Raw genomic sequence first — 56,951 nt, forward strand, 5'->3', positions numbered from 1 at the left:
TGCCAAGGTACAGGTCATCGGTTCGAACCCGATATGTCGCTCCAATCTTTATTTCCCCCTCAAAATCCTTAAAAAGTGCTTTTCGTGATCTGCCGCAGGTTTCTTGCGTTTTGTCTAATGTAGCGACATTTGTAAGCACTGATTTATGACCTTGTTCAAATATTCCCACCTTTTTTACTTCCATAATGTCTCCATACCGAATTGAATTGTGCCGTTGACGGCAGAAGAATGGAGATAGGCAGATGCGTATTCAACAGTTACGTGAACTCCTTGAATTTATAGCGAAATGTCGTCTTGATATGGCTCAGCTCTATCATAGATTACACACTCAGGCCGACTCATCCAGGGTCAAACTAATGCTAGAATATTTTGAACAGCATCAGAAACATATTGCTGAAACTCTTGAAAACTATATCGATGATGCGCCAAACAAGATCCTCGACACCTGGTACAAAGACATTGTGTTTGAGGACTTCGGCAAGCGTTGCCGCGATACCATGCTGGCGGCCAATATGACAGAAGATGATGTGCTGAATCTGCATCTGGATCTGGAAAACCGCTTGATTGCCTTACTGGAAAAAACTGCCGGTTCGTCGGCTTCGGCCGAGGTGAAAGGGGCATTGGAAGACTTGGTGCGGGTCGAGAAGATCCAGCAGCAACGACTGGTGCACAGTACTATACGTATGGACGATATTTAACTTCTCCCAGACTTGGCGGATCTGCTTGGGTCTGCCGTTAGTTCTGCCCGGCCCAGACCGGGCTTTTTCATTTTTATCAACTTGTTCTGATTCAAGTCATAAATACTCACTGACTTTACTGCTAGTGTGATTATCAATCATCACAGTCTTTATGCTGATTTTTTATCGGTAGCGTCAGCGCCCGAAAGATGCCGACGGCGACCAATAAGGCACAGAGAGCCAGGAGCCAAAACCAGGGAAATACCCAGTTAAAGGGTAATCTCAGCAGTAATACGCAGAGTATTAAAATAAGCAGTGTCAGTAGCATCATTCCTGTGCTTCCTTCCGGCATCCTTTGCCACAGCATAAGTTTAGTGAACGAGTGGTTTTTTTCGAGTTAACAAGTCATCAGTATCTGTCAGTCAGGAGATAGGAGAATCGATATGGCCCAGGATTTGTCAGATATGCCCCGTCAGCTGTATAGCGCCAAGGCCGTGCGCCAGGCCGAGTTGGACTGGGTGGCGGCCGGGCAGGGCAGTCTCTATGAGTTGGTTGAGCGGGCCGGGAAAGCCGCCTTTGAGGCATTGGCTGTCAAGTTGACCCCAGGCAGCCGGGTGCTGGTCATTGCCGGGCAGGGAAACAATGGCGCCGATGCCTTGGTTTGTTTGCGCTGGTTATTGAACTCGGGTTTCAATGCCAGTCTGTTTATCTTTCCCGCCAGTCAGCCCAGCACTGAGTGGGAGCAAGCCTGGAATAAGTTGCAGCAATCCGTGCCGGAGGTGGCTCAGGTATCAGAGGTAACCGCTGCCGAATATGATTGGATAGTGGACGGCTTGTTGGGAACCGGTCTCAAGGGGGATGTCCGGCCGGAAGCCGCCGGCATGATAGCCCAGATAAATACGGCAAGGGCCAAGGTGCTGAGTCTGGATTTGCCTTCCGGTATAGATGCAGATACCGGCGCAGCTCTTGGGGCGGCAGTCGAAGCCGAGCAGACACTCTGCTTTGCGGCCCTTAAGCAAGGGCTGCTGACCGGCAGAGCCAGGCACTGCTGCGGCGAGCTGCATTTTGTTGACTTGGGACTAAGTGATTATCTGCCGCCTTCGGACGTGGTCAGAGTCGGCACTGAGTACCTCAAGGGGCTTTTCGATGCCCGCCCAAGGGACAGTCACAAGGGCAAGTCGGGCAAGGTTACTGTCATAGGCGGCGATTATGGTATGGGAGGGGCCGTCAGGCTGGCGGGTGAAGCCTGTCTCAGGGCCGGTGCCGGTTTGGTGACTGTGGTGAGCCGGCCGGAGCATCAACTTACGGTTAATGCCAACAGGCCGGAACTGATGTTCTGGGGCTGTGAACTGGTGGATATGGAGGTTTATCTGCGCCTTGGCTGGGCACAGGTACTGGTGTTGGGGCCTGGGCTTGGCCGCGCCGACTGGGGATATAATCTGTTCAAGGCGGTCAGTCTTAGCGATAAGCCCTGCGTGCTGGATGCCGATGCACTCAATCTCTTGAGCCAGGAGAAACGCTCCCAGGACAATCGGGTTTTGACACCTCATCCGGGGGAAGCCGCCAGGTTGCTGGCAACGGATATTGCTGATATCGAAGCCGACAGGTTTGCAGCGGTTAGAAAGCTGCAGGCTCAATATGGCGGTGTGGTACTGCTCAAGGGCGCGGGTACTCTCATTTATGATGGTAAACAGCTGTTTGTTGCCCCAGTGGGAAATCCCGGGCTCGCCAGCGGTGGGTGCGGCGACGTGTTATCTGGTATAATCGGCGCGCTGATGGCTCAGGGACTGGACAACACCCGCGCGACTGTGGCAGGGGTGATAGTTCACGGCGGCGCAGCCGACCTTGCTGCCCGTGACGGGGAGAGAGGCATGCTTGCCAGCGATCTTATGCCCTGGATCCGCCATCTGGTAAACACTGACTTGTAAGCTTAACGGGCCAATGTAAGGCGTGGATCCACACTTAAATGACTATCGAACACAGCTTGACTCTGCAATTGGCAGATGAGACTCAAACTGTCGCCTTAGGGCGGCAATTGGCGGCCTTGATTAGTGCGCCGTTGACCATTTATCTGACCGGAGAACTTGGTGCCGGCAAAACGACTTTCAGTCGTGGCTTAATTCAGGCCTTGGGTCATCAAGGTGCAGTTAAGAGTCCGACCTATACACTCGTGGAACCTTATGAGCTTGAAGGAATCGAAGTATATCATTTTGACCTTTATCGACTCAGCGACCCCGAAGAACTGGAGTTTATGGGGATCCGGGATTACTTCAACGAGCGCAGCCTTTGCATTATTGAATGGCCGGAACAGGGGATGGGATGCTTGCCCGCTGCCGATATACATCTGCATATCAAATATGCTAATACTGGTCGCGAAATTTCTCTGCAAGCCGATTCCGACAAGGGTAAGGTGCTATTAAGAAAAATAACAAGCAATGGTAAAGACTAATAACATCTTATTTAAACTGACTTTTTTTATTATCTGTTGGGTAATGGCGGCGCCGACTTGGGCGGCCAATAAACTCGACGGAGTGCGTATTTGGGCGGCGCCCGAGTCGACTCGGGTAGTTTTTGACTTAAGTCAGGCGCCTGACTATAGCTATTTCACGCTGAGCAACCCTGACAGACTTGTGGTGGATCTGAAAAAGAGCACCAATGGCGTCAAGCTGGAAAAAGTTGAAAACAACAGCCCCTTGGTCAAAAAGGTGCGTTTGAGCCAGCCGCCGGAGAAAGGCACACTGCGGTTAGTCATAGATCTCAAACGGGCTGCCAAGACTAATCTGTTCTCTCTGCCTCCAACCGCACCATACGGCAATCGTTTGGTGGTGGACCTTGATGACAAGAGCACTTCGGCCAAAGCCAGGGTGACCCCGACAGCCACTGAAGCGGTGCGGGATGTGATTATCGCTATCGATGCCGGCCATGGTGGTGATGATCCAGGTTCCATCGGGCCTTCCGGTCTGTACGAGAAGAAGGTGTCATTGGCGATTGCCAAACGAGTGGAAAAGAAAATTAATGCGACTCCCGGACTTAAAGCCGTGATGATCCGTACCGGCGACTATTTTGTTAACCTGAACCGTCGCTCGGAACTGGCGCGTCAGAGTAAGGCCGATTTGCTGATCTCTATCCACGCCGATGCCTTTACTTCACCTCAGCCCAGAGGCGCCTCAGTGTGGGTGCTCTCCATGCGGCGGGCCAATACCGAGATCGGCCGTTGGCTGGAGCAGAAAGAGAAACATTCAGAGCTGCTCGGCGGTGCCGGTGAGATTATTCAAAATACCGATAATGAACAGTATCTGGCGATGACCTTGCTGGATATGTCGATGGATAGATCCATGGCGATGAGTCACACTGTGGCCAGCGATATTCTTTCTGGTTTGGGCAAGGTGACCAAACTGCACAAGCACAAGCCCGAGTCGGCGAGTCTGGCGGTGCTCAAATCGCCGGATATCCCGTCCATTCTGGTGGAAACAGGTTTTATCTCCAACCCTCAAGAAGAGAGGTTGCTCAGTAATGCCAACCATCAGGACAAACTGGCCAAGGCGATTCATAAAGGTGTACTCAAGTATTTTGAAGCCAATCCGCCGGCCGGAACCATGCTGGCCAAGCAGGGCGCTATTAAACACAAGGTTGTTAGAGGCGAATCTCTGTCGGTAATCGCCAATCGTTATGAGGTGTCGGTGGCCGATATCAAGAAAGCCAATAACTTGAAATCGGATGTAGTGCGTATAGGTCAGCAACTGGTTATCCCCAGAGCCTGAGGAAGAGATGGCAATTCAGATATTACCCCCACAACTGGCTAACCAGATTGCGGCGGGCGAAGTGGTAGAGAGGCCGGCCTCCGTCGTTAAGGAGCTGGTGGAAAACAGCCTGGATGCCGGTGCAACCCGGGTCGATATTGAAATCGATAAGGGCGGTGCCAAGCTTATTCGAATTCAGGACAACGGCGCTGGTATCACCAAGGATGAACTGGCACTGGCGCTGTCCCGTCATGCCACTTCCAAGGTGCATACACTGGACGATCTTGAAGCCATTCTCAGCTTTGGTTTTAGAGGTGAGGCGCTGGCCAGTATCAGTTCGGTTTCCCGCCTGACCCTGACATCCCGCACGGCCGAACAATCCGAGGCCTGGCTCGCCTATGCCGAAGGTGCTGATATGGGGGTCAAGATACTGCCTGCGGCCCATCCCGTGGGCACCAGTATTGAAGTGGTGGATCTCTTCTTCAATACTCCGGCGCGCAGACGTTTCCTCAAGAGTGACAAGACAGAGTTCACCCATATTGATGAGTGGCTGAAAAGGATTGCTTTGGCTAGGCCGGAAATTCACCTGACGCTGAAACACAATGGCAAACAGGTGCGCAACTATCGTCCGGCGGACAATGAAGCCCAATATCTGCAAAGGTTGGCTCAGGTCTGTGGTCGTCCGTTTGCCGAGCAAGCGTTGAGGGTGGAATGTCAGCATGACGACATGCGCCTCAGTGGCTACCTGCAGTCACCCTGGCAAGTTGAGCCTTGTGATACTCACTATTTTTATGTCAATGGCCGTTTGGTCAGAGACCGTTTGGTGAACCATGCAGTCAGGCAGGCCTTTGCCGGTTTGGCCGAGTTGGAACAGCCCGGTTATGTGTTGATGCTGGAGCTGGATCCCCATCAGGTAGATGTCAATGTGCACCCTGCTAAGCATGAGGTGCGTTTCCATCAGGCCAGATATGTGCACGATTATATCCTGCAGGCTTTGAGCTCTGCTCTGCAGCAAGCACAGCAACTGCCGGTCGATGACGTTAATCCGCATTTAAGCCAGACAGATTATGCTGCGCCCATTGATGTGGGTTCAGACGCCGCTGCTACAAGCTTCAACCAAGGTGGGATGATAGATGGCAGCCGTGCCGAGCCGCGTTTTCGTGAGCCTGAGTCAAGCGGCGGCAGCGCTGGATATCAAAGCCAATATGGCGATAGAGCTCCTTTAAGCGGTAAGGCACCGGGTTCATATTCTGGTGCCGGTCCCCGTCAGGGAGCTGCAGCCCCCTCCAGGTCGGCCATCAGTAGTTATGGCGCCTTGTTGGCGACGCCTGGCGTGGTTAATGAAACCAGTCCTGAAGCAAATGTGGCTGTGATGCCGCCTCTGCTGGATGGCGAGCACTGGGTGTTGGTCGAGAATGCGCAGCTTAAACTGCTAAAGGTGAAAGCTGCTGCCAAGCGATTGAGATATAATGAGATTGTCACCCGCTTTCCTACCGGATTGACCGGTCAGCCATTGTTGATGCCGGTCGCTGTTGATGCCGATCCGGAATGGCCGGCATTGCTGGAGGAAAGGGAGACTCTGCTGAGACAATTGGGGCTGGATCTCAGTATTCGTCATTCACAGTTGATAATCAAAAAAGTGCCCCCATATCTGAGGGACACGCAGCTGGCTAGCTTGATCCCTGAACTGCTGCAATGGCTCAGATTCGAGCAGCCCCAGGAAGCGGCCTTGGCCAATTGGCTGGCACAGAGCAGCTTGAGTAGCTTTGTTTCGGCACCATTGATATGGCAGGGGATCTCTGCATTGGACGAGCAAGCTCGGCAAGAAATTTTACAGCTGGCTAAGGTATTGCCTTGGCAGCAATGGTTGGAAGAAGAAGGCAGTGAGTAAGGCGAAACAGCCAAGAGTGCTGACATTGATGGGGCCGACCGCCTCAGGAAAAACAGCGTTGGCGCTGGAACTCGCCGAACATCATAACTGCGAGATCATCTCGGTAGATTCGGCACTTATCTATCGGGGAATGGATATAGGTACCGCCAAACCCAGCGTGGAAGAGTTGGCTCGCGGGCCGCATAGGCTGATAGATATCCGTGATCCCAGCGAAAGCTATTCAGCTGCTGATTTTCGCAGCGATTGTCTGCAGGAAATTGAGCAGATCGTCAATATGGGAAAAACCCCGCTTTTGGTGGGTGGTACCATGTTGTATTTTAAAGCATTATTGCAAGGCTTATCGCCACTTCCCAGTGCCGATGAGGCGATAAGGGGCCAGATACAGCAAGAAGCCGAGCAACTGGGCTGGCAAGTGCTGCATCAGGAATTGGCGCGGATTGACCCGGTTTCGGCCGCACGCATTCACCCCAATGACCCACAACGTCTTGGACGCGCACTGGAGGTGTATCGTATCAGCGGTAAGAGTTTGACCGAATTGACTCAGGCTAAATCGCCTGAGCTTCCCTATGATGTGGTGCAGTTTGCCATTGCGCCACAGGAGCGTAAAACGCTGCATGGGTTGATAGAGACAAGATTTATGCAGATGCTGCAGGCTGGATTCACCGATGAAGTGGCCAAGCTGAAGCAAAGGGGCGATCTACACCTGGATATGCCCTCGATGCGCTGTGTTGGATATCGCCAGTGTTGGCAATATCTGGAGGGTGAATTTGACCATGATACTATGGTCGAAAAAGCCGTCGCTGCTACTAGGCAATTGGCAAAGCGTCAATTAACATGGTTGCGAGGATGGCCGGAGTTGAATTGGCTGGAGAGTGGGGCGCAAGGGAATTTAGTTCAGCTTATGCGTTACTGCCGCTAGCTTAATAGCCCTTGCTGTATAATACTCAAACCGAACAAGAAAGCTTTTTGTTAGTACTATATAAATTAAAAAAAGGAAATAAAAACATGGCTAAGGGGCAATCTTTACAAGACCCATTCCTGAACGCACTACGCCGTGAGCGCGTTCCTGTTTCTATCTACCTGGTCAACGGTATCAAGTTGCAGGGACAGGTGGAATCTTTTGACCAGTTCGTTATCTTGCTGAAAAACACGGTTAGCCAGATGGTATATAAGCATGCCATTTCAACTGTTGTGCCTTCTCGTCCATTTAATGTGAGCAATCATCAGGGCGGTGGTCAGCAGAACTACAACTCGCAGCATGATGATAGCAGCGAACAGTAATAAGTTAAGGAGTTCACTTCTTGTTTGATCGCTATGAGGCGGGAGAAACTGCAGTACTTGTTCATATCGACTTTTCCGATGAAGACAGTCGGGAAGACCTTGTTGAATTGCAACTCTTGGTCGAGTCGGCCGGGGCGCGTTCGGTAGGGGTGATAACAGGAAGCCGCCGGGCGCCTGACCGCAAGTTTTTCTTGGGGACAGGAAAGGCGGAAGAACTGGCAGCTTTGGTAGCTGCGACCGAGGCAAATGTGGTGATTTTCAACCACGCATTGAGTCCTGCACAGGAAAGAAATCTTGAAATTCTGTGCCAATGCCGGGTGTTGGATAGAACCACGCTTATCCTCGATATCTTTGCTCAGCGGGCCCGTACCCATGAGGGCAAGTTGCAGGTGGAGCTAGCGCAGTTGCGCCACATGTCGACTCGCCTGGTGCGGGGCTGGACTCACCTTGAACGCCAAAAGGGCGGGATAGGTTTGCGCGGCCCCGGGGAAACCCAGCTGGAAACTGACCGGCGATTGCTGCGGGGGCGGATTAAGTCCATCAATCGCCGTTTGGAGAAAGTGGACAAACAGCGGGAACAAAGCCGTCGTGCCAGGAAGCGAAGCGACCTGGCTACTGTGTCACTGGTTGGTTATACCAACGCAGGTAAGTCCACATTATTCAATGCGTTGACAACATCTGAGGTGTATGCCGCCGATCAGTTGTTTGCGACCCTGGATCCGACGCTGCGTAAGCTGGAGTTGGACAACGGCGCCGTCTTTTTAGCCGATACTGTGGGGTTTATTCGTCATTTGCCCCATGAACTGGTAGCGGCGTTTAAGGCGACATTACAGGAAACCCGCCAGGCCGATCTCCTGCTGCATGTGGTGGATTGCGCTGACGACAATATGAATGACAACTTTGAGCAGGTGCAAGAAGTACTCAAAGAGATTGAGGCCGATGACATTCCGCAGCTTCTGGTCTGCAATAAGATAGATCTGTTGGAAGAGATAGGCCCCAAAATAGATTTCGATCCTGAAGGCCGACCATACAGAGTATGGATCTCGGCGCAGCAAGGGTTGGGACTGGATCTTCTCAAGCAGGCGGTGGATCAGCTGACTGCTGCTACCATAGTTGAGCTTAGCTTGAGAATACCGGCAACAGCCGGGCATTATCTTGGCCAGTTTTATCGACTGGATGCGATACAGCAGAAAGAGTATGACGACCTGGGGAACTGTATCTTGTCTGTTCGTTTACCACAGCCGGACTGGCACCGGCTGGTTAAGCAGAGTCAAGGTGAGTTGGAAACCTTTATCCTCGAACCCGAGATTGATAAAGTAGTTTGTTAATAATCTCGTTTATTCATCCACTTATGGAGAGTTAAATGGCTTGGAACGAGCCCGGTAACAAGGGTAATGATCCTTGGGGAAACAAAGGTGGCAATGACAAAGGGCCACCAGATCTGGACGATGTATTTCGCAATTTGGCCAAACGCTTTGGCGGCAAGGGTAACGGTGGTTCAGGCTTCAGCATGGGGACTCTGGCCATAGTTGCAGGTATTGCCCTGGCGGTATGGGGTTTTTCCGGTTTCTACACTATCAAAGAAGCGGAGCAGGGCGTTGTGCTGCGTTTCGGTGAACATGTCGGCGAAGTTGGTCCTGGCCTACACTGGAAAGCCACCTTTATCGATACGGTTTTACCGGTAGATGTCGCATCGGTGCGCTCTATTCCGGCGTCCGGCAGCATGCTGACAGCCGATGAAAATATGGTCGTGGTCGAGCTTGATGTGCAGTACAAGGTGAAAGATGCCTACCAGTATCTGTTCAGTGCCGTTGATGCTAACTCGAGCCTGCGTGAAGCCACTGACAGTGCGCTGCGTTATGTCATAGGTCATTCAAAGATGAATGATATTTTGACAACCGGGCGTGCCAAGGTACGTGACGACACCCGCGCAGAGATTGAACGTATCATTGCACCTTACAATCTGGGATTGCAGATTGAAGACGTTAACTTCCTGCCGGCCAGACCGCCGGAAGAAGTAAAAGATGCCTTTGATGATGCGATTTCAGCACAGGAAGATGAGCACACCTATATCCGTCAGGCCGAAGCTTATCAGCTGGAAATCGAACCCAAGGCCCGTGGTCAGGTAGAACGTATCAGTCAGGATGCCCGCGCTTATAAAGAGCGTGTTGTTCAGGATGCAGAAGGTGCTGTAGCCAAGTTCAACAAGCTGCTGCCTGAGTATAAGCTGGCCCCTGAGGTGACTCGAGATCGTCTCTATATCGATGCAATGCAGCAGGTATTCAGCGATACCAACAAGGTGCTGATAGATGCCAAAAATAACGGCAACCTGATGTATCTGCCGCTGGATAAGCTGATGTCTCAGGACAACAAGCCTAAACCTAAAGCGGAGCAGGAACCCGAGCAGCATGTGGATTCCGTCAGCAGCCAAAGAAACACCAATAACAGCAGCTTCAACGGACGTATGACCCGCGAAGAGCGTATCCGTCAGGGGAGGGAGTAAACCATGAGCAGATTTGTACTCATTATTATTGCCCTGCTGGCGATTGTTGGTGTGTCTTCACTGATGGTAGTCAACGAAGGGGAGCGCGCCATAGTTTCCCGCTTTGGTGAAGTATTGAAAGACAATGTTGACGGTAAGATGGTGCCCCGAGTCTATGGCCCGGGTCTGAATGTCAAGATTCCGTTGATTGACAAAGTCCGTTATATGGATGCCCGTATCCAGACCCTGGATGGTGCAGCCGACCGCTTTGTGACCTCTGAGAAGAAAGACCTGATGGTGGATTCTTATGTCAAATGGCGTATCAAGGACTTTGAAAAATACTATCTGGCAACAGAAGGTGGCAACAAGTCCAAGGCAGAGTCGTTGCTGCAGCGCAAGATCAACAGTGACCTGCGTACCGAGTTCGGTAAACTGACCATCAAACAGATTGTTTCCGGTACCAGCGAAGGCAGCACAAACTTGGCCGAGAGCAGCAGCCGTGATGACTTGATGCGCATCACCCTGGAAAATGCCGCCAAGAGCGCTGAAGGTCTGGGTATTGAAGTGGTCGATGTCAGGGTTAAACAGATCAACCTGCCATCCAACGTCAGCCACAGTATTTTCCAACGGATGCGTGCCGAACGTCAGGCGGTAGCCAAGAAACACAGAGCTGAAGGTAAGGAAGCGGCCGAGAGAATTCGCGCCATGACCGACGCCAACGTGGTGGTGACTCTGGCTAATGCTCGTCGTGAAGCGGAGAACATTCGCGGTGAAGGTGACGCCATTGCCGCCAAGATATACGCCGATGCCTATACCAAGGATCCTGAGTTCTTCAGTTTCCTGCGTAGCCTGGAAGCCTATAAGGCCAGTTTTGCCGGTAAATCAGACATTATGGTGCTGGAGCCGGACAGCGAATTCTTCAAATACATGAAGCAAAAAGGCAAGTAACAGTATTGCTCGAAAGACCCGGACTGGTTCCGGGTCTTTTTTTATCTTTTTCTTAGCTTGATGTGAAAGTCACAGAATTATTGGTATTAATGTGTAAAGCAAATATATATTGTTAATAATCAACTGGTTATAATTCAGCTTTAATTGAATTACTCTCGAGATGCTGGTGTTTAGCCGCCTAAATCCGCTGTTTTTTTAACCCGGACAGCTAAAAAACTGTAATCTCCTTAACCAACTTATGTCTTTTGACTATGATCTGCTTCTAATTTTTCGCTATAATGAGCCCCGCCTCAAAATTCGGCTTTTCCCTTTAGTGAGAACTAAGAGGCCTAAAGTCTTGAAAAACAAAAATTCCAACACCCTCTGGGAGATAAGTGGATGAGCAATGCGCCAGTCGATACCGGACGTCGCAGATTCCTGACAGCTGCAACCGCCGTAGTGGGCGGTGCTGGTGCCGTCGCTGTAGCGGTTCCCTTTATAAAGTCATGGAATCCGAGTGCCAAAGCGAAAGCTGCAGGTGCACCGGTAGAAGTAAATATCAGTAAGCTAGAGCCAGGTCAGCTGATCCGTGTGGAATGGCGTGGCAAACCCGTATGGATTGTCCGCCGTACCGAGGAAGTTCTTAACGAGCTCCCAACCCACGATGACAGATTGCGGGATCCTGCTTCTGACGAACTACAGCAGCCTGATTACGCCCAAAATGGCGTACGTTCGATTAAGCCTGAGTACTTTATTGCCGTAGGTATTTGTACTCACCTGGGTTGTTCACCTACTTACCTGCCAGACTCTTTTGCAGAGCAGGTTGAAGGTGTGACTTCAGGTTTCTTCTGTCCATGTCACGGTTCCAAGTTCGATATGGCCGGTCGCGTCTTCCAGGGCGTACCTGCTCCGCTGAACCTGGTGATTCCTCCACATCAATATATTGATGATGGTAACGTGCTCATCGGCGTAGACCAGGGAGCTGCATAATGGTTAAGAATATAATTGACTGGATCGATGCGCGTATCCCTATGACGGCAACTTATAACCGCCATGTTGGTCAGTACGCTACCCCCAAGAATTTTAACTTCTGGTATTTCTTCGGCTCTCTGGCACTTTTGGTTCTGGTAAACCAGCTGTTGACCGGTATCTGGCTGACCATGAACTATGTGCCTACCGCTGAAGGCGCATTTGCTTCTATCGAATACATCATGCGTGATGTCGAGTACGGCTGGTTGCTGCGTTACATGCACTCCACCGGGGCTTCGGCCTTCTTTGTGGTGGTTTACCTGCACATGTTCCGTGGCCTGCTCTACGGCTCTTACCAAAAGCCTCGTGAACTGCTGTGGCTGTTTGGTATGTTGATCTTCCTGGTACTGATGGCCGAAGCCTTTATGGGTTATCTGCTGCCATGGGGCCAGATGTCCTACTGGGGCGCTCAGGTAATTATCTCACTGTTCGGTGCTATTCCGGTTATCGGTGATGACTTGACCCTGTGGATCCGTGGTGACTATGTGATCTCAGGTGCAACCCTGAACCGCTTCTTCGCTCTGCACGTTATTGCGTTGCCTCTGGTACTTGTCGTACTGGTATTCCTGCACCTGATTGCTCTGCATGAAGTGGGTTCCAACAACCCTGACGGTATCGAAATCAAAAAGAATAAAGATGAAAATGGTTGGCCTGTCGATGGCATCCCATTCCATCCTTACTTCACTGTAAAAGATATCATGGGCGTTGCCGGCTTCCTGATTGTCTTCTGTTACGTACTGTTCTTTATGCCTGAAGGTGGTGGTTACTTCCTCGAGAAGCCTAACTTTGAAGCCGCTAACCCAATGAAGACGCCTGAGCATATTGCGCCTGTATGGTACTTCACTCCGTTCTACGCCATTTTGCGGGCCGTACCGGATAAGCTGGGTGGTGTGGTTATGATGGGTCTGGCGATTGCCGTACTCTTTGTGCTGCCATGGCTGGATCGCTGTAAGGTTAAGTCGGTTCGCTACCGTAGCATGATTCACAAGCTGAACATTGCTCAGTTTGCTGTGTCCTTTATCGTCCTGGGTTACCTGGGGGCGGTACCTGCGACACCAACGCTGACCATTGTTGCCCGAATCTTTACTTTCACTTACTTCGGTTTCTTCCTGCTGCTGTTCATCTACAGCAAGAGTGAAAAGACCAAGCCAGTACCAGAAAGGGTGACATTCAAATGAAAAAGTTATTGATTGCTTTGGTTGCCTTTGTGCCTGGTATGGTGTCTGCCGCCAGTGGTCACAATGTGCACCTGGAAGATGCCAATATTGATCTGACAGATAAAGAGTCGCTGCGCCGTGGTGTAGAGCTGTTTCAAGACAACTGTGCCGGTTGTCACAGCACTCAATATCAGCGTTACCAGCGTGTTGCTGAAGATCTGGATATCCCTGTCGACGAGATGCGCAAGCTGATCCACACAGATGCCAAGATCGGCGAACTGATGGAAAACTCGATTGAAACCAAAGATGCGGCCAAGTGGTTCGGTGCCGCGCCACCGGATCTGACTCTGGTAGCCCGTGTCCGTGGTGAAGATTGGGTATATTCCTATCTTAAAGGGTTCTACAAAGACCCAAGTCGTCCTTTCGGCGTGAACAACACAGTGTTCCCGTCAGTCGGTATGCCGCATGTGCTGGAAGGCCTGCAAGGTATGCCGGTTAAGCAGGAAGATGGCAGCATCACCGTCAGCGGTGGCAGCCTGTCTGCGGAAGAGTACGATCAGGTTGTTCGCGACCTTACCGGTTTTCTGGTTTACTCGGCTGAACCGGTTAAATTGGAGCGCGAAAACCTGGGTAAGTGGGTACTCGGCTTTCTGTTTATATTCTTCGTGATCGCATACCTGCTCAAGAAAGAATATTGGAAGGATGTACACTAACCCTTAGAAAGGGGTAGAATATATTATCCGCATAATGTAAACGGGGGGCATTGCCCCTCGTTTACATTTGTTTTTTTCAATTCCGGAGGGTATCAATGGCTGTTGCTGCCAATAAACGCTCTATCATGACCCTGTTCTCAGGTGCCGATGATCTCTATAGCCATCAGGTTCGCATCGTATTGGCTGAAAAAGGGGTAACTGTTGATGTGTTGCAGGTAGATCCCAATGATATGCCAGAGGATCTGCTGGAACTCAACCCTTACAACTCAGTGCCAACTCTGGTCGACCGTGAACTGGTGTTATACGAAAGCCGTATTATCATGGAGTATCTGGACGAGCGCTTCCCGCACCCGCCGCTGATGCCCGTTTACCCGGTTTCCCGTGGTCAAAGCCGTCTGATGATGCATCGCATCGATACAGACTGGTATTGCCTGGTTGATCGTATTCGTAAGGGTGACCGCGCCGATGCGGCCCGTAAAGAGTTGCAGGAAAGTCTGCTGTCTATCGCGCCTGTGTTTGCCGAAATGCCTTACTTCATGAGTGAAGAGTTCGGTTTGGCCGATTGTTATCTTGGCCCCTTGTTGTGGCGCCTGCCAGTGCTGGGTATCGAACTGGATAACCGCACAGGTAAAGACATCAAAGCCTATATGAACCGTATTTTCGAGCGTGAGTCCTTTAAGGCCTCTCTGACCGAAGCCGAGCGCGAAATGCGCATGGGTATCTGATGAAAGATTTGACCCCAAGTCGTCCATATTTGCTTAGAGCTTACTATGAGTGGCTGATGGATAATCAGCTGACTCCACATCTGGTAGTGGATGCCACTATGCCGGATACTCAGGTACCGCTGCAGTATGTTAAGGATGGTCAAATTGTACTGAATGTCGCCGGCAGTGCTGTCGGTGGCCTGAAGCTCGGTAATGAGTTTGTTGAGTTCAGTGCCCGTTTCGGTGGTGTACCACAGCAGGTGCTGCTGCCTATGGCTGCTATTGTTGCCATCTATGCTCGTGAAAACGGTGCCGGTACAGTATTCGATATGGAAGATGCCTATCTGCTTGAAGAGGGTGAGGAATCACTGCTGAATGTGGTTGAAGAGGTTGAACAGCCACGGACTGAAGCCGAAACTGAACCTACAGCAGACAAGCCCAAGCGGCGTGGCCACCTGACTTTGGTTAAATAAAACCGGGTCAACGCTTCAGCTTAAGCATTGCAAAAAGCCAGTCACAATGACTGGCTTTTTCTTTTCAACGGCTGCAATACTGCATCTACCAGCTCCACTCGGTTACGACCATTTATCTTGGCCTGATACAGAGCCTTGTCTGCCTGTTTGAGCGCCTCGCTGGCGCTAACTCCCGGAGTAAGAGTCGCCAGGCCTGCAGAAGCTGTCAGTTGTAGGTAATGGCTTTGATATTCCAGGCCTTGTTGTCTGAGAGACTCAAGGAGTTGCTCGCCTCTTTGCTGTAGGGCCTGAGTCCCGGCTTCATCCAGCCTCAGCAGCAAGGCAAACTCTTCCCCGCCTATTCTGGCCAGTCGCTCCTGAGGCTTGAGCGCTTGCTTGAGTAGCTTGCTGACATGGATAAGGGCGACATCGCCGGCATCATGGCCAAAGTTATCGTTTATCTTTTTGAAGAAATCCAGATCCAACAGGGAAAGCGCCCAGTGTCCCGGCTGCTCTCTTTGCAGTGCGACTTGGCGCATGAATGCGCGGCGGTTGAGCAATCCGGTTAAGGTGTCTGTGTCGGCCTGATGTTGCAGTACCAGCTCGGCGCGCTCGGCATACATTTCGCTGATCAGCAGTATGGCGCAGGAGCTGATAATACAGGAGCAGATCACCAAGGCTTGTAAAACAGCTAGGGTATGTGTAGAAAGCAGGGCGATATCCGGGTGGGATGGCCAGCCATGCAGCTCAAAGAAGCTGAACAACCCCAGATTGGCTAACATCAGGATCAGGATGGAGCGCCATTCACGGATCTCAAACAGTACAACCAACATGATGGCAAACAGCAGGTAATAGCTGTGGATCTTGATACTGGTACCTTGGGCTGTCATTAAAGCTGTGGCGGCATCGGCCATCAACAGCAACATTAAACACCATCTGGCGGCAAAGAACTTGCCTTTGTAGTTGAGCAGTAACACCAGAGGCAGCAGGGCAACAAAGGGCAGCTGATTCAAGCCGGAAAGGAGAAAACCCTGATTGCCGCTGATATAAAAGCCGAAAGTAAATAATAATATAGTCGCTATGGAAACCAGTACGCCCAAGTTGACTTGAATGACTTTGCGCTCCCGGGTTTTGACAGCACATCTATCACACCCCAGCATCAGTAAAAAATTCAGTAACCTGGTCATATTGAGCATAGGCAAAGCACTTTGAGAAGCCACTCGAAATATCAGCTTAATTCAAACCTCGTTGTTGAACCAGTCTTGGCTGACTTTCGGCATGATCCCTGTGCGTCAGTATGGTAGCATCTCTCGCCTGCACAACCTTTACCGTGCAATTGCGGGCAAAGATAAGGTGAGACCACAATGCTGCTGATGATCGACAACTATGATTCCTTTACCTTTAATCTGGTGCAGTATTTTCAGCAGTTGGGGCAGCAGCCTGTTATCAAGCGTAACGATGAGATTGGGCTTGATGAGATCCGCGAGTTGGCGCCGGATTATCTGGTGATATCTCCCGGGCCTTGTAGCCCGGATCAGGCGGGGATCTCGCTGGCCGCCATCGAACATTTTGCCGGTAAGTTGCCTATCCTGGGCGTCTGTCTTGGGCATCAATCGCTGGCTCAGGTGTTTGGTGCCAAGGTGGTTCGGGCCAAGCGGGTGATGCATGGCAAGACATCGGCCATCAGTCACAATGACCGTGGGCTGTTTCAAGGCCTGGCCAATCCTTTGACCGTGACCCGTTATCACTCGCTGCTGATTGACTCTGTGCCTGAAGGCTTCAGTCTGGATGCCTGGTATGATGACCCGGTACACGGGCGGGAAATCATGGCCATCAGCCATGCCGAGAAACGCCTCTACGGCGTGCAGTTTCATCCCGAATCCATTCTGACCCAGCAGGGGCTTGAACTACTCAATAATTTTCTGCGTCTGGCTTAAGGAGCAGTGAGCCAGTCCCGGATTCGTACCAAGGTTCCATCCTTAACAAGCCTTTACAAGTTTTCAGCTTTTGCAGAACAACATCTTTTGGCAAATATGGTATAACAGGCCGCAATCGCTTGTTTTCTGTCATATGTCGCTTCCCGGCGGCCAAGATAACTATAAAAAGGAAGGATGATGAAAAGCCTGATGCGTCATGCCGGTCTGAGTGTTTTGACTCTGGCCGTTCTCAGCGGCTGCGCCGCCACCGAGCCGCAACTCACCACCCAAGAGATCACCAAAGCCAGCCAAACAGTACCCTTGGCAGCGCCTCCTGTGGCCGACAAGCCGTTAACTCTGAATCAAATTATGGCGGATCCCGATTGGATGGGACTTGCCCCCAAAGGTGCCTACTGGAGCGATGACAGCCGCTCTGTGCTGTTCGCCCGCCAGCAGAGTGCATCTGTGCTGCGTAGTTACTATCGTCAGGGAGTGGCAGACAAACAGGCGCAGGAGCTGGCGCTGTCTGAGCTGCATACCGTCTCGCAACGAGACGGCGTTCTGAGCCCGGATAAGCGCCGTAAGGCTTATGTCTATCAGGGCAACCTGTTTGTAAAGGAGTTGGGCAGCGGTGAGATCACTCAGTTGACCCGGCAAAATACCAAGGTTGAAGGATTGCGCTTTTTAGCGAATGGCGATCTTGCCTATTGGCAGGCGGGGCAGGTATTCAGATTGCATGCAGGCTCTGGCCTTGTGGAACAGCTCGCGGATATCAAGATGACCAAAGAGCCGGCACAGACCAAAGAGCCGGAAACTTATCTCGCCAAGGAGCAACACAAGCTGATCCGCTATGTGGCCAAACAGCAGGAAAACGCCAAGTCTCGGGAGACATATCAGCAGCAGTTACAGAATGAAGACCCGACCCTGACGGCCAAGCCTTGGTATCTGGGCGAGAGTGAGCAACTGGTGGAACTGAGCCTGTCGCCGGATGGCCGCTATCTGCTGTTGGCTTTGCAGGACAAGAGTTATAACTGGCGTGGCGAGCATGACATCATGCCCAACTATCTAGGCAAAGATGGCTATGTCGATCCTGTGCCGGTGCGAGCCAGAGTGGCTGAAGACAAGGCGCCAGGGCAGCGCTTGGTACTGCTGGACTTGCAGCAGCAGAGTCAGAAAGAGATAACCATCGAAGGCTTGCTCGGTTACAACCAGGATGTGTTGGCCGGCGTCAAGGCTGAAAACGCCAAGGCGAAAGGCGAGCGCTACGAAAGTGAAAAAGCCCCGCGCAAGATCCAACTGATGCAGGATTGGGGCTGGAGTCAGAGCGCCATTCAATGGCAAGAATCAGGCAAGCGCTTGGCCGTAATGCTGGAAGCCGTGGACAACAAAGACCGTTGGCTGGCCAGTGTCGATCTGGCCAAGGGCAAGCTAGTCACTGAGCACAGGCTGCATGACGATGCCTGGGTCAACTATGACTACAATCAGTATGGTTGGTTACCCGGCAGCGAGACCCTTTACTACCTGTCGGAAGAGAGCGGTTATTCGCAGCTGTATCTCAAGCCGCTCGGTGGCAAGGCGCGGGCTTTGACCTCGGGTAAGTTCGTGGTCAGTGACATCACCCTGAGCCCGGATAATCGTTATATCTACTACAAGGCCAACAAAGAACACCCCGGCAAGTACAATGTTTATCGGGTTGAGATAAGTAGCGGCAAGGATGAACAACTGACCCAGTGGAACGGGGTGCTCGACTACAGCCTGAGCCCGGATGGACGTTCGCTGCTGTTGACCGCCTCCAACCTGACCCGGCCGGATGAGCTCTATATTCAAGTCATAGGCGGTGAGCTGACTCAACTGACCCATTACACCAGCGACAGCTTCAAGAGTTATCCTTGGCAGGCGCCTGAGGTGGTTGCCGTGCCTTCCAGCCATGGCGCAGGTAACGTTTATGCCAGGGTGTATCTGCCGGCAGGTTTCGACAAGGATCGCGCCGAGTCATATCCGGCGGTGATCTTCAATCATGGTGCCGGTTATCTGCAGAATGCCCATTATGGTTTTTCCGGTTATTTCCGTGAGTTCATGTTCCATAACCTGCTGGCACAGCAGGGATATGTGGTGATGGACATGGATTATCGCGGCTCCAAAGGCTATGGCCGCGACTGGCGCACCGCCATCTACCGCAATATGGGGCATCCGGAAGTGGAAGACTTGGCCGATGGCGTCAAGTGGATGAGCCAGCATGCCAACGTTGATGCCAAGCGGGTGGGCACCTATGGCGGTTCTTACGGCGGCTTTTTGACCTTTATGGCACTGTTTACCCAACCCGAGTTGTTCCAGGCCGGTGCCGCGCTGCGGCCTGTGACCGACTGGGCTCACTATAATGCGCCTTATACCTCGAACATACTCAACACTCCGGATGTGGACCACATCGCCTATGAACGCAGCTCGCCCATCTATCATGCCGAGGGCTTGCAAAAGCCGCTGCTGATCATGAGCGGGGTAATGGACGACAACGTATTCTTCCAGGACAGTGTCCGCCTGGTGCAGCGACTGATAGAGCTGGAAAAGCCGATGTTTGAGACGGCTATCTACCCGGTTGAACCCCATGGCTTCAGACAGCCATCGAGCTGGCTGGACGAGTATCGCCGCATCTATAAGTTGTTTGAACAAGAGTTGAAATAGTCACTTTGCAGGCCTCATTCGAGGCCTGTTTCTTTTTGCTATCAAGATATTGCTGATAAAGCCGCTACATATATAACAATAAAGGGACTAACATAAAAAATGGAGCCCGGGTACGGGTGTGGCAGGAAGGTAATAATTTGGCCTTGTCGGTAGCGGGGGGCGTAAAACCCGGAAGTGTAATAGAGATAGAGCAGCGCCTGTATCAGCAGTTGATACTGGGCAAGCAACGCATTGATAGCGGTGGCGATGAGCTTGAACCTGAGCTGGCGGCGGTGGCCTTCAAGCTTGAGGTTGAACGCGAGGCGACTCTGGAGCGGCTCGCGAGGCAGCAACAGGCCAAGGCGCTTTATCAAAGAGTGTCGGTTCAGTTGAACTATACCCTGGCGGCTGAACTCGGCAACCATCTGGCCTCCATCGAAGAGGTGACACGCCTATCAGGCATCACAGATAAACAGATCTTACTGCTGGAGTTATTGCAGCACCCAAGGCTTGATCTGGCACGCCTTCGCCCGGTCGTTGCCGAGCAGAGCTGGTTGGTGAGGGACTTGAGCTCTCTGGTCAACAGCCCCTCATTCAGGGCTCGCAGGCCGCAGAATCTGGATGTGCAATTGACAGACCTCAAGCTGGTGCTCAGCTATATAGGCGTTGAGCACCTGCGGGTATTGATCCCTTACTACACCTGTCGTCATTGGCTGCCCACAGGTCATGCCAGTTTGCTTTGGACTGTGCGCAAGCTATGGCGTTTCTCGCAGGTGCAGGGCATTGCCGCCAGAACCCTGGCCAGGTTGCATGACTTGGATGCTCCAATGCTGTACGCGGTTTCCCTGATGCAACAACTGGGGATCTCAGTGCTGCTCTCCATGAGCACCAAGCTGTTTGAGCAGTTGCGCGGCTCCTGGCTCAGGGAGGCGAGTCGAGACAGGGATAAGGCGCTCTACGATGCCATCGCCCTGTGTGATTTTCCCGCCGCTTTGGTCTATTCCCTGGTCAAGCAGCATGCGCTGTCACTCAATTGGCAACTGCCGACCCAGCTTGGGTTTGCGGATGCGGCCATGGTGACTCTGCTCAAGGAGCGAGACACTGCTCTGGGGTTCAGTCAGTTGTCACCCAATGCGGCAGTGCTGGCTAAAGCCGATTGTTTTGCCAAGTGTTTTTTACTGGAAGAGATGCGGCAACTGGAATTCAGGGACAGACAGATCATGATGGCGTATCATGAGCTCACTGAACAGGAACTCATTCGTCTCAAAGGCCAGAATTACCGCAAACCCGAGCTGCTTTAAGCCGTTGCGGAGCCTGTAGGCCTTCCATGGAGGAGCTATGCCCAGTTGGCAAGCCTCGGTATTGAACCGGTTGTTAACTTATGTGGCGCGGCCGTCGGTCAGTCGCGGCAGTGCCAAAGTACCACTCAGTGCTATTCGCCAGCGCTTATTGGAGATGGATCGTCGCTGGTTGGGCTGGCCGCAGGAGCTTAAGGTCGAGCACTGGCCACTGAGCCACTCGCCGCTCATCCATTACCAGCTGCCGCAGCCAAGAGATGTCAGCCTCTTCTATATTCGCGGCGGTGGTTTCTGTTTCAAGACTCCCCATGCCCATGCCCGTTTCCTGGCCGATATCATGCAGCGCAGTTTGGCAGATTGCTATGTACCTGATTATCGTCTGGCACCTGAGCATCCATTTCCGGCAGCTTGTGATGATGTGCTGGAAGCTTATCGGATGACGCTTGAGCATTGTGACCCGACTCAATTGGTGCTGATGGGCGACTCGGCTGGAGGCAATCTGGCCTTGAGTCTGTTGTTGCAGCTGAAACAACTTGAGTTACCGTTGCCGAGAGCTTGCGTGTTGCTGTCTCCGGCGCTGGATCTCGGCATCACAGGCGACACCGAGCGCATTCTGGCAGCCGACGACCCTCTGTTCACCATTGAATCGCTACTCAGACTCAGAGGCGCGTATCTCGCCGGTAGTAACCCCATGTCTGAGCGGGTCTCGCCGCTTTATGGTTGTTTTAACGATCTGCCGCCCATCTTGCTGCTGGCCGGTACTCGTGAGCTGCTGCTACAGGATGCCGAGCGCCTGCAACAGGCGGTATTACGCGACGGCGGTCGCATAGAAGCCGGTTTCTACCTCAATATGCCCCATGTCTTTCCATTATTTGAACTCTTGCCTGAGGCCATGGAAGCCAGGGGCCAAATCGCTGCTTTTATACGCAATAATCTACTGTTATGATTATCGTTAACTATTCAAAATGTATGAATAGTTAACGAATCCGGTGTCAGTTGAGATTTTTTGTGACTATTTATGCCGTTAAACGGCAGATATTTGCCTGCTTAATTCTCAAACTCAGATCTTTATGCACTTATAGGCCAAGGCATTGCTCCTGCATATTGATCAAACTGGTATTTTGATCACAATTTCGCTAATAATGACACCTAAGCAACACAAGTAAGTGCAGTTTTACTCACAAATAATAAAGATTAACTGCTTAAAACGGTGGCCGACAGAGCCGCCGACAACACAAAGGATGAGAAGGAATGAGTGTAAACATGAATTTGACACGTGCCCAGTTTGATGAAGTCATGGTGCCTAATTATGCACCGTCACCCGTTATCCCGGTTCGTGGCGATGGCAGTCGTGTTTGGGATCAGGAAGGCAAAGAGTATGTCGACTTTGCCGGTGGTATTGCAGTTAACTGTTTGGGCCACTGTCATCCAGCCGCCGTTGAGGCGCTTAAGGCGCAGGGCGAAAAACTCTGGCACTTGTCCAATGTGATGACCAATGAGCCGGCACTGGCATTGGCGACCAAACTGGTTAACGCCACTTTTGCCGACAAGGTCTATTTCGCCAACTCAGGTGCCGAAGCCAATGAAGCGGCCCTGAAACTGGCCCGCCGCTATGCTCTGGACAATTTCGGCGCCGAAAAAGATCAGATTATCGCCTTCGACAAGGCATTCCACGGCAGAACTTTCTTTACCGTCAGTGTCGGTGGTCAGGCCGCCTACTCAGATGGTTTTGGCCCCAAGCCGCAGGGGATCACACACCTGCCATTCAACGATGTTGCCGCATTGGAAGCCGCGGTGTCGGACAAGACCTGTGCCATCATGCTGGAACCGCTGCAGGGTGAGGGCGGTATCATAAACGCCACTCCAGAGTTCCTGGCCAAGGTGCGTGAACTGGCCGACAAGTACAATGCGTTGGTGGTGTTCGATGAAGTGCAAACCGGCGTTGGCCGTACCGGCGAGCTGTATGCCTACATGGGTACAGATATAGTGCCGGACATTCTCACCACTGCCAAGGCCCTGGGCGGCGGTTTCCCCATCGCGGCCATGTTGACCACGGACAAGATTGCCGCTCATCTTAAAGTGGGCACTCATGGTTCCACCTATGGTGGTAACCCTCTGGCCTGTGCCGTCAGCAACGCGGTATTTGATCTGGTCAATACCCCCGAAGTGTTGCAGGGCGTTAAACGCCGTGAGCAACTGCTGCGTGATGGCCTGGAAAAAATCAATGCCAAGTACCAGGTGTTTTCCGAGGTGCGCGGCAAAGGACTGTTGCTCGGCGCCGTGTTGAATGAGCAGTATCAGGGACGCAGCCGTGAGTTTCTGTTGGCCTCGGTCGACAATGGCCTGATGACACTGATGGCCGGTGCCAATGTGGTTCGTTTTACTCCTTCTTTGATCATCCCTGAAAGTGATATTGCCGAGGGTCTGGCACGCTTTGAAAAAGCGGTCGCCAAGGTGGTTGCCGCCTGATCCCCGTGGGCCTTGGCCCACTTAGCGCAATAAACTCACAGCTGCTGTTCTGACGGGCAGGCCCGACGGAGCAGCAACTGTGGATGAGTGGAGATTTAACCATGTTAATCATACGGCCTATCCGAGCCTCAGATTTCCCGGCGCTGCGCTGTATCGCCGAGGAATCGGGCCATGGATTCACCTCGCTGCCGGTCAATGATGAACTGCTGACCCGCAAAATCGCCCGTTCGGAAACCTCTTTCGCCAAGGCGGTGGAAACGCCTTTTGATGAAGGTTACCTCATGGTGCTGGAAGATACAGAGACCCAAGAGGTTGTGGGCACCTGTGGTCTGGAAGCCGCGGTGGGAATGGAAGATGCCTTCTACCATTACCGTCTGGGTACAGAGGTTTATCATTCGTCGCAGATAGAAGTACGTAACGAGGTTGAAACCCTCAGCCTGTGTCATGATTACACAGGTGCCGCCGAGCTCTGCACCCTGTTTCTGAGAGATTCCTACCGCAAGGGCAACAATGGCCGCATGCTGTCACGCAGCCGCTTTCTGTTTTTGGCCCAGCATGCCAATCGATTCGGTGAAACTGTTATCGCCGAGATGCGTGGGGTCAGCGATGAGAACGGTAATTCCCCTTTCTACGGCTGGCTGCAGCAAAACTTCCTCGGCATAGATTTTATTCAGGCCGATTACCTCTCAGGTCTGGGACAGAAGGCTTTTATGGCCGAGATGATGCCCCGCAGCCCTGTCTATGTTTGCCTGTTGCCCGAAGCGGCGCAGAAGGTTATCGGTGAAGTGCACACCAATACACGCCCGGCCTTGAGCCTGTTACAGGCGGAAGGTTTCCGCTGGCGCAACTATGTGGATATTTTTGATGGTGGCCCCACGGTTGAATGCAACCTGGCGGATATTCGCTCCGTGCGCGAGAGTCGCTTACTGACGGTGCGTATCGGTGATATGCCTCAATCAAAGGACAGCTTTATTCTCTCCAACACCCATTTGGCAGACTACCGTGCCGGTTCGGCCAAGCTGGCGCTGACAGACGACAGTGAAGAAGTGATCCTGTCGAGCGAGTTGGCCGCCGCACTCTTGGTGGCAGACGGGCAATCGGTCAGGGTATTGGCAATATAGGAACAGCATAATGACACAATTTATCAAGGGCCAATGGCTCGCTGGCGAAGGCCAGGCAATGAGTTCAAGCAACCCGGCCAACGGTGAAACCCTGTGGCAGGGTAATGCCGCTACTCCGGCTCAAGTAGAAGCTGCCGTTGCAGCCGCCAGAGAGGCACAGTTTGACTGGTTTATGCTCGGTTTTGACGGCCGCCTGCAGGTGATAGAGGCTTATCGCGATCAGCTGGAAGCCCATAAGGCGGAAATCGCCGACACCATAGCGCAGGAAACCGGTAAGCCATTGTGGGAAACGGCCACCGAGGCGGGTGCCATGATAGGCAAAATCGGTCTGTCGGTTGCGGCTTATCACAAGCGTACCGGCGAAACTGAAAATGAACTGCCTGCCGGGCGGGCCGTGCTGAGACATAAGCCCCACGGCGTGGTGGCGGTCTTTGGGCCTTATAACTTCCCAGGCCATCTGCCTAACGGCCATATAGTACCGGCTTTGCTGGCGGGCAACACCGTGGTATTCAAGCCATCGGAACTGACGCCAAAAGTGGCAGAGCTGATGCTCAAGCTGTGGGAGAAAGCCGGTCTGCCAGCCGGGGTTATCAACCTGGTGCAGGGCGAAGTGGAAACCGGCAAGGCGCTGGCTTCACATCCTCAGCTTGATGGTCTGTTCTTTACCGGCAGCTCCCGCACCGGCCACTTGCTGCATCAGCAGTACGCCGGTCATCCGGGCAAGATCCTTGCCCTGGAAATGGGTGGTAACAATCCGCTCATCGTTAAAGGGATCAGTGATATCAAGGCGGCCGTGCACGAAATTATTCAATCTGCCTATATCTCCAGTGGCCAGCGTTGTACCTGTGCCCGTCGTCTCTACATAGAGAAAGGTGAGCAGGGCGATGCTTTGGTTACTGCCCTGGTTGCAGCGGTCAAAGCGATAGCTGTCGGCCCCTGGAATGCCGAACCACAGCCCTTTATGGGCTCGATGATCTCTGAAGCAGCAGCCAAGGGCATGGTCGCGGCGCAGCGTAATCTGCAGAATCTCGGCGGGGTTTCGCTGGTGGAACTGACCCATATTGAGAGCGGTACCGGCCTGGTGTCACCTGGGCTGATTGATGTTACCGAGGTGATTGAACTGCCCGATGAAGAGTATTTTGGGCCCTTGCTGCAACTGGTGCGCTATAGCAGCTTTGATCAGGCGATTTCGCTGGCCAATGATACCCGTTATGGCCTTTCTGCCGGGCTGCTGGCTGATAGCCGTGAAGACTATGACTATTTCCTGGCACGGATTCGTGCCGGCATAGTGAACTGGAATAAGCAGATCACCGGAGCCTCTGGTGCGGCGCCATTCGGCGGCGTCGGGGCATCGGGTAACCACAGAGCCAGCGCCTTCTATGCGGCCGACTATTGTGCTTACCCCGTGGCTTCCATGGAGGCCGATGGTTTGAGTTTGCCACAGGCATTGAGTCCGGGACTTAGCCTCTGACAGTGAAGGGAAGCGCAGTGGCGCTTCCCTTTTTTGAACATACCATTTGCCTTTGGGCAAACTGCATTACACAGGGAATAACCATGCATACAGATATCAATGCGCTGTTCAATGCCATGTGGCAGGACTATATCAAGATGACGCCTTCGGCGGCCAAAGTGCATCAGCTGTTGGGTCAAGGCAAGGCGATTATTAACGACCATATCGCCTTGCGTACATTTAATCTGCCCAAGGTGGGCTTGGATGTGCTGGCGGCCCATTTCGAAGCGCTGGGCTATGTGGCTTGCGGAGATTATCGCTTTGAGCAGAAAAAGCTGGTGGCGAAGCACTTTGAGCATCCGGATCCGACTCAGCTCAAGGTCTTCATTTCCGAGCTGCTGGTGGAAGAGTTCAGCCCAGAGCTGCAACAACGGGTTACCGACTTGGTTGAGCAGATCCCAACCCAGGCTTTGACCGCAGATAACTTTACTTATTCAGGCAGGCATTGGCAGCTTGATTATGGCACCTACCAAGCCCTGCTTGCCGAGAGTGAGTATGCTGCCTGGGTTGCCGCCTTTGGTTATCGTGCCAATCACTTTACCGTGTCTGTGAACCATCTGGCCGAGTTCAGCACCCTGGCCGCTGTCAATACCGCGCTCAAGGAAGCTGGTTTTATCCTCAACAGTGTGGGCGGTGAGATCAAAGGCTCAGCTGAAGTCTTGTTGGAACAGTCGTCCACCATGGCCGACAGAATCCCCGTCGCCTTTGATGACAAGACGGTAGAGATCCCCAGTTGTTTCTATGAATTTGCCCTGCGTTACCCCAAAGCCGATGGTGAACTCTATACCGGTTTTGTTGCGGCTTCGGCAGATAAGATTTTTGAGAGCACTAACGTCAAAGCATAGCATTGCTTAAATTCTTATAAATGGCCTCCTTAATTAGGGAGGCTTTTTTTATAAACAAAACGACATGCTTAATATTTTGATGCCTCAATGTTTTTATTGTGTTTTAAATATGTTTTGTTATTGGTGTTTTGCATGCTTTATTAATTTGTTTTTATGATGTTTTTTATGACGTACACCCAGTTTTTAATCTATTTAGACTAGTCATTAAGTATTGGTGTTGATTGTAAGGTTTTTCATGCCTATGCTTGTTTACATACGTAACAATGTGTATTAAGTGCATTAGTATCAATATCGAGACGCTATTCCACTTGGAACAGCGAAAAAACCATGAACGAGAGAACAAAGTCGAATAATAAATTACTGAGCTTGGTCAAGTTGACCATGCCTTTGCTATTGTTTTTGGCTTTTTCTAATGCAGCGATATCTAATGAATTTGAAGAAGTTAATACACTGATATCTATTGCCAAACAGAACACATCACAGGTAAATCAGCTGGCAATCTATTCTCTTTCCTTGCCTTGTATTATGGCTGTTAAACTGGCAGATAACGCCGTCTTGGCCGAAGTGTTTAAAGCCATAGCAGTCAGTTGGTTTATTTTGTTCTTCTGCGGGCCCCGTATTCCCAACCTGGGTGTCCCGCAACTTTCCTTTGGTTGGATGCCCTATTGGGCGCAATTACTTCTCGAATGGGTAAAACCTATTCGTGGCAGTACCTCTTAGACTGGAATTAGCTCCAGATTAATTCGTTTTAAATAAATTAAGGCTTTTAAATATGAGATCCGGTATCTATCACCGCGATCTGGCCTTGTCACGCATAATAAAAAGTAAAAAAGCAAAGACGATCTTCCCTTTGCTGGGCTTACTATTGCTTGCGGGACAAGCTCAGGCGGTTAATGAGTTTGAACTCAAACAGGAAGAATTCGGCGAATGGACTGCCTATTTCAATGCGTCTTATACCCGCAATGCCTACAGTGAATCGGCTTTCGATGCTTACCGGGCTTATAGCCTGGATGCCAGGGTCGATTACAACAGTGATTGGGGCAGTGTACTGCTGACCTTTGGCGGTGAAAAAGAGACGCTGCACGGTAAGGAGTCGAGCTTTTTTGACCCCTTGTTCGAGTATCGAACGCCACTCTATTCCCTGACCGACACTCTGTCGCTTAAGGGCAGTGTCGGTGTTTATCTGCCGGCGGCGCATTACACCAAGCTGGATAGACTGGAGTATGCCCCCAGAGTGGCGGCTTATCTCTTCTATCGTCCTGAGGGCAACTTCAGCTTCTACCTGTCTCCCAGATACAGGTACAACGCCTACAAGTACAAGACCGCCGGTGAGCGGGTGCTGATTGAACATCAGGTCGATCTGGTGGCCGATGCCTATTGGCAATTTGCCAGTCATTGGTACCTGGATATCAGCGGCCGCTATCGGATGTCGAAGAACTACCGTGGTCGTCGTATGGATGACCAATTCACCTTTGCCCAGGAACTGGGATGGATGCCTGCCGATAGTTGGACACTGGCCATTGGCCATAACAACAGCGGCCGTTTCTACCACCCGGAACTGGGGCCTTCCGAAGGATTTGAGCTGTATAACAAGCGCAGCTCTACCTTCTATTTCTCAGTAACAAAATACTTATAAACTCAATTTATTCAGAGGATTAAATGAAGAAGTCAAGTCTGAGTCTGGCCATAGCTGCCAGTCTGGCACTCGCAGGATGTGGGGCAGGAGAAGAACCATACAAGGAGTTGCCCAAAGATGAGAAACAGATTAGCAGCGACTCGATAGAGAAGGCCGGTGAGCGCCAATATCTCTATATCCGCAGTGTCGGCAAGGCGCCGCGGTATGCCGCTGCCATCCGCGGCTTTAGCCAAGGTGATCCCAAGTTAGTGACCCTGCACAAGACAGAGAATGGCATACAGGTTCGTCAGTTGGATCGGGACGCCATAGGTCTTGGTCATGACAGCCGCTACCAGGAGGGCATCAACCAGGCGCCAGTGCTGACCATCCCCGGTGAATACATAGACTTCAGATGTACCGAAGACAAGTGGCGAGAATGTATCAACGTCGAGCAGGTCAATACCGATGCCAACCTGACCTGGCAGGACAAGCGCTTTTTTGTGCCTGACTTTGCCGACACCAAGATAGCTGAGCTGGGGATCAACGATATCTTTATGTTTGGTGAGTGTGTCACCGAAACTGAATCTCCAAAACTGGTCAATGCCGGAACCTACAAAGGCTATGAAATGGATCTGGACAAGGGGGTGATCAACTTCGAGATTGAACACACCTACCAGGCATCGGGCCAGTGTTTCAATCAGTTCTACGGTGGCAATCTGGATAACCTGTCGTTCACCACTACGGAATTTATCTCCATAGTGGCGCTGGATCAGCTGGCCAGTGAAGATTATCAAGCCATTCCTTACAGCGAGCATGAGAAGGGCACTTTTGGTTTCTTCAACTCCAGTCACAGCTATCGGGACAGAACCGACTCAGAGGGGGTGGATGGCTATGTTCGAACCTACCTGAACCGCTTCAACCCGGCCAAGGGAGAGTTGGTGTACTACTTGTCCAACAACTTCTATGAAGCCAAGAACAAGCCTTTCCTGGATGCGGCTATCGAGTCTGTGACCGCGATGAATATCGCCAACAGTCGTTATCATACCGGCTTGCCACAGATTAAGCTGGAGCAGGCGGGCGATAAACGCCATGGCGATCTGCGTTATAACCATATCACTCTGTTTGATGAACCTCTGGATAACGGTCTGGCCGGTTACGGTCCATCAGCAGCCAACCCACTGACAGGGGAGATTGTCAGCGCCAGGGTTAACCAATACAGCTCCAACCTCAAGCAAGGCGCGGTGCGTTACTATCGGCAACTGATGCTGGATTATAACCGTGGCAAGCTGGATGCGGCTTCGGTCGAAGCGCTCACCGGCGTGCCTTATCAGCAAGCCGTGGTTAAGCCTGCAGCTTTAGCAACATTGGAAACTGCGCCTGCCGCGCTGGACAAGCCTGCCGATGTGATGGTAGCCGCCACTCCGGCTGCTCTGCCACTCAAACCCGCTGAGCAACAGTTCAACGCCTTGGCCGACTTCGATGAAGCCAGCCGTGACTATTGGTCCGAGCATACTTTGATGCATATCGACACTGTGTTTGCCGCAGGCGGTCAGCAAAGAATGTTGCCGACCGGTGTTAAGGACCACAAGATTGATTGGCAGAATGCCGAATTGTGGGCCAATGGTGAAGTTGGCGGTAAGCTGCAGGCATTCGAGAAGCTGAGCCTGGATCTGCAAGATAGCCTGAGCACTGCGCTGGCCGCCCAAGCCTTTGCCGGTACTCTGACCCATGAACTGGGCCATAACTTCGGCCTGAGACACAACTTCGCCGGTAGCCGCGATGGTGACAACACCTTTAGCCAACAGGAAATGGAAACACTGAACCAGGCTTTTGCCGGTGCCGGTTATTCGGAACTGAAAGTGAACGCCGAATTTTCCAGCCAGATGGACTATAACGTTAACCGCTTTGCGACCACTTTTGAGCCCTATGACCTGGCGGCGCTGCGTTTCGGTTATGCCCGTGAAGTTGAAGCCGAAAATGGTGATTTTGTTTCCCTCAAAGAGGAAGATGCCAAGCGTCGTGAGGAGCTGCAAAAGGGCGTGCTCCAGGGCGAGACTCGTTTCGGTGCGCTCTATAACATTGCCCGCGACCACAAGCTGCGCAGCTATGCCTTCTGTACCGACGAGCATGTGTCGCTCAACAGTAACTGTAACCGCAGTGATGCCGGTCAGAACCTGGATGACATTGCCCAGTTCTATATCGACAGATATCAGGACAGCTATGAAACCAGTAACCTGAGACATAACCGTCAGTCCCTTTATGAAGATCACAGCCTGGGTTACACCATTGCCCGCAAGCGCCAGTTTGATGAGATCCGCCAGTTTATCGAAGATGTCAGCTTCCTCGAGGGGATCTTTGACTTGCCGGAAAACTTCTTCGCCAACGACTGCCAGGTGAAAGAAGCAGCTGGCCAGGATACCTGGTATTGTGCCAACCAAAGGGCGATGAACAAGGCGGCCGACCTGTTTCTGCGCCTTGCCGGTGAAAATGATGCCGTGGTAGATGTCACCTTCCGCACTGCAGATGGCCAGGCAGCGCTGAGACAGCAGTACAACTTTGCCAAGTTGCTGGAGCAATATCGTTTCAAGAGCGCCGACATGACCATGAGGTTTGCTCCGGGTGAAGTGATCAGCCGGTTTGCCGACTCTCCAGAAGCGCTGAAGGAACTGATCATCAACTATGGTATCAAGGAAGAGTTCCGGGATATGCTGAGCGCCGATGTTACTTTCGCCGGTCGTTTGCTGAACGGGGTCAAGGCGCCTGAAGGCTCGCCCAACCATCCTTATGTCAACGAGCGAGATGTGCTTGGGGTATGGCCGGACAAACTGTTGGCAGTGCGTGCCTTGGTGAGCCGCACGACTCCGAGATCGACTTCCAGCCGCGGTCACAAGGCGCTGGTGGATCTGCCACAAACCGGCAAGCTGTTCGAAGAGATGCTTTGCCGCATGGCGCTGGGTAATGGCCCGGATCTGGTCAGCAATGGCAAGCCTTTGTTTGCCGATGCCTGTAACAGCAGCCCTGAGCTGGAAACGTATCTGCCTTACTACAGCGATTTTGCCAGCCAGAGCATAGAGCCTCTGCCCAATTATGACCGCACAGTATCACGCTTCTTTGGTTTTGATACAGTCAATGGTCAACCCAAAGGCAAGAGCAACCTGCTGCAGATGATGCTGAGACAAGTGGTGTTGGCCTCGGTCGACAGCGACTATCAGGGTGAGCAAAAGGCCAGGGTATGGCGTGAATATGTCGGTATTCATCAGGCTGCCCCTGGGCTGGATATGCAGGCCCAAGTGTCCCTGAACGGTAAAATCTATGCCGCCACCGCCGAGAACAAGTTGGCGCTGGCGCTGATTGCCCGCATCAAAGAAGTGCAGCAGTTTATCGCCTCGGCTTCTCCTGAACTGTTGGCGCAGCAGCTCAAGGGCGGCACTGTGGGTGAGATACTCAATGGTCAACTGAGCCGTGATCGTTTGGCTCTGAGCTACCTGCCTGTGCTTGATTGAGCCAAGGTCTGACAGCTTGATAGCAAAGAGCCCAGCCTAGGCTGGGTTCTTTATTTTTGTTTCAGTGGCTCTTTGAGGTGTCAGGCTAACCTTCAGGCCTTAAAGGTCAGTGAAACCTTGAGTCCACCCAATGCCGGGCTTCTGCTGAAGTCGATATCCAACTGATACTGCTCGGCAATATCCTTGACTATCGATAATCCTAATCCATGACCATTGATCTCTTCATCCAGACGATTGCCGCGGCGGGTGAGGGTTTGCATGTTTTTTTCTGCCACCCCGGGACCATCGTCTTCGACACTGACATATACCTGCCCCTGATGTTGCCATACCCTCACCAATACCAGGCTAGAGGCCCATTTATAGGCGTTATCCAACAGGTTACCGAGCAGCTCCATACCGTCTTCCCTGTGGATTGGCAGCCTGGGAATGCCATCGCTGATATCGAAGCGCCAACTGATTTGTTTGTATCTATGCACCTTATCCAGGGTTTGGCACAGGCTTTCCAGATCCCTTGGCAGTACCAGCTGCGCCGCAGGTAGCATATCGCCGGTTATTCGCGCTGCCGCCAGTTTACGCTCTATCATCTTGTGGATCTGCTCCAACTGCTGTTCCAGTGCCCTGGCGGTGTCGGGATCTTTCAACCCCAGCGCCTCGACCTGCTGACGCATCACCGCCAGTGGTGTCTTCAGACCGTGGCTGAGATTGCCCAGATTATTACGGCTGCGCTGAATTTGATTACTGGTGTATTCAAGTAACTCGTTGTAGGTTTCGGCCAGAGGTTTGACTTCGGGAGGAATAGTCTCCAGTGACAGCGAGTTGATTTCCCCCTCCCTGAGTTTGGCCAGCGCCTGTTTTATCTGCTTAACCGGCTTGAAGGATTGCCTCAATACCAGAAATATCCCCAGGATCATCGCCAGCAGCATAGCCAGGTTGACACTCAGTTTAGTGCCATAAACCTCGGTAAATACCTTACGGCCTATGCTGAGATCCTGTGCCACTGTCAAAGTGGCATTGATCTTCTTGCTGCTGGAGGTCAGCCCCAGTGACAACAACTGAATATCGTGATTTTGTGGCCCCTTGGTTTGCCAGGCGCGGGTTTGCCCTGGCTCCAATTGCACTATCTCCAGGCGTTGATCCCACAAGGAGCGGGAGCGGATCTCCCTATCCGGCAGGTTGAGCTGGTAATAGCGCCCGGAATAGGCGGGTTTGTAGAAGCCGGAAAGCAGGCTCTGATCTATCAGGATCTCACCGTCATTGAGGTGAGTCGCCAGTGCCACCTGTTCCAGATCTTCCTGCAAGCGGTTGATGATAGAGTCGTGAAATGCCTGACGCAGCATGGACTCCATAAACGCCAGGCCTATCAGGGTACTCAGTAACACCAGTGCTGTTAGCCACAGGCTCAGCTTGGTGCGGATGGACATCATCAGGATTGGCTGCCGTGAAAGATATAACCTTGGCCACGACGGGTTTCTATCGCCGTCTTACCCAGTTTCTTACGCAGGTGGGTGACATAGACCTCGACCACATTGCTCTCTTTCTCATCGTCAAATTGATACAGCTTATCGGTAAGCTGTGCCTTGGAAAGCAGTTTCTTGGGTGACATCAAGAAAATTCGCAGCAAGCGAAACTCCATGGCAGTCAGGTCGAAACTTTGTCCATTGACTGTTACTGTCTGTTCGGCTTCATCCAGACTGACGCCGCCGAAGTTCAATTGTTTGCCGGGCACAGTGGCACGGCCATGGGTTCGGTGGATAATTGCCTGCAGTCTGGCCAGCAGCTCTTGGGTATGAAAGGGCTTGCCCAGGTAGTCATCGGCGCCGGCATTGAAGCCTTCGACCTTTTCATGCCACTGACTGCGAGCGGTCAGCATGATCACAGGAGTGGTCAGTCCCTGCTGACGCCATTTTTCCAGCAACTGCAAGCCGTTGCCATCGGGCAGGCCGATATCGAGAATGATGCAGTCATACTGGGTTTCTTTGACCAGATAGTCAGCTTCTATGGCTTTGTCGGTGACATCCGTGACATAGCCTGCTTGCTTTAATTGTTTTGCCAGTTCTTCAACCAGCAGGGCGTTATCTTCAACGAGTAGCAGTTTCATTGGGACGACATTCGCTCGGTAATGGGGTTAGGTTATCGGGTAAACCTGTGCCTGCATTTAGGCTCAGGTTGACGATATGGCCATGTTCGACTTTTATCTGCAAATCATAACGCCATTCACCATCTTTCTGATAGAGATGAGCGTCGATCAATTTGCCATGGCACACCCATTGTAGCTGAGAGAGAGTGGCATCCAAGGAGAGAATCGTCCCGGATTTCACTAATTCCTTGGCGATATCGTGATCGGGTTCCAGGTGGGGACTGGCCACTTCAGCCTTTGCAGTACTCAAAGTCAGGCTAATAAAGCTAATGAAAAATAGCCCTCTCAATTGATGCTCCCGAAAAACAAAAGTGGCCAAGGATATTACCTTGGCCACTCTATAGAATCAGGCTTAAATCAAGCTGAAGCTGGCTTAGCGGGTACCGTAAACCACTATGGTTTTACCGTGCGCCTGGATCAGGTTCTGCTCTTCCAGCATCTTGAGGATGCGGCCCACAGTTTCGCGGGAACAACCAACAATCTGACCGATTTCCTGACGGGTGATTTTGATCTGCATGCCGTCTGGGTGGGTCATGGCATCAGGCTGTTTGGCCAGGTGCAACAGAGTTTGAGCGATACGACCTGCTACGTCGAGGAAGGCCAGGTTGCCCACTTTTTGGCTGGTGCTCTGTAGACGATGTGCCATCTGAGCGGCAAGTTTCATCAGGATTTCAGGGTTAACCTGGATCAGCTGCTTGAACTTCTTGTAAGAGATTTCAGCAATTTCACAGGCTTGCTTGGCGCGAACCCAAGCGGTACGCTCGGCTTGCTCTTCGAACAGACCTAATTCACCGATAAAGTCGCCCTGATTCAGATAAGAGAGGATCATTTCCTTACCTTCTTCATCTTTAATCAATACGGCAACAGACCCTTTAACTATGTAATACAGAGTGTCTGAATCTTCACCAGCATGGATCAGGGTGCTTTTGGCTGGATACTTATGAATGTGACAGTGTGATAAAAACCACTCCAAAGTCGGATCTGGTTTTGGCTTACCAATCAGAGCCATGCCTATGTTCCTCGATTGATTAAAACGAAAGTAAGGATATTCTAAATAAGGATTTTACGTCAATATCAAAGAGTAAACTTTGAACCTGGTCTTAGTTTAGACTAAGTGAATCAACGCAATTAAATCGCTAATCTTGGTTATCATTCTGATACTTTAGTGATACATGTCAACCAATTCAGATTAAAAGCCTCTGGATTCGCTCGAGTCTGTAGGTTAAATCACATCTTCTCAGCCTTGCTCACAATTTGCCAAGCACATTGAGGGCTATTATTAGCATTTTATTGTTGAATTCACCTCGACTTTCACGCCGGGTTCGGGCTAATTTATGAGTCTGTATGCATAGACTACCAAAGGGTATCAGAGTGAAGACCCCCTTAATTGCAGCGGCTGCCATGTTGGCCTTGAGTCTGTTCAGTGGACAGTTACAGGCCTTTGCCATTCCCCAGCCAAGCAAGGAAATTGCCGCCAGCAAACTGGCTTATATTCAGCTCAATGCCGCCAATGGTGAAGTGGAAGCTCAGTACTTGCTTGGCTTGATGTACCTCTCCGGCCGTTTCGTCGTCGAGGACAAAATTGCCGGTCTCGCCTGGTTGACCAAAGCTGCCGAAGGGGGCGAGACCAAGGCGCAGCAAACCCTGGCAGACCTGGCATTTGAAGGCAAGTTGATGCAGCGGGATCTGGCGCTGGCCGAGCGTTGGTATCTGCCGTTGGCGGAGCAGGGCAACCATTGGGCCAAGTTCAGACTGGGTTTCCTCTATGCTTCCGGCGGCGAAGGGGTTAACCGCCATTGCGGCAAGGCTGTGGCGTTTTTCAGCTCGGCCGGTGATGACATCTCTCTTGGCAATGCCGCCTGGATCCTGGCCACTTGCCCGGAAGCCAAGTACCGAGATGGTGGTCGGGCGTTGGCGCTTGCTAAGCAACTACTGGAAGTTAACAATCAGGACCCCACAAATCTCGATAACCTGGCGGCAGCTTACGCCGAATTGGGAGATTTTACCGCTGCGGTGGCGACTCAGCAGCAGGCCATTGCAGCGCTTGAGCAGTCACAGGATTTCAGTAAAGCGCTTGAATTTAGGCAGCGGCTGGAGAGTTATCGCAGTCACAAGCCTTACCGTGAAGTGGTGCCCTTGATGGAATAACGCCCATTGTGAATGCTTCAAGCCGATACGGATAATTCCTTTGCTGAACGCTGGGGTTTTCGCTGTGGTTGATTGTGTTTGCGTCAGAGGAAGATAAGGGCGCTTGCATGGGGAGCAAGAATTCGGGCAATAAAAAATGCCCATTATGGGCATATAAAATAGGGTAGGTTGTTGACATACTCGAGGGAACAAACAGATCAAGATGGGGGAATCTATCCCCAAGAGTATGTCAACCATCAGTATTTCGCCTGAAATCCCGATGACTGTAATTTACCCTTTTAGACTTAAATCAAACTTAATCGAGTCTGAAGCCAAAATTTATCTGCAACCAGCTTATTCAATATCCTGCTCCAGCAGGGCTTGGCGCTTATCCATCAGGTCTTTGATAAGCGGCGTCAGAATAAGCTCCATCGCCAATGACATCTTGCCTCCCGGCACGACCAGGGTGTTTACCCTGGACATAAAAGCCCCTTGGATCATCTTCAAATAGTAAGGAAAGTCGACATTGTTGATGCCGCGAAAACGGATCACCACAAAGCTTTCATCCAGACTGGGAATATCTTTGGCACTGAAGGGGTTGGAGGTATCTACCGTAGGGACCCGCTGAAAATTGATATGAGTGCGGGAGAATTGCGGCGTCATGTGATTGATATAGTCGTCCATTGAACGCACGATTGAGCCCATCACTTTTTCACGGGTATGGCCGCGCTCAGAGGTATCGCGGATGATCTTTTGGATCCACTCCAGGTTGACTATGGGTACCATGCCAATCAAGAGATCCACGTGTTGGGCAACATTGCTTTCGCCGGTCACTACACCGCCGTGCAGCCCCTCGTAGTAGAGCATATCCGTGTCTTCCGGTAGCGGCCGCCATTGGGTAAAGGTACCCGGCATCTGGTTGTAAGGCACGGCTTCATCGAAGGTATGCAAGTAGGAGCGGGTTTCCCCTTGTCCCGTGCCGGCATAGTCGGCAAAACACTTCTCCAGACGGGCAAAGTCATTGGCTTCCGGACCAAAATAGCTGATGTTGCGGTTTTCGGCCTTGGCTTTGCGGATCATCACTTCCATTTCGGCGCGGGTATAGTGGTGAAAGCTGTCCCCTTCCACCATGGCCGCATTGATCCCCAGTTGTCTGAAGATGTGACTGAAGGCGGTTGTGGTAGTCGTGGTTCCGGCCCCCGATGAACCTGTCACTGCGATAATTGGATGTTTTGCAGACATTTTTCCTACCTGTTTCAAAGAACTTGGGCCGCAGGCCAACACTGTGGTTATCTGGCCCGTTAACCTTTAGTTAACTACTTATAAAGGAATGCAGGGGGACGGGTCAATCATGGGCAAGTGGAGTTCGGCGCATGATTTCCTCGCGGGAGCGGATGGCAACGGACTCGTCATCTTCGCTGAATTCTACCAGTAAATGGCCGCTCTTGAGCGCCAGATGGCACTTGCCGATGGCCTGCTCCAACGCCTTGTCACCTAGGGAATCGAAACTGCCGTCTTCCACCTGGGAAAGCAGGTATTCCTTAATCAGGTTATCCAGGGTTTCCTTGGGCAGTTGCAGCAGGGATTCATAGGGTATCAGCATGAGTTGACTCCGTCAGATAACGCAGCAATCGCTGCTCCAGATAATAGCGTGGTCGCCACGGTGTGCCACCCTCAATAAAGCCTACATGGCCGCCATTGGCATGAAGTTCATATTCGACGCAGGCGGGCAGATGTGCCAATGATGGGATAACGGCGTCAGTCATAAAAGGGTCGTCTGCTGCATGAATTATCAGGGTCGGTTTGGCTATCTTACCCAATAAAGGCAAGGCGCTGGCCCTTTGATAATAGTCATCGACACCGTTGAAACCGTGCAGCGGTGCAGTCACCTGATGGTCAAAATCATAAAAGGTGTTCAGCCGTTTGATGGCTTCACCATTCAGCGGCAACTGGCTGTTGCCCCGCTCGAGTTTCAGCAACATTTTTTGCTGCAATTGGCGGATAAGATAACTTTGATAAACTTTGGAGAAGCCTTTCTCCAGCCGCTTGGCGCAGGATGCAAGCGCCAGCGGTGCCGATACCACGGCGGCGCGGCTGAGCAGGCTTTTATCTGCAAATTCTCCCTGGTACTTGGCCAGTACATTGCCGCCGAGGCTGTAACCTACCGCCAGTAGAGGCGAGTGGGGATAGCGCTGCTTCAGGGTTTGCAGGCTATGGCTGATATCGGCCGTATCACCGCTGTGGTAACTGCGCGCCAGGCGATTGTCTTCACCCGAGCAGCCTCTGTGATGGTGCACTACGGCGGCCAGTCTCTGCTTCTGACACTCACGCAGCAGGCGGCGGATATAGTGGGAGTCGGCGCTGCCTTCCAGCCCGTGCAGTATTACCAATAAGGGCTTACCCGGGGTTGGCGTCTTGAGCCAGTCGAGATCGATAAAGTCACCATCTTCCAGTTCCAGACGCTCACGCCGCAGCGGCAACCCCGCCACTTTGGTCAGCACGGGAATGATAGTTTGAAAATGGGGGCTTCTGGCCCACCAGGGCGGACGAAAACTGCTGCTCATGGGATCTCGCATGCAAAATGGCCTATTGCCGTGGGCGCTTTGCTGTGGTTAATTGGTTATCGGCCGGATTGTAACACAGATGTCAGCACAGCCGAGTGCAGGGAAATGACAGGAGGACAGGCATGCAAAGACGGCAGTTTCTATTGTGGGCTTTGGGAGGAACAACGGCGCTGGCGTTAGGTGTCAGCCTCTATGTGGATGAGGAGATTGCCAGCTTGAGTGAGCGGGAAAAGCCCCATGATCTTCTGCTTGGTGCCTTGATCCCTGTGTTGCTTGAAGGCGCATTGCCTGAGATTAGCAAGCATAGAGTCGATGCCATCAATCGTACTCTGGATGCGGTCAATCAAACCCTTAAATGGCTACCTAAGGCCCAGCGTCAGGAGCTGGAACAGCTGCTCGACTTGCTGGAAAACCGCTTTGGCTTACTTTTGCTGAGCGGCAGCATGACGCCTCTGATGCTGCGCAGCCCCAACGAATTGGTCGACATGCTGGAGTCCTGGCGCAGCGCTTGGATGGCGCTGCTGCAACAAGCTTATCTCGGTCTCAGAGAATTATTGATGGCAAGCTATTATGCCTGCCCTGAGCATTGGGACAGACTCAACTATAACAAGCCAAAACTGGCACTCTGATACCCGACTGGAGACACATTTGTCGATAGCTGATCCCATTTTGGCCGGGCTGGCCACAGGTTGGAAACATACAGATGGTGCCTCTTTGGCCGAGGATCTTGAACTGGAGACTGATGTCGTCATCATAGGCACAGGTGCCGGTGGCGGTACGGCGGCTGAAATATTGACTCAGGCTGGGCTCAGGGTCTTGCTGTTGGAGGCCGGGCCGCTCAAGTCATCGTCTGACTTTGTGATGGAGGAGCGCCGCGCCTATCCAGAACTCTACCAGCAAGCGGCGGCCATGAAGACCCTGGATAAGGGGATAGGTATTTTTCAGGGCAAGTCGGTCGGCGGCTCCACCACAGTCAACTGGACTACTTCGATTCGAACCCCCAAAGCCACCTTGGATTATTGGCAAAGCCTTGGGGTTAAAGGTTTGTCCCGCAGCGAGCTGGATCCCTGGTTCGACAAGATGGAGCAAAGGCTCAATATCAGTCGCTGGCCGATAGATCCCAACCGCAACAACCAGGCCCTCAGGGATGGCTGTGTCGCGCTTGGCTGGGACTACACAGTTATCAAACGCAATGTGCTGGGCTGCTGGAACACTGGGTACTGCGGCATGGGCTGCCCGGTGAATGCCAAGCAATCCATGCTGGTCACCACAATACCTGCTGCCCTGAATGCCGGGGCAGAGCTATACAGCCATGTTCGCGCCGAACGCTTCGAGCATCATGGTGAGCGGGTTTTTGCCCTTAGAGCCGAGGCGCTCGATGGCTATAACAAGCCTACAGGTGTCAAATTGATGATCCGCGCCCGTCATTATGTGGTGGCGGCCGGGGCAATCCACACTCCGGCATTGCTGCTGCGCTCACAAATGACAGATCCCTATCAGCGCCTCGGCAAGCAGACCTGTTTACACCCAACCGTACTCAGCGGCGCCCGCTTTCGGGAGGCCATCAATGCCCACTCCGGGGCACCGCAGTCGATATATTCGGATCAGTTTGTTTGGCAAGATGGTGCCACTGGTCAACCTGGATATAAGCTGGAAGTACCGCCGGTGCATCCTGTGCTTATCGCCTCCAAGACCTTGGGCTATGGGCCACAGCATGCCGAGTTGATGTCCTGGTTCAATCATCTGCAGGTCACCATAGCCCTGATCCGGGATGGCTTTTCGCCGGAATTGCCCGGTGGCCAGGTATTGCTGACAGATAAAGGCACTGCCCTGGATTACCCTCTGACGCCGGCCCTGTTTGCCGCCGCCAGAAGGGCTTTTGCCAGCATGGCCGAGCTGCAGTTTGCCGCCGGTGCCGAGCAGATTATGCCCATCAATGAGGGCGCCGGAATTTTGTCCTCCTGGCAAGAGGCCAAACAGGTTATTGCTGAGATGCCGCTGGCGCCACTGAAGACCGTAGTGGCTTCAGCGCATGTGATGGGCGGCTGCGCCATGGGTGAAAACAGGCAGTTATCCTGGGTGAACAGCGAAGGCCAGGCGCATTACTACAGCAATCTGTCGGTGATGGATGGCTCTGTATTTCCCAGCAGTTTGGGAGCCAATCCGCAGCTGAGTATCTATGGTTTGACGGCGCGCAACGCCAGCTTGCTGGCCCGGAGGCTCAAGCCTGAGCCAGCAGTGCAGGATATTGCTGAGGACTGAGGTTGAACTGCGCCAGATAGGTACTGAGATTGTGTTGCCTGTCTTCAGTGACGCTGCGAGGCAGGCCGTTGAGTTTGTGCAATATCAGCTGCTGCCCTCTGCGTTCCATCATCAGCTCGACATCCAACATCTGTTGGTACTCGGTTTGTCCCAGGTTGGGTTTGGCCAGGCGTCTCAGCCGCCGATAGGGGCGCAGAATGCCGCTTTCCCATTGCTCCACTTCGCTGTGGAGCTGGGCCCACGAGCCTTGGTTGAGGCTAACGCCTTTGTTGTCCAGGGTCAGCGCCAGCAGCAAGAGGTTGACTATCAGGCCGTGTTCGTCCTGCAGCTTTATCAGCAGGCTTTCCAGCGCCGGGTAAAGTGTTTCACATTCCTGCCAAAGACTAGAGGTAAACAGACTCGTATGTGGCACGCTTTTCTCCTTGCTTGCAATCTCAACACCCGGGTTTCCCCGGCTCAAAGGCCTGACTCGGCTTCGATGGTGTCTATCTCTTCCTGAAGTTCCAACCAGTTCATTTCACTCTCTTCCAGCGCCTGCGAAAGTTGGGTGCGCTCGGCGAGGATCTCCGTCAGTCTGGGCTTTTGTTCGGCTTCGTAGAGAGAAGTATCCGCCAGCAGATTTTCCAGCTCCGCCAATCTGTCGGTAGCCAGGCTTTGCTCGGCTTCCAGTTTGGCCTGGCGTTTCTTCAGTGGTGATAGTTTTTGCCTCAATTCAGCTTCCAGGCGCTTTTGCAGTTTCTTGTCCTGGGCCGGTGAGGCTTCGTCAACCTGAGACACACTTGCCGTTGCAGCTTTGGCGGCATCCAGCAACCACTGGTGATAGTCATCCAGATCGCCATCGAACATCCGCACTTCGCCGCCATCGACCAGGTAATAGTCGTTGCAGGTGAGTCTCAGCAGGTGACGGTCGTGGGACACTATCACCATGGCGCCTTCAAAGCCCTGCAGTGCAACGGTCAGGGCGTGGCGCATCTCCAGATCCAGGTGGTTGGTGGGCTCATCGAGCAGCAATAGATTGGGGCGTTGCCAAACCAGCAGCGCCAGTACCAGACGGGCCTTTTCACCACCGGAGAAGGGACGCACTTGGGCCAGCGCCATATCTCCCTGGAATCCAAAGCCACCGAGGAAGTCTCTCAACTCCTGTTCGCGGGCATTGGGGGCCAGGCGCTGCAGATGCTGCAGCGGGGTATCATCCAGCTGCAGAAACTCTATCTGATGCTGGGCAAAGTAGCCGATATTGAGCCCGGGATTGGGTTCGTACAGGCCGCGCATGGGCGAGAGTTGCTCAGACAGCAACTTAATCAGGGTGGACTTACCGGCACCATTACGACCCAATAAACCGATGCGGGCGCCGGGCACCAGATTGAGATGCACCTTGTTGAGAATAGCCTTGTCGCCGTAGCCGACCGACACATCTTCCATCTTCACCAAGGGGTTGGGCAGCGCATCCGGCTCGCGAAACTCCATATAGAAAGGGCTGTCGGCCTTGGAAGGCATCAGCTCAGTCATCTTTTCCAGTGCCTTCAGGCGACTTTGGGCCTGTTTGGCCTTACTGGCCTTGTAACGGAAGCGGTCTACAAAAGACTGCATATGCGCTCTCTCTCGCTGCTGGCGTTCATAGGCCACCTGTTGCTGGGCCATACGTTCGGCACGAGTGTGTTCAAAGGCGCTGTAGTTACCCTTGTAGAAGTTAAGTTTTTGGTGTTCCACATGGACGATTTCGTCCACTATGGCATCGATAAAGTCACGGTCGTGGCTGATCAGCACCAGCGTGCCTTGATAGGATTTAATCCAACCTTCCAGCCAGTACATGGTATCCAGATCCAGGTGGTTGGTGGGCTCATCGAGCAGCAATAATTCTGAGCGACACAGCAGTGCCTGCGCTAGATTGAGGCGCATCCGCCAGCCACCGGAGAAACTCTTCACCGGATGGCTCTGCTGGGCCTCGGTAAAGCCAAGACCTGCCAGCAGGGTACCGGCACGGGCACGTATGCTGTAGCCGCCTACGGCATCAAGCTTGCCGTGCAGTTCGGCTATCCTGTGGCCATTATCCTCGGCTTCAGCCTTGGCCAGCTGGGTTTCGAGCTCGCGAAACTCACTATCGCCATCGAGCACATATTCCAGTGCCGATACCTCCAGCGCCGGGGTCTCCTGGGCAACGGTTGCAATGCGCCACTGGGATGGCACGCTGATCTCGCCTTTGTCCAGGTGTAGTTGCCCTAAAATCAGGGCCAGCAATGAGGACTTGCCCGTACCGTTGGCGCCGACTAATCCCACCTTGTGGCCGGGATAAATAGTCAATGAGGCCTCGTCAAGCAAGGTCTTGGTGCCACGGATCAACTGGGCATCGGAAATGGTGATCATGAATACTGCTTTGGAATACGCTGAAATTATGGGGCCAGATGATAGCCCAGAACCCCGGTCTCAGGCTATAGCAGCAACACTTTGCTGTGAGCTGGCACCTGGGGGTAAATGACGGTCATCATTTCGAATGAAAGCCCCCCCCCTCAAAAGTATGGCTTTACGGCTAACGACGCGAAAAACATCGGAAAAAGCCAAAGTTTCAGATATTTCTGAACTGCTGTTTGTAAAAACGTGCAGTACCATCCAAGCGCGCAAAAAAAGCGCCACAGGCAACAAGGAGTTTTACCAAGGGAGCCTAATTACCTTGGGGCAGACAGGGAGAGTCGTAGATGGGCGTGATCCGCGTAGTCAGCATGGCTGAGTTGCATCTCAGCGATGCCGGGCAGATTGAGGCCAACTGGCAAAGCTTGAGCAATGAACAGCTGGTATCTTTGGCGCCGTCCGGGTGCTCGCTTGAGCAGCTCAAGCGGGAACTGGCCGATAGCAGTAGAGTGCTCCTCAGAATGAGAGAGTAAAGTTTATGGACTAAAATTCTATGTATTCTGACTCGCCTGAGAGTAAACACTTTGCTGACATTTTTGCGGCCCATATTGTTTGGCAACCTTTTACTGGCAACGGCCGCAGTCAATGCAGTCACGATTCCCTATTGTGTCGACCCCGACTGGATGCCCTATGAAGGCATAGACCAAGGCAAACATGTGGGCATTTCATCCGGCTTTCTTGAATTCATTGAAGAGCAGACTGATTGGCAGTTTCAGTTAGTACCCACCGCCAGCTGGCAGCAGACATTGACATATTTGAAGCAACAACAGTGCGTATTTACTCCCATGCTCAACTATACCTCCAGGCGCGCCGAATATTTATCCTTCACTGATATCTATAGTCGCTCTCCCAATGTGTTGGTTTCCCGCCGCGAGCAACCCTTTCTACAAAGTATGGAACAGGTCGGGAATAGAAGTCTGGTGATCCCCAGAGGTTACCGCTTGCTGGATTATGTGCGTCAGAACTATCCCAAGATCCACATTATGCTGGCCGAGACGGAGCAGCAGGGACTGGAGATGGTATCCAGCGGTGAGGCTGATCTGTTTATTGGTTCTATGTATTCCATCAATGCCCGCATTCAGCAGAGCGGCTTGTTTAACCTCAAAATCGCCGCTTGGGCCGGGCCTGAGGATCAGTTCCGGATGGCGGTGACTGAGAATAGCAAGTGGATGCTGCCCGATCTAAATCGTTTGTTGGCGCAGATTTCTGACGACCACAGGGCCAGGCTGTATCGTCAGTGGAGCAATATGGCGGTGTTGGAGCAGACGGATAGAGGGCTGACTTGGCAGCTTATGGTTGTGATAACACTGGTCTTCGGCGCTTTGTTGGCGCGCTACCGCTGGATTAGTAAGTATAACCGGGAGCTGACAGCCAAGAATCAACAGTTGGAGAAACTGCGTAATCAGCTATTGGAAACCAATAAGGAACTTGAGTTTATTTCGACCCACGATCCTTTAACCAAGTTGTATAACCGTCACTACTTTCATCGACATTTTGCGCCAGAACATCGCAGTGACGCAGCGCAAGGGCATACATCACTGATAGTGATAGACATAGATTTCTTTAAAGATATCAATGATCGCCATGGTCACAGCGTGGGTGATTCCATACTCAGTGATCTGGCTTCTCTGCTCATGGAGGGAGCCCGCGAAATCGACCTGGTGGCCCGTTGGGGCGGTGAGGAGTTTATGATTATTTGCCCGGATACTGATTGTATTCAGGCAAGGCATCTGTGTGAGCGCTTGGCATCGGCGATGACTGTTTATCCCTTTTCTGCCGGTGTTAGCCTTAGCTGTAGTTTTGGCCTGACAGAGCTGAAACCCGGAGAGTCTATTTGGAGCGCATTTGATCGGGCTGACCTGGCTTTGTATCGGGCCAAGTCAGAAGGCCGTAACAGAATTTGCTGCGATCCTGAATATGATCGAGCCAATAAAATCGGGCCAAATTCATCGGTTTGAGGTTAGAGCCGCACTTTTATGAAGTCAATTTCCGTGTTTATGACCCGAATAGTGAAAGTATGTGTGCTCAAGATGTTGAATTTATGGTGTTTTATTTTTTTTATTCGTTAGCGGTGACAAACTGGTGAAAATTGAAACTGCTGATTGCAGCCTATGGGGGTTTCGGTGTTATAATACGCGCCTTATTTATGGGGTTCCGTCTGTCGCAGCTTTGAAGTGGCATACTCCGTCTCCTATTAACTAATCATTTGAAGTTGAATCATGACTGACTTATCAAAATACAGAAACATTGGTATTTTTGCTCACGTTGACGCGGGTAAAACCACTACCACAGAACGTATCCTGAAACTGACCGGCAAAATCCACAAGATGGGTGACAGCCACGACGGTACCACTACTACTGACTTCATGGAGCAGGAAGCCGAGCGCGGTATTACCATTCAGTCTGCTGCGGTAAGTTGCTTCTGGAAAGATCACCGTTTCAACGTCATCGACACACCCGGACACGTTGACTTCACAGTTGAAGTATATCGTTCTCTGAAAGTTCTGGACGGCGGTATCGGTGTATTCTGTGGTTCCGGTGGTGTTGAGCCTCAGTCCGAAACCAACTGGCGTTATGCTAACGAATCTGAAGTTGCTCGTATCATCTTCGTAAACAAGTTGGACCGTATGGGTGCCGACTTCCTGCGTGTTGTAGGTCAGATCAAGCGCGTTCTGGCTGCGACTCCATTGGTTATGACTCTGCCTATCGGCGTTGAAGATGAGTTTAAGGGCGTTGTTGACGTTCTGAACCGTAAAGCTTATGTATGGGATGACTCTGGTCTGCCAGAAAACTACTCTGTAGAAGAAGTTCCAGAAGACATGGTTGATCTGGTTGAAGAGTACCGTGAGCACCTGGTTGAGACTGCCGTTGAGCAGGACGACGACCTGATGGAAGCTTACATGGAAGGTGAAGAGCCTTCTATCGAAGATCTGAAGCGTTGTATCCGTAAGGGTACCATCAATCTGTCATTCTTCCCCACTTACTGTGGTTCTGCTTACCGTAATAAGGGTATGCAGCTGGTTCTGGATGCGGTTGTTGACTACCTGCCATCTCCAACAGAAGTTGAGCCTCAGCCTCTGACTGACCCAGAAACTGGTGAAGAAACCGGTGAAGTCGCTACTGTATCTGCCGATGAGCCACTGCGCGCTCTGGCGTTCAAGATCATGGATGACCGTTTCGGCGCCCTGACCTTTATCCGTGTCTACTCTGGTAAGCTGAAGAAAGGTGACACTATCCTGAACTCTGCTACCGGTAAGACCGAGCGTATCGGCCGTATGGTTGAGATGCACGCTAACGATCGTAAAGAGATCGACTCTGCTCAAGCCGGTGACATCATCGCCGTTGTAGGTATGAAGAACGTTCAGACTGGTCACACTCTGTGTGATCCTAAGCACGAATGTACTCTTGAGCCTATGATCTTCCCTGATCCAGTAATCTCTATCGCTGTAACTCCTAAGGACAAAGGCGCTTCTGAGAAGCTGGGTGTTGCTCTGGGTAAGATGGTTGCAGAAGATCCATCATTCCAGGTTGAAACCGACCAGGAAACCGGTGAAACCATCCTTAAGGGTATGGGTGAATTGCACCTGGACATCAAAGTAGACATCCTGAAGCGTACTCACGGTGTTGAACTGACTGTTGGTGCTCCACAGGTAGCTTACCGTGAAACCATCACTCAAGCCGTTGAAGACAGCTACACTCACAAGAAGCAGTCTGGTGGTTCTGGTCAGTTCGGTAAGATCGACTACCGCATCCGTCCAGGCGAAGCTGGTAGTGGCTTCAAGTTCACCTCCAGCGTTGTTGGTGGTAACGTACCTCGTGAATTCTGGCCAGCAGTTGAAAGCGGCTTCGAAGACATGATGAACGAAGGTCCTCTGGCTGGCTTCCCAGTACTGGACGTTGAAGTTGAACTGTTCGACGGTGGTTACCACGCAGTTGACTCCTCAGCGATCGCGTTTGAAATCGCTGCCAAGGGTGCATTCCGTCAGTCTATGCCTAAGGCCAAGCCTCAGTTGCTGGAACCTGTGATGAAGGTTGACGTGTTTACTCCAGACGATCACGTTGGTGACGTTATCGGTGACCTGAACCGTCGTCGCGGTATGATCAAGGATCAGGAAGCTGGTCTGACTGGCGTACGTGTTAAGGCTGACGTGCCACTGGCAGAAATGTTCGGTTACATCGGTCACCTGCGTACCATGACTTCTGGTCGTGGTCAGTTCTCCATGGAGTTCTCTCACTATGCTCCATGTCCTGCCAACGTGGCTGAGACTGTTATCGCAGAAACCAAGGCTCGTAACGCAGCCAAGAAATAAGGATTAATTATCCTGATAAAAACCCGCCTTGATGGCGGGTTTTTTTATGGGCGAATATCCAGTGCCACTAAGCCAGCAGAATCAAGTTTGTACTCAGTTCGGCGGATGCCGCTGAATATCAATGGGCAATCGTATGGCAACTGTTTCCGAAACTGGCATATGTGGCAAAGGAGCTACCTAAGATAAAGGAGCTATCTAAGATAAAGGCGCTGGGATTGGCAGAGCATTACCGTGAGGAAATCACCAGCAAATATCAGTAGAAGGGGGAGTGGTGATAGCAGATAAACAAAAGCCAGCTCGATAAGCTGGCTTTGTTCAGGGCCGATAACGCGTGTTTATCAGTCTTCCAGATTACCGCAGAAACGGTAGCCTTCGCCGTGGATGGTGGCGATGATTTCCGGTGTATCAGGCACACTTTCGAAGTGCTTACGGATACGGCGGATAGTCACATCAACAGTACGGTCATGTGGCTTAAGCTCACGGCCGGTCATCTTCATCAGCAACTCGGCGCGGCTGAGGATCTTGCCTGGGTTTTCCACAAAGTGCAGCATGGCGCGGAATTCGCTACGCGGCAGCTTGTAAGACTCACCCTGAGGGCTGACCAGTGAACGGCTGTTGATCTCCAGGCTCCAACCATTGAAACGATAATGTTCCACGGCGGCCTTTTCTTCAATTTCAGCTCCTGAGCTGTTGACACGAGTCAGCAGGTTGCGGGCACGAATAGTCAACTCACGAGGGTTGAACGGTTTGGTGATGTAATCATCGGCACCGATTTCCAGGCCCAAGATCTTGTCTACTTCGTTATCACGACCGGTAAGGAAGATGAGGCCGATATTGTTGATTTCGCGCAACTCCCGCGCCAACAGCAAACCATTCTTACCTGGCAGATTGATATCCATAACCACCAGGTTCACCTTGTTTTCCTGCAAGGCTTTGTGCATCTCTGCGCCATCATTGGCTTCGGTTACCACATAACCTTCTGCCTCGAAAATACTTCTCAGCGTGTTACGGGTAACGGCTTCATCTTCAACGATCAGAATGTGCGGGTTTTGCATGTTATTTACCTAATTAAATCAGTTTATCTAACCATGAGCGCGGGTGACGCTCCGCTATACTCTCTAAAACGCCAACATTCACAGGGTTCACGTAAGTGCTGTTCAAAACTGAAATGAAACGGCAACACACTTCATGATTAGCAAAAAGTATGCTCTCCACCTGGAGAGGCGCGAACTGTACTCTCTAGGATTCCCAGTGGCGGGATTTAGTTCCTGAAAGACATGGAAAATCCAGAAAATGCGATCTTAAAACCAGATTACATTTGGTACAGAGTCGTTATCATTAGAGACTTATGCTGTCGCGTAATGGCGCTAGCCTGGTCACACGCTTAACTCTAGGTCTCTGTCGATACAATCCATTGTACTAGGATTAGGCATTTGTTAACAAATGAAATGTTAACAAATTAATGTTTAACTATGATCTAAGTCACAAGTTTTTATGTTAGATATTGAAACTTAAGCGTTTTGTGTTTTGTCTTACTGTGAGCTTGCTCACGGGGCTAGGGGATTTCGTAAGCCTTTGCTAGAATAACTCCGGTTCATTAGAGACAGATACTACAATGGATGCTGCATTTGAAAGTCTCTGGCAGTACTACCAGAGCGCATGCTTTTTTTTGACTCAGTCGTTTTCTTCCGCTGTTCCTTTTGCCATTGTCACCGCCCATAACCCTCTGGGGCAAAAATTGACTTCCTGCCAGAACCGTCTTCTCGATCGGCAGCTACAACACGATATTGATAAGCTGGGCATTCCTTACCGGGCGATCATAGGCGCTGCCGATGATCTCAGTCATATGGAAAAAAGTTGGGCCCTGTTTTTGGATAAGGCTGCGGCAATCGAACTGGCATTCAAGTACCGTCAGAATGCACTTTATTATGTGGATAAAGGCTTACTGACATTAGTGCCCTGCCATAAAGGCAAGCATGAAATAGAGCTTGGATTATTTGCAAGCCGAGCTCGTTTGGTCAATGAATTACCTGAACTTAGTGATAAATAAGTTGAGGATATTTCATCAGATGCAAATTAGCATTGACTTCATAAGGGCTTTATTGCTAATTTTTTCATCCCTTTCGCAAGAAAGGAACAGAAGAGGAGCGTTAACTAGGTAGTGAGTCAGAGGAAACCAATTTCCTATGACGGCTCATGAGGGAGATTAACGCCGAGGTCGGGATGCGTATTGGTAACGCTCTCCGGTCGGTTGGTCAGGCTGAATCCTGGCGGCTGTCACCTGGTTTTTGGTGGAGAGCTTCTGGTGACGATCGCTTTGTCCCTACTTTGGGGTGCGTTATCTCAGCACCAGGCTCTTCGAACGTTATCTGTTCGGAGCTTAACTCATGAAGTCTATTCTCGTTGTCGACCTTTCCCTGTCACCTGCCTGTGGGGGAATGCGCTGATGTCTCTTGTTGTTGCCAAGTTTGGCGGTACCTCAGTTGCCGATTATCAGGCGATGAATCGCTGTGCCGATATAGTGCTTGGAAATTCGGCTACTCGTCTGGTTGTGGTGAGTGCATCCAGTGGCGTAACCAATCTGTTGGTGGAGTTGTCTCAGGCAGACATGGGGGATGAGCGCCGTCTCAAATTATTGAAAGATATTGCCAGCATTCAATATGCGATTCTGGACAAACTTGGTAGACCTGCTGCTGTTGCCGCGGCGCTGGATGCCTTGCTCAGCCGTATGGCAACGCTCAGTGCCAAGCTGTTGCAGGGGCCGAGTAATGCTATGGTTGATGAGATCCTGTCCCTTGGTGAGCAATGCTCTTCAGCGCTGTTTGCCGCGGTATTGAGAGAACGCGGTGCCAAGGCCAGCGCCTTTGATGTGCGTCAGGTGATGCGTACCGATAGCCATTTCGGCAAGGCCGAACCACAAATCGCCGAACTGAAGCGACTGGCGACAGAGAAATTACAACCCTTGCTTGAGCAGCAACTGTTGGTGACCCAGGGGTTTATCGGTGCCGATGCCGAGGGGCGAACCACTACCCTTGGGCGTGGCGGCAGTGATTATTCCGCGGCTCTGTTGGCAGAAGCTTTGCAAGCCGATGCGGTTGAGATCTGGACCGATGTAGAAGGGATTTACACCACAGATCCCAGACTGGCTCCCAACGCCAGGCCTATCGCAGAAATCAGTTTTAATGAGGCGGCGGAGATGGCTACTTTTGGCGCCAAGGTGTTACACCCTGCCACCATCTTGCCGGCGGTGCGCCAACAGATCCAAGTGTTTGTCGGTTCCAGTCGGGCGCCGGAAAAAGGCGGCACCTGGATCCGCCATCAAGTGGAAGATGAGCCGGTATTCAGGGCCGTTGCCGTGAGACGAGATCAGACCCTGCTTAACTTGCATAGTTTGCAGATGTTGCATGCCCAGGGCTTTTTGGCTGAGACCTTTGCTGTGTTGGCGCGGCACAAGATCAGTGTCGATCTCATTACCACCTCAGAGGTGAATGTGTCGCTGACCCTGGACAAAACAGGCTCAGATTCAGCCGGTAAGGGGCTTCTGACGGAAGCTCTGCTGCAGGAGTTATCGCAAAACTGCCGGGTGCGGGTGGAAGACAAGCTGGCCCTGGTAGCGATCATTGGCAACAAGATAGCCACTACCGCCGGGATCTGTCGCCGGGTATTTGAAGTGCTCGAACCCCATAACGTCCGAATGATCTGTCAGGGTGCCAGTCCACACAATCTCTGTGTCTTGGTGTCTGAAGCCGAAGCCGGTGATGTGGTGGCCGCTTTGCATCGTAACTTATTTGAAGGTGCTCAGGATGCAGCTTGAACACCTGCAGGTTGGGGAGCTGGCCGCAGGTCAGCCTCTGACCATCCCCATATATCGCTTCAAAGGCACCGGTCATTCGGCGCCCAGCGTCTATATTCAGGCCAATGTGCATGGCGCCGAGGTACAGGGCAATGCGGTGATCTTGCAATTGTTGCAGTACTTCAAGGCGCATCCGCCTCTGGGAGATGTCACTCTGGTGCCTTTGGCCAACCCCTTGGGGATCAACCAGAAAAGCGGTGAGTTTACCTTGGGCCGCTTCGATCCCATCACAGGTATTAACTGGAACCGAGCCTATCTTGAGCAGGTCGTCCATCTGGATGACTGGTATCCGCAGTATAGTGAGCTGCCGGAGCAAGCACTGTTTGATGCTTTTCGTCAGCTTCTCATTGCCAACTGTGAACAGGCATTGGCCAATCCCTGGGGAGTGACGACCGGCCAGAGATTGGCGCTCAATCTGCAGAAACTGGCACATGGCGCTGACATAGTGCTGGATCTGCACACCGGCCCCAAGTCCTGTAAACACCTTTATTGTCCCGAGTATGAGCTGTCAGCTGCCGACTACTTTCATATTCCCTACACCTTGGTGATGCCTAAAGGCTTTGGCGGTGCCATGGATGAAGCGGCCTTTAATCCCTGGTGGCAACTCAGCGACTATGCCAAGAATAGGGGGCGAGATCTAAAAGTCGCAGTATCGGCCTTTACTTTGGAGCTTGGCAGTCAGGAGCGTATCGATCTTGCCGATGCCAGTCGGGATGCGGAAGGAATATTAAGTTATCTGAGCTATAGAGAGGTGATAGCCCAAAGCGTACTGCCGCAGGTGATGCCGCGTTTTGCTTGTTTGCTGAAAGACTATCGAAAGTTTCACGCACCCATGGCCGGTATGGTGGAGTATCTGGCCGAGCCGGGAGTGCCTTTGCCCGCCGGCGCGCCTCTGGTCAATATTCTCAGGCTCGATCGAGTCGATGTTGGCACAGAGGTTACCAAGCTCTCACTTGAGGAAGATGTGATCCCCGTGCTGCATTTTGCCTCGGCGTCTGTGCACCAAGGGACTGAGCTCTACAAGGTGATGACCAACTACTTTACTCTTTCTGATTAAGTTAGGTCCCGGTGTGAGCCGGAGTTTAACGTCTATCATTCTGTAAATGGCTGATAAATTGTAATTTTTTGTGTATTTGTTTTTCAATTGTATCCATAGGTGTTACAAATGTTTGGCGCCCTTGTATTTAGGGTGTTTTTTAAAACGGAAACATAAAACAACAATAAACAGTCTTAATGGGAGTAGACAATTGAAGAGTCAAGTTGCAATAGCTGTTTCAGCAGCGCTGTTATCCATGTCATGCCATACCCAGGCCGCGCCGTTGAGCGTTTCAGATCCATTTATTTCTTCAGATCTGCTTAGTGCATCCAGCGGTCGCAAAGGACAACAGCAAGAGATGGGGCAACATAAGTTTGTCAGGGAACCAGGACTTGCTGAGGGGAAATACACTTATATAGTGCGCCTTAAAGATCCCTCTGTGGCGAATTATGCCGGTGGTATTGCCGGGCTTGAAGCCACCAGTCCACAGCGAAGTCAAGGGTTGGCGTCCCAAAAGGCCCCCAAGCTGAATACCGCCAGTGTGGCGGTGAAGTCCTACGTGAAGTATTTGAATGCCAAGCAACAGAACTTTTTAATGAGTGCTGCGGCCCAAGGGGTTCAGTTACAGGCTAAGGTCAGGTATCACTATGCCTTTAATGGGCTGGCGGTCACCATGGATCAGCAGCAGGCAGAAGCCCTGTCCAAGTTACCCGAAGTAGCTTTCATTGAGCGGGAAAGCCTTTATTCAATGGATACCGACAGCAGCCAGAACATGATAGGTTCTCCCAAAGTGTGGGACGGCAGTGCTACAGGGACTCAGGCTATGGGGGAAGGGGTCATAGTCGGGGTGATCGATTCGGGGATCAACAGTGATCATCCATCCTTTGCGGATATTGGGGGTGATGGTTATGACCATACCAATCCCTGGGGACAAGGTGTCTACGTCGGTGACTGTGCGGTAGAGTTCTCTGACATGTGTAACGATAAGCTGATCGGAGTCAGAAGTTATCCTGAGATTACCGATAGTTATGATGATGGGGAGGTCTTTGGTCCAACACCTCCTGCCAAGAATGGTGAGGATTATGGTGGTCATGGTTCTCACACTGCCGGTACGGCAGCGGGAAATATCCTTAAGAATGTCCCTTATGTTGTCGGTGAGGTCGGTGAGGCTCAAGGGGATGGCATTGAGACCGGACTCGAGTTTACACAAATCTCCGGGGTCGCTCCCCATGCCAATATTGTTGCCTATCAGATCTGCCGTCCGGGCAACAATGGCGATAGATACTCAGGTTGCCCCACATCGGCGATTCTCAAGGCGTTGGATGATGCCATTGCCGATGGAGTGGATGTGATCAACTATTCCATCAGCGGCGGTGGTTTCCCTTGGGCTAGTTCCACTGAAATGAGCTTCCTGGCAGCCCGTAATGCCGGAATTTTCTCTGCCGTATCGGCCGGAAATACCTCTGCATCGGTTAATCAAGTTCCCTTTTCTTCACCCAAGAATGCGCCTTGGTATACCTCAGTCGCGGCATCAACCCATAACCGCGAAGTGCGCTCCACTCTCGAATTCAACGGTGACCTGCTGGATTACACTCAGGGAACCGGGCCGGTGATTACTACAGACATCAGCGCACCTTTGGTGTACGCAGGTGACTTGGCTGCTGATAATTTCGAAGGTTGCAACGCCTTTGCCGCCGATGCGTTCAAGGAGCAGTTGGCGCTGATTAAGCGCGGCGGCTGTAACTTCGCCGACAAGGTCAATAATGCCAAAGAGGCGGGTGCAGTAGGGGTTATTGTCTTTAACAAAGACGGTGAAGGCAACGTCAGAAACAAGATGTCCGGACTTGGTAACACCAGTATCCCTTCTGTTTTCATCGGCAATATTGACGGTTTGGCCGTCGTGGATGCGCTGGCGGCTACGCCAGGCTTGGTGGCCAAAATCAATGCCACTCCATCGGCCGTTGAGCGTCAGGCCGATGTGTTGGGAAGTTTCTCTCTACTTGGACCAAACCGTTACTTCGACGTGATTGCGCCGTCGATTTCAGCTCCGGGTGTGGACATCTATGCCGCTTACGCCGATGAACAGTATGGCCATGAAGTGACAGGTACTGATCCTGCTGATTATACCCTGATGTCCGGTACTTCTATGTCGAGTCCTCATGTGGCGGGCGCTGGGGCGCTGCTGAAGTCGGCTCATCCAGAGTGGACGCCGGATAATATCCGTTCAGCCTTGATGCTGACAGCAACAACAGCCAGTGCCATGACCAAGGCAGATGGTAAAACTACCGCGGATCCGTTTGATGTGGGAGCCGGGCGGATACGGGTGGATTTGGCCGCCAAGACTGGGCTTGTCATGGATGAGTTGGCGGACAATTATGAGTTTGCCAACCCAGAGCTCGGTGGTGATCCAAGACGTTTGAATCTTCCCAGTATGTCCAGTAGCCAATGTGTTAATAGTTGCAGCTGGAAGCGAAAAGTCACGGCTACCAAAGATGGCGTATGGAGCGCTGCCGGAGTAGCGACGACTGAAGGGTTGAAAATAACGGTTTCACCAGAAAACTTCACTCTGACCAAAGGGCAGTCGCAGGTGGTGACTGTCACCGCCGATATCACTGGGGTGAGCTCAAGTGATTGGGCGTTTGGTAATCTGCTGTTGACCTCGAGCAACCACCCTGATGCGGCTATGCCTGTGGCGGTTAAAGCTGCCCGTGATAACTTGCCGGACAGCTTTACCATCAGGGCGGGACGAGATGCTGACGAGCTGACTTTCAACGAGCTTAAATCGCTTGATATGACTGGACTGGATGCAGAAGTCTCTGCCTTGGCACTGGCCGACAGTTTTGAGGCGGTATTGAAGCAAGATTCAAATGTTGGTAGCTTCCTGGACGACATTACCGATGGTGTCGCCTTCGTTGCCTACAGGGTTGAAGAGGGGGCAAAGCTGTTTAATACGACTATTACTGCCACCAATTCCCCGGATTTGGATCTCTATGTGGCGATAGACAGAGACAGTGACGGGTCGTTGGATGCCCTTGTCGGCCAATCGGCCAGAGCTGGTTCTGATGAATCTGTCAGTATCAGTAATCCAGAAACCGGTGACTATTATATCTTTGTGCAAAACTATGAGGCTTCAGCCGCCAATGCCGAAGATCCCTTCACCCTGAAAACTTCTGTGGTAGAGGCAGGTCCGGCTCAGGACAATTTTACTCTGACCAAGACAGGTGACAACGAGGACTTCTCACTGAAGTTCGCCTGGAAGGATAATTTTGTCGCTAGCGACCTGGGTTATGCTGTGGTAACTCTGACGTCCAGTGATGCCAATGTCGCCGCCAAGAACTTGCCGGTTGCTTTCAACCGGGTCGTTGATGATGTGCAGATGCCTGCGGCCAGTGTACTCAGTGGTGAGATGACCCCTGGGCAGCCAGTAACCATGACAGTAACTATCGCTGCCAATACTTCCCTTGAGGCTCGGGAGTATCAGATCAAGGCCATGGTGCCGGAAGGGCATGAAGTCACGGCTATCAGCGACCAAGGGGAGCTGGCTCAAGGAGTATTGAGTTGGACTCATGTGATGCAAACTGGCGATCCGGCCAAAACACTGAGTTTCAAGTTTATCCCGCGTAAACAGGGGCTGGGTAATAAGCTGATACTGAGCAATACCGTTGTCAATGATACCGCCGAGGTATTGACTCAGGAGTATCTGTTTGATGTCAAAGAAGGTGCTCCTGTTATCAAAGTCAATGCACCCGACCGAGTGGCAGAGCGTAATAGCTTTGTTATCGATGCATCAGCCTCGGCCGATCCCAATGGTGATTCGGTCAGCTATCACTGGACTCAGATCGCCGGCGCGCCGCTGAAGTTTGACAGCTCGGCGGCCAAGTTGGAGCTGACAGCGCCTGAAGTGGGTGGTCCTGGCGATTTGCTGACTTTCAATCTGAAGGTGAGTGACTCCAAGGGTAATAGCACCACGGAAACGGTCAGCATAGTGGTGTTTGACTGGGAGCGTGACAGTGGTGGTTCACTGGGATGGTTGTCACTGTTGTTGCTGCCTTTAGGCTGGCTGCGCAGGAAATCGAGCTAAGGGAGGTGCGAACAAAGTCCTATGTGTGCTCTGCGTCGGCTTACAGGCCTGGATGCAAGGTGTGGCTCGCAGCAAATGGCTTTAGTCCTTTGCAATAAGCACTTCCCCGAGTCTTAAACTGAAAAAGGCTGCCAATTTGGCTAATGCCGATCAGTTAAGACAGATCGCTTGACGATCTCACTGAAAG

49 protein-coding genes and 1 riboswitch are annotated in these 56,951 nt (G+C 51.9%); of the genes, 36 read left to right on the forward strand and 13 right to left on the reverse strand.

Going from position 1 to position 56,951, the window contains the following annotated elements; genetic code table 11:
* Positions 1-184, reverse strand: a 184-nt coding sequence (locus RC73_RS21235; protein ID WP_039035506.1) for a hypothetical protein, incomplete at its 3' end; no start/stop codon positions are given.
* 58 nt (positions 185-242) lie between these two features.
* Between RC73_RS21235 and RC73_RS15530 the strand changes: the two genes are divergently transcribed.
* A complete protein-coding gene (locus RC73_RS15530; protein WP_039035507.1) occupies positions 243-698 on the forward strand; it encodes a hypothetical protein in 456 nt (151 codons plus the stop codon).
* A 133-nt stretch (positions 699-831) separates the two neighbouring features.
* Here RC73_RS15530 and RC73_RS20810 read toward each other — a convergent pair whose 3' ends face one another.
* Positions 832-1,008 carry a hypothetical protein gene (locus tag RC73_RS20810; RefSeq protein WP_160289583.1) on the reverse strand — a complete coding sequence of 59 codons (177 nt, stop codon included), beginning with the start codon at positions 1,006-1,008 and terminating at the stop codon, positions 832-834.
* A 112-nt stretch (positions 1,009-1,120) separates the two neighbouring features.
* Here RC73_RS20810 and RC73_RS15535 point away from each other — a divergent pair, with 112 nt between their 5' ends.
* The 14 genes from RC73_RS15535 (at position 1,121) to RC73_RS15600 (ending at position 15,074) form a co-directional block, all read left to right on the forward strand.
* Positions 1,121-2,605 carry a bifunctional ADP-dependent NAD(P)H-hydrate dehydratase/NAD(P)H-hydrate epimerase gene (locus tag RC73_RS15535; protein ID WP_039035508.1) on the forward strand — a complete coding sequence of 495 codons (1,485 nt, stop codon included), beginning with the start codon at positions 1,121-1,123 and terminating at the stop codon, positions 2,603-2,605.
* A gap of 38 nt (positions 2,606-2,643) precedes the next feature.
* Positions 2,644-3,126 (forward strand): tRNA (adenosine(37)-N6)-threonylcarbamoyltransferase complex ATPase subunit type 1 TsaE, encoded by a 483-nt coding sequence (gene tsaE / locus RC73_RS15540; RefSeq protein ID WP_039035509.1) that lies wholly within the window; start codon positions 2,644-2,646, stop codon positions 3,124-3,126.
* On the forward strand, positions 3,113-4,438 hold the full coding sequence (locus RC73_RS15545) for an N-acetylmuramoyl-L-alanine amidase (protein WP_039035510.1): 1,326 nt from the start codon (positions 3,113-3,115) through the stop codon (positions 4,436-4,438). Before tsaE ends, RC73_RS15545 begins: the two co-directional genes overlap by 14 nt.
* Before the next feature lie 7 nt (positions 4,439-4,445).
* Entirely contained in the window at positions 4,446-6,308 is a 1,863-nt protein-coding gene (gene mutL / locus RC73_RS15550) for a DNA mismatch repair endonuclease MutL (protein WP_039035511.1), read from the forward strand.
* Positions 6,301-7,227 carry a tRNA (adenosine(37)-N6)-dimethylallyltransferase MiaA gene (miaA, locus tag RC73_RS15555; RefSeq protein ID WP_039035512.1) on the forward strand — a complete coding sequence of 309 codons (927 nt, stop codon included), beginning with the start codon at positions 6,301-6,303 and terminating at the stop codon, positions 7,225-7,227. Before mutL ends, miaA begins: the two co-directional genes overlap by 8 nt.
* 86 nt (positions 7,228-7,313) lie before the next feature.
* Positions 7,314-7,589, forward strand: coding sequence for an RNA chaperone Hfq (gene hfq / locus RC73_RS15560; RefSeq protein WP_039035513.1), 276 nt, complete (start codon positions 7,314-7,316; stop codon positions 7,587-7,589).
* A gap of 20 nt (positions 7,590-7,609) precedes the next feature.
* Entirely contained in the window at positions 7,610-8,917 is a 1,308-nt protein-coding gene (hflX, locus tag RC73_RS15565; RefSeq protein WP_039035514.1) for a ribosome rescue GTPase HflX, read from the forward strand.
* 35 nt (positions 8,918-8,952) lie between these two features.
* Positions 8,953-10,092: an FtsH protease activity modulator HflK gene (gene hflK / locus RC73_RS15570; RefSeq protein ID WP_039035515.1), complete on the forward strand. Its 1,140-nt coding sequence runs from the start codon at positions 8,953-8,955 to the stop codon at positions 10,090-10,092.
* A 3-nt stretch (positions 10,093-10,095) separates the two neighbouring features.
* Complete coding sequence (hflC, locus tag RC73_RS15575; protein ID WP_039035516.1) at positions 10,096-11,019, forward strand: protease modulator HflC; 924 nt, start codon at positions 10,096-10,098, stop codon at positions 11,017-11,019.
* A gap of 378 nt (positions 11,020-11,397) precedes the next feature.
* Positions 11,398-11,988 (forward strand): ubiquinol-cytochrome c reductase iron-sulfur subunit, encoded by a 591-nt coding sequence (gene petA / locus RC73_RS15580; RefSeq protein WP_039035517.1) that lies wholly within the window; start codon positions 11,398-11,400, stop codon positions 11,986-11,988.
* Positions 11,988-13,205 (forward strand): cytochrome b, encoded by a 1,218-nt coding sequence (locus RC73_RS15585; RefSeq protein ID WP_025011323.1) that lies wholly within the window; start codon positions 11,988-11,990, stop codon positions 13,203-13,205. Before petA ends, RC73_RS15585 begins: the two co-directional genes overlap by 1 nt.
* Complete coding sequence (locus tag RC73_RS15590; protein ID WP_039035518.1) at positions 13,202-13,897, forward strand: cytochrome c1; 696 nt, start codon at positions 13,202-13,204, stop codon at positions 13,895-13,897. The genes RC73_RS15585 and RC73_RS15590 overlap by 4 nt, the downstream gene beginning before the upstream one ends.
* A gap of 95 nt (positions 13,898-13,992) precedes the next feature.
* A complete protein-coding gene (gene sspA / locus RC73_RS15595) occupies positions 13,993-14,622 on the forward strand; it encodes a stringent starvation protein SspA (RefSeq protein ID WP_039035519.1) in 630 nt (209 codons plus the stop codon).
* Entirely contained in the window at positions 14,622-15,074 is a 453-nt protein-coding gene (locus RC73_RS15600; RefSeq protein WP_039035520.1) for a ClpXP protease specificity-enhancing factor, read from the forward strand. The genes sspA and RC73_RS15600 overlap by 1 nt, the downstream gene beginning before the upstream one ends.
* A 41-nt stretch (positions 15,075-15,115) precedes the next feature.
* On the opposite strand, the gene RC73_RS19935 is transcribed toward RC73_RS15600, so the two are convergent.
* On the reverse strand, positions 15,116-16,273 hold the full coding sequence (locus RC73_RS19935; RefSeq protein WP_160289584.1) for a GGDEF domain-containing protein: 1,158 nt from the start codon (positions 16,271-16,273) through the stop codon (positions 15,116-15,118).
* Between the two features lie 144 nt (positions 16,274-16,417).
* Between RC73_RS19935 and RC73_RS15610 the strand changes: the two genes are divergently transcribed.
* From RC73_RS15610 to RC73_RS15660, 11 genes are all read left to right on the forward strand, one after another.
* Positions 16,418-16,990 carry an aminodeoxychorismate/anthranilate synthase component II gene (locus tag RC73_RS15610; RefSeq protein ID WP_039035521.1) on the forward strand — a complete coding sequence of 191 codons (573 nt, stop codon included), beginning with the start codon at positions 16,418-16,420 and terminating at the stop codon, positions 16,988-16,990.
* Between the two features lie 177 nt (positions 16,991-17,167).
* Positions 17,168-19,648, forward strand: a complete 2,481-nt coding sequence (locus RC73_RS15615; protein WP_039035522.1) for a S9 family peptidase — start codon at positions 17,168-17,170, stop codon at positions 19,646-19,648.
* Between the two features lie 137 nt (positions 19,649-19,785).
* Positions 19,786-20,928, forward strand: a complete 1,143-nt coding sequence (locus RC73_RS15620; RefSeq protein ID WP_039035545.1) for an HDOD domain-containing protein — start codon at positions 19,786-19,788, stop codon at positions 20,926-20,928.
* Between the two features lie 37 nt (positions 20,929-20,965).
* The gene (locus RC73_RS15625) at positions 20,966-21,871 is read left to right on the forward strand and encodes an alpha/beta hydrolase (RefSeq protein ID WP_039035523.1); all 906 of its coding nucleotides are present in this window, start codon (positions 20,966-20,968) and stop codon (positions 21,869-21,871) included.
* A 305-nt stretch (positions 21,872-22,176) separates the two neighbouring features.
* Positions 22,177-23,394 carry an aspartate aminotransferase family protein gene (locus tag RC73_RS15630; protein WP_039035524.1) on the forward strand — a complete coding sequence of 406 codons (1,218 nt, stop codon included), beginning with the start codon at positions 22,177-22,179 and terminating at the stop codon, positions 23,392-23,394.
* Positions 23,395-23,495: 101 nt separating this feature from the next.
* Positions 23,496-24,515 (forward strand): arginine N-succinyltransferase, encoded by a 1,020-nt coding sequence (gene astA, locus RC73_RS15635; protein WP_039035546.1) that lies wholly within the window; start codon positions 23,496-23,498, stop codon positions 24,513-24,515.
* Between the two features lie 10 nt (positions 24,516-24,525).
* Positions 24,526-25,986 (forward strand): succinylglutamate-semialdehyde dehydrogenase, encoded by a 1,461-nt coding sequence (gene astD, locus RC73_RS15640; protein ID WP_039035525.1) that lies wholly within the window; start codon positions 24,526-24,528, stop codon positions 25,984-25,986.
* A gap of 83 nt (positions 25,987-26,069) precedes the next feature.
* Entirely contained in the window at positions 26,070-26,870 is an 801-nt protein-coding gene (locus RC73_RS15645) for a DUF1338 domain-containing protein (RefSeq protein WP_039035526.1), read from the forward strand.
* Between the two features lie 327 nt (positions 26,871-27,197).
* Complete coding sequence (locus RC73_RS15650) at positions 27,198-27,590, forward strand: hypothetical protein (protein WP_039035527.1); 393 nt, start codon at positions 27,198-27,200, stop codon at positions 27,588-27,590.
* 52 nt (positions 27,591-27,642) lie between these two features.
* Positions 27,643-28,506 (forward strand): hypothetical protein, encoded by an 864-nt coding sequence (locus RC73_RS15655; RefSeq protein WP_052248240.1) that lies wholly within the window; start codon positions 27,643-27,645, stop codon positions 28,504-28,506.
* Between the two features lie 23 nt (positions 28,507-28,529).
* Positions 28,530-31,988 carry a zinc-dependent metalloprotease gene (locus RC73_RS15660; protein WP_039035528.1) on the forward strand — a complete coding sequence of 1,153 codons (3,459 nt, stop codon included), beginning with the start codon at positions 28,530-28,532 and terminating at the stop codon, positions 31,986-31,988.
* Positions 31,989-32,080: 92 nt separating this feature from the next.
* Here the strand turns inward: RC73_RS15660 and RC73_RS15665 are convergent, their stop codons facing one another.
* The 4 genes from RC73_RS15665 to crp all read right to left on the reverse strand — a co-directional run bounded on the left by RC73_RS15665 (position 32,081) and on the right by crp (position 35,134).
* Positions 32,081-33,412, reverse strand: coding sequence for an ATP-binding protein (locus RC73_RS15665; protein ID WP_039035529.1), 1,332 nt, complete (start codon positions 33,410-33,412; stop codon positions 32,081-32,083).
* Positions 33,412-34,086, reverse strand: a complete 675-nt coding sequence (locus tag RC73_RS15670; RefSeq protein ID WP_039035530.1) for a response regulator transcription factor — start codon at positions 34,084-34,086, stop codon at positions 33,412-33,414. Before RC73_RS15670 ends, RC73_RS15665 begins: the two co-directional genes overlap by 1 nt.
* Entirely contained in the window at positions 34,067-34,414 is a 348-nt protein-coding gene (locus RC73_RS15675; RefSeq protein ID WP_039035548.1) for a PepSY domain-containing protein, read from the reverse strand. The genes RC73_RS15670 and RC73_RS15675 overlap by 20 nt, the downstream gene beginning before the upstream one ends.
* Before the next feature lie 84 nt (positions 34,415-34,498).
* Positions 34,499-35,134 (reverse strand): cAMP-activated global transcriptional regulator CRP, encoded by a 636-nt coding sequence (gene crp / locus RC73_RS15680; protein ID WP_025011303.1) that lies wholly within the window; start codon positions 35,132-35,134, stop codon positions 34,499-34,501.
* A 356-nt stretch (positions 35,135-35,490) separates the two neighbouring features.
* Between crp and RC73_RS15685 the strand changes: the two genes are divergently transcribed.
* The gene (locus tag RC73_RS15685; RefSeq protein WP_039035549.1) at positions 35,491-36,273 is read left to right on the forward strand and encodes a tetratricopeptide repeat protein; all 783 of its coding nucleotides are present in this window, start codon (positions 35,491-35,493) and stop codon (positions 36,271-36,273) included.
* A 333-nt stretch (positions 36,274-36,606) separates the two neighbouring features.
* Here RC73_RS15685 and RC73_RS15690 read toward each other — a convergent pair whose 3' ends face one another.
* From RC73_RS15690 to RC73_RS15700, 3 genes are all read right to left on the reverse strand, one after another.
* Entirely contained in the window at positions 36,607-37,494 is an 888-nt protein-coding gene (locus tag RC73_RS15690) for a phosphoribulokinase (protein ID WP_039035531.1), read from the reverse strand.
* 103 nt (positions 37,495-37,597) lie between these two features.
* Positions 37,598-37,855: a YheU family protein gene (locus RC73_RS15695; protein WP_039035532.1), complete on the reverse strand. Its 258-nt coding sequence runs from the start codon at positions 37,853-37,855 to the stop codon at positions 37,598-37,600.
* A complete protein-coding gene (locus RC73_RS15700; protein WP_039035550.1) occupies positions 37,839-38,816 on the reverse strand; it encodes a hydrolase in 978 nt (325 codons plus the stop codon). Before RC73_RS15700 ends, RC73_RS15695 begins: the two co-directional genes overlap by 17 nt.
* A 122-nt stretch (positions 38,817-38,938) precedes the next feature.
* Between RC73_RS15700 and RC73_RS15705 the strand changes: the two genes are divergently transcribed.
* On the forward strand, positions 38,939-39,445 hold the full coding sequence (locus tag RC73_RS15705) for a hypothetical protein (RefSeq protein WP_039035533.1): 507 nt from the start codon (positions 38,939-38,941) through the stop codon (positions 39,443-39,445).
* Positions 39,446-39,464: 19 nt separating this feature from the next.
* Positions 39,465-41,078 (forward strand): GMC family oxidoreductase, encoded by a 1,614-nt coding sequence (locus tag RC73_RS15710; protein WP_039035534.1) that lies wholly within the window; start codon positions 39,465-39,467, stop codon positions 41,076-41,078.
* Here the strand turns inward: RC73_RS15710 and RC73_RS15715 are convergent.
* Complete coding sequence (locus tag RC73_RS15715) at positions 41,038-41,490, reverse strand: DUF2390 domain-containing protein (RefSeq protein WP_039035535.1); 453 nt, start codon at positions 41,488-41,490, stop codon at positions 41,038-41,040. The genes RC73_RS15710 and RC73_RS15715 overlap by 41 nt on opposite strands.
* Before the next feature lie 44 nt (positions 41,491-41,534).
* The gene (locus RC73_RS15720) at positions 41,535-43,442 is read right to left on the reverse strand and encodes an ABC transporter ATP-binding protein (protein ID WP_039035536.1); all 1,908 of its coding nucleotides are present in this window, start codon (positions 43,440-43,442) and stop codon (positions 41,535-41,537) included.
* Between the two features lie 329 nt (positions 43,443-43,771).
* Between RC73_RS15720 and RC73_RS15725 the strand changes: the two genes are divergently transcribed.
* From RC73_RS15725 to fusA, 3 genes are all read left to right on the forward strand, one after another.
* A complete protein-coding gene (locus RC73_RS15725) occupies positions 43,772-43,957 on the forward strand; it encodes a hypothetical protein (protein ID WP_039035537.1) in 186 nt (61 codons plus the stop codon).
* A gap of 63 nt (positions 43,958-44,020) precedes the next feature.
* Entirely contained in the window at positions 44,021-45,442 is a 1,422-nt protein-coding gene (locus RC73_RS15730) for a diguanylate cyclase (protein ID WP_235370025.1), read from the forward strand.
* 261 nt (positions 45,443-45,703) lie between these two features.
* Positions 45,704-47,794, forward strand: coding sequence for an elongation factor G (fusA, locus tag RC73_RS15735; RefSeq protein ID WP_039035538.1), 2,091 nt, complete (start codon positions 45,704-45,706; stop codon positions 47,792-47,794).
* Between the two features lie 338 nt (positions 47,795-48,132).
* Here the strand turns inward: fusA and arcA are convergent, their stop codons facing one another.
* Positions 48,133-48,849 (reverse strand): two-component system response regulator ArcA, encoded by a 717-nt coding sequence (gene arcA, locus RC73_RS15740; RefSeq protein WP_039035539.1) that lies wholly within the window; start codon positions 48,847-48,849, stop codon positions 48,133-48,135.
* A 560-nt stretch (positions 48,850-49,409) separates the two neighbouring features.
* On the opposite strand from arcA, the gene RC73_RS15745 reads away from it, so the two are divergent.
* The 4 genes from RC73_RS15745 (at position 49,410) to RC73_RS21450 (ending at position 56,764) form a co-directional block, all read left to right on the forward strand.
* Positions 49,410-49,844 carry a DUF3293 domain-containing protein gene (locus RC73_RS15745; protein ID WP_039035540.1) on the forward strand — a complete coding sequence of 145 codons (435 nt, stop codon included), beginning with the start codon at positions 49,410-49,412 and terminating at the stop codon, positions 49,842-49,844.
* Between the two features lie 82 nt (positions 49,845-49,926).
* Positions 49,927-50,104, forward strand: a riboswitch (Lysine riboswitch).
* A gap of 136 nt (positions 50,105-50,240) precedes the next feature.
* Positions 50,241-51,608 carry a lysine-sensitive aspartokinase 3 gene (gene lysC / locus RC73_RS15750; RefSeq protein ID WP_039035541.1) on the forward strand — a complete coding sequence of 456 codons (1,368 nt, stop codon included), beginning with the start codon at positions 50,241-50,243 and terminating at the stop codon, positions 51,606-51,608.
* Positions 51,598-52,704, forward strand: a complete 1,107-nt coding sequence (locus tag RC73_RS15755; protein WP_039035542.1) for a succinylglutamate desuccinylase/aspartoacylase family protein — start codon at positions 51,598-51,600, stop codon at positions 52,702-52,704. The genes lysC and RC73_RS15755 overlap by 11 nt, the downstream gene beginning before the upstream one ends.
* A 190-nt stretch (positions 52,705-52,894) precedes the next feature.
* Complete coding sequence (locus tag RC73_RS21450; RefSeq protein WP_039035543.1) at positions 52,895-56,764, forward strand: S8 family serine peptidase; 3,870 nt, start codon at positions 52,895-52,897, stop codon at positions 56,762-56,764.
* Positions 56,765-56,951: the final 187 nt, after the last annotated feature.

It is taken from the genome of Shewanella sp. ECSMB14102 (assembly GCF_000813075.1).
Classification (GTDB): domain Bacteria; phylum Pseudomonadota; class Gammaproteobacteria; order Enterobacterales; family Shewanellaceae; genus Shewanella; species Shewanella indica.

Coding starts and splice junctions, on each gene's coding strand:
- RC73_RS15535 (WP_039035508.1), top strand. CDS start 1,121: ATGGCCCAGGATTTGTCAGATATGCCCCGTCAGCTGTATAGCGCCAAG.
- RC73_RS15600 (WP_039035520.1), top strand. CDS start 14,622: ATGAAAGATTTGACCCCAAGTCGTCCATATTTGCTTAGAGCTTACTAT.
- tsaE (WP_039035509.1), top strand. CDS start 2,644: ATGACTATCGAACACAGCTTGACTCTGCAATTGGCAGATGAGACTCAA.
- astD (WP_039035525.1), top strand. CDS start 24,526: ATGACACAATTTATCAAGGGCCAATGGCTCGCTGGCGAAGGCCAGGCA.
- RC73_RS20810 (WP_160289583.1), bottom strand. CDS start 1,008: ATGATGCTACTGACACTGCTTATTTTAATACTCTGCGTATTACTGCTG.
- RC73_RS15665 (WP_039035529.1), bottom strand. CDS start 33,412: ATGATGTCCATCCGCACCAAGCTGAGCCTGTGGCTAACAGCACTGGTG.
- hflK (WP_039035515.1), top strand. CDS start 8,953: ATGGCTTGGAACGAGCCCGGTAACAAGGGTAATGATCCTTGGGGAAAC.
- RC73_RS15530 (WP_039035507.1), top strand. CDS start 243: ATGCGTATTCAACAGTTACGTGAACTCCTTGAATTTATAGCGAAATGT.
- RC73_RS15590 (WP_039035518.1), top strand. CDS start 13,202: ATGAAAAAGTTATTGATTGCTTTGGTTGCCTTTGTGCCTGGTATGGTG.
- RC73_RS15670 (WP_039035530.1), bottom strand. CDS start 34,086: ATGAAACTGCTACTCGTTGAAGATAACGCCCTGCTGGTTGAAGAACTG.
- RC73_RS15660 (WP_039035528.1), top strand. CDS start 28,530: ATGAAGAAGTCAAGTCTGAGTCTGGCCATAGCTGCCAGTCTGGCACTC.
- hfq (WP_039035513.1), top strand. CDS start 7,314: ATGGCTAAGGGGCAATCTTTACAAGACCCATTCCTGAACGCACTACGC.
- fusA (WP_039035538.1), top strand. CDS start 45,704: ATGACTGACTTATCAAAATACAGAAACATTGGTATTTTTGCTCACGTT.
- RC73_RS15695 (WP_039035532.1), bottom strand. CDS start 37,855: ATGCTGATACCCTATGAATCCCTGCTGCAACTGCCCAAGGAAACCCTG.
- lysC (WP_039035541.1), top strand. CDS start 50,241: ATGTCTCTTGTTGTTGCCAAGTTTGGCGGTACCTCAGTTGCCGATTAT.
- RC73_RS15545 (WP_039035510.1), top strand. CDS start 3,113: ATGGTAAAGACTAATAACATCTTATTTAAACTGACTTTTTTTATTATC.
- petA (WP_039035517.1), top strand. CDS start 11,398: ATGAGCAATGCGCCAGTCGATACCGGACGTCGCAGATTCCTGACAGCT.
- RC73_RS15720 (WP_039035536.1), bottom strand. CDS start 43,442: ATGATCACCATTTCCGATGCCCAGTTGATCCGTGGCACCAAGACCTTG.
- RC73_RS15705 (WP_039035533.1), top strand. CDS start 38,939: ATGCAAAGACGGCAGTTTCTATTGTGGGCTTTGGGAGGAACAACGGCG.
- RC73_RS15690 (WP_039035531.1), bottom strand. CDS start 37,494: ATGTCTGCAAAACATCCAATTATCGCAGTGACAGGTTCATCGGGGGCC.
- RC73_RS15650 (WP_039035527.1), top strand. CDS start 27,198: ATGAACGAGAGAACAAAGTCGAATAATAAATTACTGAGCTTGGTCAAG.
- RC73_RS15725 (WP_039035537.1), top strand. CDS start 43,772: ATGGGCGTGATCCGCGTAGTCAGCATGGCTGAGTTGCATCTCAGCGAT.
- sspA (WP_039035519.1), top strand. CDS start 13,993: ATGGCTGTTGCTGCCAATAAACGCTCTATCATGACCCTGTTCTCAGGT.
- mutL (WP_039035511.1), top strand. CDS start 4,446: ATGGCAATTCAGATATTACCCCCACAACTGGCTAACCAGATTGCGGCG.
- RC73_RS15630 (WP_039035524.1), top strand. CDS start 22,177: ATGAGTGTAAACATGAATTTGACACGTGCCCAGTTTGATGAAGTCATG.
- RC73_RS15655 (WP_052248240.1), top strand. CDS start 27,643: ATGAGATCCGGTATCTATCACCGCGATCTGGCCTTGTCACGCATAATA.
- astA (WP_039035546.1), top strand. CDS start 23,496: ATGTTAATCATACGGCCTATCCGAGCCTCAGATTTCCCGGCGCTGCGC.
- RC73_RS15700 (WP_039035550.1), bottom strand. CDS start 38,816: ATGAGCAGCAGTTTTCGTCCGCCCTGGTGGGCCAGAAGCCCCCATTTT.
- RC73_RS15585 (WP_025011323.1), top strand. CDS start 11,988: ATGGTTAAGAATATAATTGACTGGATCGATGCGCGTATCCCTATGACG.
- crp (WP_025011303.1), bottom strand. CDS start 35,134: ATGGCTCTGATTGGTAAGCCAAAACCAGATCCGACTTTGGAGTGGTTT.
- RC73_RS15745 (WP_039035540.1), top strand. CDS start 49,410: ATGGATGCTGCATTTGAAAGTCTCTGGCAGTACTACCAGAGCGCATGC.
- RC73_RS15755 (WP_039035542.1), top strand. CDS start 51,598: ATGCAGCTTGAACACCTGCAGGTTGGGGAGCTGGCCGCAGGTCAGCCT.
- RC73_RS15615 (WP_039035522.1), top strand. CDS start 17,168: ATGAAAAGCCTGATGCGTCATGCCGGTCTGAGTGTTTTGACTCTGGCC.
- RC73_RS15610 (WP_039035521.1), top strand. CDS start 16,418: ATGCTGCTGATGATCGACAACTATGATTCCTTTACCTTTAATCTGGTG.
- hflC (WP_039035516.1), top strand. CDS start 10,096: ATGAGCAGATTTGTACTCATTATTATTGCCCTGCTGGCGATTGTTGGT.
- arcA (WP_039035539.1), bottom strand. CDS start 48,849: ATGCAAAACCCGCACATTCTGATCGTTGAAGATGAAGCCGTTACCCGT.
- RC73_RS15625 (WP_039035523.1), top strand. CDS start 20,966: ATGCCCAGTTGGCAAGCCTCGGTATTGAACCGGTTGTTAACTTATGTG.
- RC73_RS15645 (WP_039035526.1), top strand. CDS start 26,070: ATGCATACAGATATCAATGCGCTGTTCAATGCCATGTGGCAGGACTAT.